Annotated in this window: 54 protein-coding genes, 1 tRNA gene and 1 pseudogene (1 of these 56 only partly in view); 35 read left to right on the top strand and 21 right to left on the bottom strand. The window is 61.9% G+C overall.

The genetic code is table 11. The features are described 5' to 3' along the window. The 5 genes from ASC80_RS22800 to ASC80_RS22780 all read left to right on the top strand — a co-directional run. On the top strand, positions 1-734 hold the final stretch of the coding sequence (locus ASC80_RS22800) for a 2-oxoglutarate dehydrogenase E1 component (RefSeq protein ID WP_056302158.1). 2239 nt of this gene lie to the left of the window's left edge; 734 of the gene's 2973 nt are visible here — the last part of the coding sequence; the start codon falls outside the window, past its left edge; its stop codon occupies positions 732-734. Between the two features lie 109 nt (positions 735-843). After that, positions 844-2088, top strand: a complete 1245-nt coding sequence (gene odhB / locus ASC80_RS22795) for a 2-oxoglutarate dehydrogenase complex dihydrolipoyllysine-residue succinyltransferase (RefSeq protein ID WP_056302157.1) — start codon at positions 844-846, stop codon at positions 2086-2088. Positions 2089-2177: 89 nt separating this feature from the next. Then, positions 2178-2924, top strand: coding sequence for an SDR family oxidoreductase (locus ASC80_RS22790; RefSeq protein WP_056302154.1), 747 nt, complete (start codon positions 2178-2180; stop codon positions 2922-2924). Between the two features lie 45 nt (positions 2925-2969). Continuing rightward, positions 2970-4373, top strand: a complete 1404-nt coding sequence (gene lpdA / locus ASC80_RS22785) for a dihydrolipoyl dehydrogenase (protein WP_056302152.1) — start codon at positions 2970-2972, stop codon at positions 4371-4373. A gap of 57 nt (positions 4374-4430) precedes the next feature. Then, on the top strand, positions 4431-4949 hold the full coding sequence (locus ASC80_RS22780; protein ID WP_056302150.1) for a hypothetical protein: 519 nt from the start codon (positions 4431-4433) through the stop codon (positions 4947-4949). 7 nt (positions 4950-4956) lie between these two features. Here ASC80_RS22780 and ASC80_RS22775 read toward each other — a convergent pair whose 3' ends face one another. Further along, a complete protein-coding gene (locus ASC80_RS22775) occupies positions 4957-5547 on the bottom strand; it encodes a DUF4337 domain-containing protein (RefSeq protein ID WP_056302148.1) in 591 nt (196 codons plus the stop codon). Between the two features lie 93 nt (positions 5548-5640). Beyond that, positions 5641-6621, bottom strand: a complete 981-nt coding sequence (locus ASC80_RS22770; protein WP_056302147.1) for a tyrosine recombinase XerC — start codon at positions 6619-6621, stop codon at positions 5641-5643. Between the two features lie 82 nt (positions 6622-6703). On the opposite strand from ASC80_RS22770, the gene ASC80_RS22765 reads away from it, so the two are divergent. Continuing rightward, positions 6704-8878, top strand: a complete 2175-nt coding sequence (locus ASC80_RS22765; RefSeq protein ID WP_056302145.1) for a primosomal protein N' — start codon at positions 6704-6706, stop codon at positions 8876-8878. A 131-nt stretch (positions 8879-9009) separates the two neighbouring features. Here the strand turns inward: ASC80_RS22765 and ASC80_RS22760 are convergent, their stop codons facing one another. After that, positions 9010-9450, bottom strand: a complete 441-nt coding sequence (locus tag ASC80_RS22760; RefSeq protein WP_056302143.1) for a septal ring lytic transglycosylase RlpA family protein — start codon at positions 9448-9450, stop codon at positions 9010-9012. A gap of 699 nt (positions 9451-10149) precedes the next feature. Here ASC80_RS22760 and ASC80_RS22755 point away from each other — a divergent pair. The 6 genes from ASC80_RS22755 to ASC80_RS22730 all read left to right on the top strand — a co-directional run bounded on the left by ASC80_RS22755 (position 10150) and on the right by ASC80_RS22730 (position 15533). Continuing rightward, positions 10150-10710 carry a F0F1 ATP synthase subunit delta gene (locus ASC80_RS22755; RefSeq protein ID WP_056302170.1) on the top strand — a complete coding sequence of 187 codons (561 nt, stop codon included), beginning with the start codon at positions 10150-10152 and terminating at the stop codon, positions 10708-10710. Then, positions 10710-12242: a F0F1 ATP synthase subunit alpha gene (gene atpA / locus ASC80_RS22750; RefSeq protein ID WP_056302142.1), complete on the top strand. Its 1533-nt coding sequence runs from the start codon at positions 10710-10712 to the stop codon at positions 12240-12242. The genes ASC80_RS22755 and atpA overlap by 1 nt, the downstream gene beginning before the upstream one ends. 123 nt (positions 12243-12365) lie before the next feature. Beyond that, the gene (locus ASC80_RS22745) at positions 12366-13247 is read left to right on the top strand and encodes a F0F1 ATP synthase subunit gamma (RefSeq protein WP_056302139.1); all 882 of its coding nucleotides are present in this window, start codon (positions 12366-12368) and stop codon (positions 13245-13247) included. Positions 13248-13257: 10 nt separating this feature from the next. After that, complete coding sequence (locus tag ASC80_RS22740) at positions 13258-13662, top strand: organic hydroperoxide resistance protein (protein ID WP_056302137.1); 405 nt, start codon at positions 13258-13260, stop codon at positions 13660-13662. 23 nt (positions 13663-13685) lie between these two features. Beyond that, positions 13686-15116 (top strand): F0F1 ATP synthase subunit beta, encoded by a 1431-nt coding sequence (gene atpD / locus ASC80_RS22735; RefSeq protein ID WP_056302136.1) that lies wholly within the window; start codon positions 13686-13688, stop codon positions 15114-15116. A 6-nt stretch (positions 15117-15122) separates the two neighbouring features. Beyond that, positions 15123-15533 carry a F0F1 ATP synthase subunit epsilon gene (locus ASC80_RS22730; protein WP_056302134.1) on the top strand — a complete coding sequence of 137 codons (411 nt, stop codon included), beginning with the start codon at positions 15123-15125 and terminating at the stop codon, positions 15531-15533. A 74-nt stretch (positions 15534-15607) separates the two neighbouring features. Here the strand turns inward: ASC80_RS22730 and ASC80_RS22725 are convergent, their stop codons facing one another. From ASC80_RS22725 to obgE, 10 genes are all read right to left on the bottom strand, one after another. Then, complete coding sequence (locus tag ASC80_RS22725; protein WP_056302132.1) at positions 15608-16108, bottom strand: RNA pyrophosphohydrolase; 501 nt, start codon at positions 16106-16108, stop codon at positions 15608-15610. 93 nt (positions 16109-16201) lie between these two features. Further along, positions 16202-17407, bottom strand: coding sequence for a divergent polysaccharide deacetylase family protein (locus ASC80_RS22720; RefSeq protein ID WP_056302130.1), 1206 nt, complete (start codon positions 17405-17407; stop codon positions 16202-16204). A 151-nt stretch (positions 17408-17558) separates the two neighbouring features. Continuing rightward, positions 17559-18905: a S41 family peptidase gene (locus ASC80_RS22715; RefSeq protein WP_056302128.1), complete on the bottom strand. Its 1347-nt coding sequence runs from the start codon at positions 18903-18905 to the stop codon at positions 17559-17561. Continuing rightward, complete coding sequence (locus ASC80_RS22710; RefSeq protein ID WP_082512729.1) at positions 18902-20185, bottom strand: murein hydrolase activator EnvC family protein; 1284 nt, start codon at positions 20183-20185, stop codon at positions 18902-18904. The genes ASC80_RS22715 and ASC80_RS22710 overlap by 4 nt, the downstream gene beginning before the upstream one ends. A 120-nt stretch (positions 20186-20305) precedes the next feature. Beyond that, positions 20306-20788: a 23S rRNA (pseudouridine(1915)-N(3))-methyltransferase RlmH gene (gene rlmH, locus ASC80_RS22705; protein WP_056302123.1), complete on the bottom strand. Its 483-nt coding sequence runs from the start codon at positions 20786-20788 to the stop codon at positions 20306-20308. Between the two features lie 69 nt (positions 20789-20857). Continuing rightward, on the bottom strand, positions 20858-21253 hold the full coding sequence (gene rsfS / locus ASC80_RS22700) for a ribosome silencing factor (RefSeq protein ID WP_056302121.1): 396 nt from the start codon (positions 21251-21253) through the stop codon (positions 20858-20860). 116 nt (positions 21254-21369) lie between these two features. Further along, on the bottom strand, positions 21370-21996 hold the full coding sequence (locus tag ASC80_RS22695) for a nicotinate-nucleotide adenylyltransferase (RefSeq protein ID WP_082512728.1): 627 nt from the start codon (positions 21994-21996) through the stop codon (positions 21370-21372). Beyond that, positions 21993-23285 carry a glutamate-5-semialdehyde dehydrogenase gene (locus tag ASC80_RS22690; RefSeq protein ID WP_056302119.1) on the bottom strand — a complete coding sequence of 431 codons (1293 nt, stop codon included), beginning with the start codon at positions 23283-23285 and terminating at the stop codon, positions 21993-21995. The genes ASC80_RS22695 and ASC80_RS22690 overlap by 4 nt, the downstream gene beginning before the upstream one ends. A 144-nt stretch (positions 23286-23429) precedes the next feature. Further along, on the bottom strand, positions 23430-24575 hold the full coding sequence (gene proB / locus ASC80_RS22685) for a glutamate 5-kinase (protein WP_056302117.1): 1146 nt from the start codon (positions 24573-24575) through the stop codon (positions 23430-23432). Positions 24576-24616: 41 nt separating this feature from the next. After that, complete coding sequence (gene obgE / locus ASC80_RS22680) at positions 24617-25690, bottom strand: GTPase ObgE (protein WP_056302116.1); 1074 nt, start codon at positions 25688-25690, stop codon at positions 24617-24619. A 159-nt stretch (positions 25691-25849) separates the two neighbouring features. Here obgE and ASC80_RS22675 point away from each other — a divergent pair, with 159 nt between their 5' ends. Further along, a complete protein-coding gene (locus ASC80_RS22675) occupies positions 25850-26770 on the top strand; it encodes a DMT family transporter (RefSeq protein ID WP_056302114.1) in 921 nt (306 codons plus the stop codon). Positions 26771-26925: 155 nt separating this feature from the next. Here the strand turns inward: ASC80_RS22675 and ASC80_RS22670 are convergent, their stop codons facing one another. From ASC80_RS22670 to rplU, 3 genes are all read right to left on the bottom strand, one after another. Further along, on the bottom strand, positions 26926-27525 hold the full coding sequence (locus ASC80_RS22670) for a GNAT family N-acetyltransferase (protein ID WP_056302112.1): 600 nt from the start codon (positions 27523-27525) through the stop codon (positions 26926-26928). Between the two features lie 141 nt (positions 27526-27666). After that, positions 27667-27936 carry a 50S ribosomal protein L27 gene (rpmA, locus tag ASC80_RS22665; protein ID WP_056302111.1) on the bottom strand — a complete coding sequence of 90 codons (270 nt, stop codon included), beginning with the start codon at positions 27934-27936 and terminating at the stop codon, positions 27667-27669. A gap of 54 nt (positions 27937-27990) precedes the next feature. Beyond that, positions 27991-28509, bottom strand: a complete 519-nt coding sequence (rplU, locus tag ASC80_RS22660; RefSeq protein WP_056302109.1) for a 50S ribosomal protein L21 — start codon at positions 28507-28509, stop codon at positions 27991-27993. A 333-nt stretch (positions 28510-28842) separates the two neighbouring features. Between rplU and ASC80_RS22655 the strand changes: the two genes are divergently transcribed. The 7 genes from ASC80_RS22655 to ASC80_RS23375 all read left to right on the top strand — a co-directional run bounded on the left by ASC80_RS22655 (position 28843) and on the right by ASC80_RS23375 (position 36057). Further along, complete coding sequence (locus ASC80_RS22655; protein ID WP_056302108.1) at positions 28843-29952, top strand: ROK family protein; 1110 nt, start codon at positions 28843-28845, stop codon at positions 29950-29952. A 441-nt stretch (positions 29953-30393) separates the two neighbouring features. Continuing rightward, positions 30394-30483: transfer RNA gene (locus ASC80_RS22650), tRNA-Ser, on the top strand. Positions 30484-30570: 87 nt separating this feature from the next. Next, a complete protein-coding gene (locus ASC80_RS22645) occupies positions 30571-32265 on the top strand; it encodes a DUF6538 domain-containing protein (protein WP_056302106.1) in 1695 nt (564 codons plus the stop codon). A 202-nt stretch (positions 32266-32467) separates the two neighbouring features. Further along, the gene (locus ASC80_RS23920) at positions 32468-34288 is read left to right on the top strand and encodes a hypothetical protein (protein WP_156464505.1); all 1821 of its coding nucleotides are present in this window, start codon (positions 32468-32470) and stop codon (positions 34286-34288) included. A 220-nt stretch (positions 34289-34508) separates the two neighbouring features. Further along, positions 34509-34841, top strand: coding sequence for a hypothetical protein (locus ASC80_RS22630; RefSeq protein ID WP_156464504.1), 333 nt, complete (start codon positions 34509-34511; stop codon positions 34839-34841). A gap of 28 nt (positions 34842-34869) precedes the next feature. Further along, on the top strand, positions 34870-35163 hold the full coding sequence (locus ASC80_RS22625) for a hypothetical protein (protein WP_056302097.1): 294 nt from the start codon (positions 34870-34872) through the stop codon (positions 35161-35163). A gap of 630 nt (positions 35164-35793) precedes the next feature. After that, positions 35794-36057 carry a helix-turn-helix domain-containing protein gene (locus tag ASC80_RS23375; RefSeq protein ID WP_349509677.1) on the top strand — a complete coding sequence of 88 codons (264 nt, stop codon included), beginning with the start codon at positions 35794-35796 and terminating at the stop codon, positions 36055-36057. A gap of 362 nt (positions 36058-36419) precedes the next feature. Here ASC80_RS23375 and ASC80_RS22620 read toward each other — a convergent pair whose 3' ends face one another. Genes ASC80_RS22620 through ASC80_RS24495 form a run of 3 tightly spaced genes read right to left on the bottom strand, consistent with a single transcriptional unit; the run spans position 36420 to position 40189 of the window. After that, complete coding sequence (locus ASC80_RS22620) at positions 36420-38801, bottom strand: arylsulfatase (protein ID WP_082512726.1); 2382 nt, start codon at positions 38799-38801, stop codon at positions 36420-36422. 55 nt (positions 38802-38856) lie between these two features. After that, entirely contained in the window at positions 38857-39918 is a 1062-nt protein-coding gene (locus tag ASC80_RS22615) for a formylglycine-generating enzyme family protein (RefSeq protein ID WP_244487353.1), read from the bottom strand. A gap of 13 nt (positions 39919-39931) precedes the next feature. Continuing rightward, entirely contained in the window at positions 39932-40189 is a 258-nt protein-coding gene (locus ASC80_RS24495) for a hypothetical protein (RefSeq protein ID WP_082512724.1), read from the bottom strand. Between the two features lie 799 nt (positions 40190-40988). Here ASC80_RS24495 and ASC80_RS24815 point away from each other — a divergent pair. The 15 genes from ASC80_RS24815 to ASC80_RS22545 all read left to right on the top strand — a co-directional run bounded on the left by ASC80_RS24815 (position 40989) and on the right by ASC80_RS22545 (position 56734). Then, positions 40989-41333 (top strand): tetratricopeptide repeat protein, encoded by a 345-nt coding sequence (locus ASC80_RS24815; protein WP_082512723.1) that lies wholly within the window; start codon positions 40989-40991, stop codon positions 41331-41333. Further along, positions 41249-41743: a tetratricopeptide repeat protein gene (locus ASC80_RS22610; RefSeq protein ID WP_056302095.1), complete on the top strand. Its 495-nt coding sequence runs from the start codon at positions 41249-41251 to the stop codon at positions 41741-41743. The genes ASC80_RS24815 and ASC80_RS22610 overlap by 85 nt, the downstream gene beginning before the upstream one ends. Before the next feature lie 25 nt (positions 41744-41768). After that, a complete protein-coding gene (locus ASC80_RS22605; protein ID WP_156464503.1) occupies positions 41769-42032 on the top strand; it encodes a hypothetical protein in 264 nt (87 codons plus the stop codon). Positions 42033-42663: 631 nt separating this feature from the next. Beyond that, entirely contained in the window at positions 42664-43047 is a 384-nt protein-coding gene (locus tag ASC80_RS22600; RefSeq protein ID WP_244487352.1) for a hypothetical protein, read from the top strand. A 97-nt stretch (positions 43048-43144) separates the two neighbouring features. Beyond that, positions 43145-43552, top strand: a complete 408-nt coding sequence (locus ASC80_RS22595) for a FixH family protein (protein WP_056302163.1) — start codon at positions 43145-43147, stop codon at positions 43550-43552. Further along, on the top strand, positions 43549-45000 hold the full coding sequence (locus ASC80_RS22590) for an efflux RND transporter periplasmic adaptor subunit (RefSeq protein ID WP_056302090.1): 1452 nt from the start codon (positions 43549-43551) through the stop codon (positions 44998-45000). Before ASC80_RS22595 ends, ASC80_RS22590 begins: the two co-directional genes overlap by 4 nt. Next, positions 44997-48179, top strand: a complete 3183-nt coding sequence (locus tag ASC80_RS22585) for an efflux RND transporter permease subunit (protein ID WP_056302088.1) — start codon at positions 44997-44999, stop codon at positions 48177-48179. The genes ASC80_RS22590 and ASC80_RS22585 overlap by 4 nt, the downstream gene beginning before the upstream one ends. 339 nt (positions 48180-48518) lie before the next feature. After that, on the top strand, positions 48519-48992 hold the full coding sequence (locus ASC80_RS22580; protein ID WP_502691000.1) for a formate dehydrogenase subunit gamma: 474 nt from the start codon (positions 48519-48521) through the stop codon (positions 48990-48992). Beyond that, positions 48989-50545 (top strand): NADH-ubiquinone oxidoreductase-F iron-sulfur binding region domain-containing protein, encoded by a 1557-nt coding sequence (locus ASC80_RS22575; protein ID WP_056302086.1) that lies wholly within the window; start codon positions 48989-48991, stop codon positions 50543-50545. The genes ASC80_RS22580 and ASC80_RS22575 overlap by 4 nt, the downstream gene beginning before the upstream one ends. 12 nt (positions 50546-50557) lie before the next feature. Further along, positions 50558-53398 carry a formate dehydrogenase subunit alpha gene (fdhF, locus tag ASC80_RS22570; RefSeq protein ID WP_056302083.1) on the top strand — a complete coding sequence of 947 codons (2841 nt, stop codon included), beginning with the start codon at positions 50558-50560 and terminating at the stop codon, positions 53396-53398. 1 nt (position 53399) lies between these two features. Beyond that, positions 53400-54203, top strand: a complete 804-nt coding sequence (gene fdhD, locus ASC80_RS22565) for a formate dehydrogenase accessory sulfurtransferase FdhD (protein WP_056302081.1) — start codon at positions 53400-53402, stop codon at positions 54201-54203. A 5-nt stretch (positions 54204-54208) separates the two neighbouring features. Beyond that, complete coding sequence (locus ASC80_RS22560; protein WP_056302161.1) at positions 54209-54439, top strand: formate dehydrogenase subunit delta; 231 nt, start codon at positions 54209-54211, stop codon at positions 54437-54439. A 7-nt stretch (positions 54440-54446) separates the two neighbouring features. Then, on the top strand, positions 54447-55040 hold the full coding sequence (mobB, locus tag ASC80_RS22555; RefSeq protein ID WP_056302079.1) for a molybdopterin-guanine dinucleotide biosynthesis protein B: 594 nt from the start codon (positions 54447-54449) through the stop codon (positions 55038-55040). Positions 55041-55142: 102 nt separating this feature from the next. Beyond that, a complete protein-coding gene (locus ASC80_RS22550; RefSeq protein ID WP_056302078.1) occupies positions 55143-56315 on the top strand; it encodes an alpha/beta hydrolase in 1173 nt (390 codons plus the stop codon). Next, positions 56312-56734: a CAP domain-containing protein gene (locus ASC80_RS22545; RefSeq protein ID WP_244487351.1), complete on the top strand. Its 423-nt coding sequence runs from the start codon at positions 56312-56314 to the stop codon at positions 56732-56734. The genes ASC80_RS22550 and ASC80_RS22545 overlap by 4 nt, the downstream gene beginning before the upstream one ends. Here the strand turns inward: ASC80_RS22545 and ASC80_RS22540 are convergent. Together ASC80_RS22540 and ASC80_RS24490 are read right to left on the bottom strand one after the other, a co-directional pair. Continuing rightward, positions 56724-57182, bottom strand: coding sequence for a secondary thiamine-phosphate synthase enzyme YjbQ (locus ASC80_RS22540; protein WP_056302077.1), 459 nt, complete (start codon positions 57180-57182; stop codon positions 56724-56726). The genes ASC80_RS22545 and ASC80_RS22540 overlap by 11 nt on opposite strands. Positions 57183-57327: 145 nt before the next feature. After that, positions 57328-57444: pseudogene (locus ASC80_RS24490) on the bottom strand (outer membrane protein); the annotation flags it as partial.

Raw genomic sequence — 57444 nt, 5'->3', positions numbered from 1 at the left:
AGTTCATCTCGTCGGGCGAACGCAAATGGCTGCGCATGTCCGGCCTCGTCTGTCTGCTGCCGCATGGCTATGAAGGGCAGGGTCCGGAGCATTCGTCCGCTCGTCTCGAGCGTTTCCTGCAGATGTGCGCGGAAGACAACATGCAGGTCGCCAACCCGACGACGCCGGCGAACTATTTCCACGTGCTGCGCCGCCAGTTGAAGCGCGAGATCCGCAAGCCGCTGATCCTGATGACGCCGAAGTCGCTGCTGCGCCACAAGCGGGCGGTATCGTCGCTGGCTGAATTCGGGGCCGAGACCTCGTTCCATCGCGTGCTGCTCGACGATGCCGAGACCGGCGGCGAGATCAAGCTCGTCGCCGACAACAAGATCCGCCGTGTCGTGCTGTGCTCCGGCAAGGTCTATTACGACCTGCTCGAGGAACGCGAGAAGAGAGGCGTCGACGACATTTATCTGCTGCGCGTCGAACAGCTGTATCCGGTCCCGCTGAAAACGCTGGTGCAGGTGCTCGAACGTTTCAAGAAGGCCGAAGTGGTGTGGTGCCAGGAAGAGCCGCGCAACATGGGTGCGTGGCACTTCATCGAACCTTATCTCGAATGGGTTCTCAATCAGGTCGGCGGTCCGAGCAAGCGTCCGCGCTATGCCGGCCGCGCCGCGGCGGCCGCCACGGCCACCGGTCTGATGTCGAAACACCTCGCGCAGCTCAAGGCGTTTCTTGATGAGGCGCTTGGCTGACAACAATCCGATTTCACATGCGTCGCGCCAGCGGCGCATGTTTTTCTTCAAGGTGAGAATCAGCGTCGATCGCGGGGCCCGCCCGCAATGATGCAAAAGGAAGCAACATATGGCTGAAATTCGCGTTCCAACCCTCGGCGAATCGGTAACCGAGGCAACCATTGGCCGATGGTTCAAGAAGGCCGGCGATGCCGTGGCTGTCGATGAACCGCTCGTCGAACTTGAAACCGACAAGGTGACGATCGAGGTTCCGGCGCCGTTCGCAGGGACGCTCGAGGAAATCGTCGCCAAGGATGGCGAGACCGTTGCGGTCGGCGCGCTGCTTGGCCAGATCAGCGAAGGCGCCGGCGGCGCCAAGCCGGCTGCGCCCGCGAAGGCGCCGCAGGACGCCGCCGCGCCGAAGGCTGCGGAGCCCGCCGCGGCTGCACCCGCGCCTGCGCAGAAGTCGCCTCCCGCCGATGCGCCGCAAGCCCCGTCGGTACGCAAGCTTTCGGCCGAAAGCGGCATCGACGCTTCCACCGTGCCGGGCTCCGGCAAGGATGGCCGCGTCACCAAGGGCGACATGCTGGCCGCGATCGAGAAAGCCGCGTCGACGCCGACCGCCGTTCCAGCGGCTTCAATCCAGGTGCGGGCGACCTCGCCGGCCGATGACGCCGCGCGCGAAGAGCGCGTGAAGATGACGCGGCTGCGCCAGACCATCGCGCGCCGCCTCAAGGATGTGCAGAACACCGCCGCGATGCTGACGACCTTCAACGAGGTCGACATGTCGAACCTGATGGCGATGCGCGGCCACTACAAGGAACTGTTTGAGAAGAAGCATGGCGTGAAGCTCGGCTTCATGGGCTTCTTCGTGAAGGCCTGCGTGCAGGCGCTGAAGGAGGTTCCCGTCGCCAACGCCGAGATCGACGGCACTGACCTGATCTACAAGAACTATTACCACATCGGCGTCGCGGTCGGCACCGACAAGGGTCTTGTGGTCCCGGTGTTGCGCGATTGCGATCACAAGTCGATTGCCGAGATCGAGAAAAACATCGCCGAGTTCGGCAAGCGCGCCCGTGACGGCCAGCTCAAGATCGAGGAGATGCAGGGTGGCACCTTCACGATCTCGAACGGCGGCGTTTACGGCTCGCTGATGTCGACGCCGATCCTCAATGCGCCGCAGTCCGGAATTCTCGGCATGCACAAGATTCAGGAGCGCCCGATCGTGGTCGGCGGCAAGGTCGAGATTCGCCCGATGATGTATCTGGCGCTGTCCTACGATCACCGCGTCATCGACGGCAAGGAAGCGGTGACGTTCCTGGTCCGTGTGAAGGAAAATCTCGAGGATCCCGCGCGCCTCGTGCTGGATCTCTGAGCAAGGTTAGCTGTGGCAATCGGATCCAGTCGTCGGCCTGTCGGGACGTATAGCTTGGCGTTCAATGCGCCGCTTGAGGGAGGCGCAGCATGACCGGCCAGGTTGTCCTCATCACCGGAGGAAGCCGCGGCATCGGCCGCGCTGCTGCGTTTGCCGCAGCCGCGCGCGGCTACAAGGTCGTGGTCGGCTATGCCAGCAACAAGGCCGCGGCCGACGAGGTCGTCGGCAAGATCGAGGCGAGCAACGGCAAGGCCATCGCGGTGAAATGCGATGTTGGCTCGGAAGCGGATATCCTCAACCTGTTCAAGCAGGCTGATACGTTCGGATCACTGCATGCGCTGGTCAACAACGCCGGCGTGGTCGATGCGACGTCGCGTGTCGATGAGATGTCGGCGGAACGGTTGACCCGGATGATGAACGTCAACGTGGTCGGCAGTATCCTGTGCGCGCGCGAGGCGGTGAAGCGCCTCTCGACAAAACACGGCGGCAAGGGTGGCGTGATTGTCAACCTGTCGTCGGTCGCGGCCACGCTGGGCTCGCCTTCGCAGTATGTCGATTATGCCGCGTCGAAAGGCGCGATCGATACGCTCACGCTCGGCCTTGGCCGTGAGGTGAGCGCGGAAGGAATTCGTGTCGCCGGGATTCGTCCTGGCCTGATCGATACCGACATTCATGCCAGCGGCGGCGAACCGGATCGCGCTCATCGCCTCGCGCACACCGTGCCGATGAAACGTGTCGGAACCCCGGAAGAGGTCGCCAACGCCATCGTCTGGCTCATGTCGGACGAGGCGTCATATGTCACGGCGACGACGATGGATGTGTCCGGAGGCCGTTGATAACGGTTTCCGCAGGATGAGTTAAATTCAAGACAGGACAGAGCAATGGCTTCATATGATCTCGTTGTAATCGGCACCGGCCCCGGCGGTTATGTTTGCGCTATTCGCGCGGCACAACTCGGGATGAAGGTTGCCGTGGTCGAGAAGTGGCCGACCTTCGGCGGAACCTGTCTCAATGTCGGCTGCATTCCGTCGAAGGCGCTGCTTCATGCGTCCGAGCGTTACGAAGAAGTCACCCACATGCTGCCCAAAATGGGCATCGGCGTCGGCAAGCCGAAGCTCGACCTGCCGACCATGATGAAGTTCAAGGACGACGGCGTCGACGGCAACGTCAAGGGCGTCAGCTTCCTGTTCAAGAAGAACAAGATCGATACCTATGTCGGCACCGGACGTATCGTCTCGGCCGGCAAGGTTGAAGTGAAGAGCGCGGACGGCAAGGCGGAAACGCTGGAGGCGAAGAACATCGTCATCGCCACCGGCTCCGATGTGGCGAAGCTCAAGGGCGTCGACATCGACGAGAAGCGCATCGTGTCGTCAACCGGCGCGCTGACGCTCGACAAGGTGCCGGAGAAGCTGCTGGTGATCGGCGCCGGCGTGATCGGCCTCGAACTCGGCTCGGTATGGCGCCGCCTCGGCGCGGAAGTCACCGTGGTGGAATTTCTTGACCGCATCCTGCCGGGCATGGATGGCGAGATCGCCAAGTCGTTCCAGCGGCTTCTCGAAAAGCAGGGCATGACCTTCAAGCTTGGCACCAAGGTCACGGGTGTCGATACGTCGGGCAAGCGTCTCAAGGTGCAAATCGAGGCGGCTGCCGGCGGCAAGGCGGAAACCGTTGAGGCCGACGCGGTGCTGGTGGCGATCGGACGCATGCCCTACACCGAAGGTCTTGGACTCAAGGAAGTCGGCGTCGACCTCGATCAGCGCGGCCGCATCAAGACTGACGAGCACTTCGCCACCAACGTGAAGGGCATCTATGCGATCGGCGACGTCATCGCCGGTCCGATGCTGGCGCACAAGGCCGAGGACGAAGGTGTTGCGGTGGCCGAAATTCTCGCCGGGCAGGCGGGCCACACCAACTACGATGTGATTCCGGGTGTGGTCTACACCTCCCCGGAAGTCGCGAGCGTCGGTAAGACCGAAGAAGAGCTGAAGCAGGCCGGCATCGCCTACAATGTCGGCAAGTTTCCGTTCACTGCCAACGGCCGCACCAAGGTCAACCAGACCACGGATGGCTTCGTCAAGATTCTCGCCGATGCCAAGACCGATCGCGTGCTCGGCGCGCATATCATCGGCGCGGAAGCGGGCGAGATGATTCACGAAGCGGCGGTGCTGATGGAATTCGGCGGTTCCGCCGAGGATCTGGCACGGACCTGCCACGCGCATCCGACGCGTTCGGAGGCCGTCAAGGAAGCCGCGCTTGCGGTCGGAAAGCGCGCTATCCATATGTGAGTCCGGCCCGGTCTTTCAGGCGATCTCCGCGCTGAAAGCACCGGGCGAAAGACGACAATGCGCCGTGTGCTCCACCCTCTGTGGGTTCTGCTGGCTCTGATTTTTCTGGCCGAAGCGTGGCTCTGGGATCGCCTTGAGCCTGTCGTTGCGCGTGTCGTCAATCTCCTTCCGCTACCGGCATTCAAGGCGTGGCTGGCCGCGCGGGTCGCTCGTCTGTCGCCCGCCGCGACGCTGATCGTCTTTGCCGTGCCGGCGCTGCCGTTGTTCCCACTCAAGATCACCGGCGTGTGGCTGCTCGCCCACGAATATTTCATCAGCGCCGCGCTGGTGTTTATTTTCGCCAAGTTGCTGGGCGTCGGCATCATGGCATTCGTGTTCGACGTCACCCGTTCCAAGCTTCTGCAGATGGGCTGGTTCGCGTGGCTGTACCGGACGATTCTCGCCATTCGCGAATGGGCCCGGCAGCAGATCGCGCCGGTCAAGCTGGCATTGAGCCGGCTTCGGGAACGCTTCGGCACGGGCGCGCCGTCGCGGCTGATCCAGCGGCTGCGCCGCCGGGCCCAGTCGACGAGGTAAAGCGTCGTTACATCAGGTGAACGGCGTGCGGCGCGAACACCCCGATCGCGGTGAAAGCGACGCCCACCACCGCCAGCAATCCCGATGCCCACGCCAGCGCGAGCATGCCGGTGATGATGGTCGCCGACGCCAGCACGATGGCGATCTGGAAGGCTGCCGAGGCAAGTTCGAAGTGGTGATACTTCGCCATCGCGAGATCACGGGCGTGCTCGGCGTGCTTGGCGCGTTCGGCGAGCTGGTCCTGGCCCTCTCCGGTTTCCGGTTCGGAGCGATAACGTGCCGCGGTTTTCTGCCAGGCGTCGACCTGCTTGGCCAGCGCGGCCTTGGCGGCGTCATCGCCGGTCAGACCGATGCTGAGTTTGGCGTTCTCGGCGGCCGACTGCACCACCGTGCGGCGGATGCTCTTGGCCTGGAAGAACGCCCACAGGTTGGCGGCTTCGACATTCTTGCTGATCGATTCGGTCTGGGCGTCCTTGCCGAGAGTTTCCGAGAACGCGAGGCATAGCGCGATGATCGCGATCAGCAGCGCGATCTTCTTGTTGGAGCCGGACGCATGTTCCGCATGTTCGGCGTGCTCCATGCTTTCGTGGGCGCTCATATGAGTTAAGTCCTCCGCAGGGTGACTTACGATTGTCCGAACGCTTATGGCCGCGCAAGGGCCGCGCGGTGTCGTCACATGAGAAATTTTTTGTCAGGCGCGGGGATGGGCGGTCTTGTAAACGTCCATCAGGCGTTCGGCATCGACGCCGGTGTAAATCTGCGTCGTCGAGAGCGAGGCATGGCCGAGCAGTTCCTGGATCGCGCGCAGGTCGCCGCCGCGCGACAGCAGGTGGGTGGCAAAAGAGTGGCGCAGCGCGTGCGGCGTGGCGCTGTCCGGCAGGCCGAGCGCGCCGCGCAGCCGCTCCATGGTCAGCTGGATAATGCGCGGTGACAGCGGGCCGCCGCGTGCACCGACAAACACCGGCCTGTCTGCGGAAAGCGCATGAGGACACACCGCGATGTAGTCCTGCACGAGATCGAGCACGGTTTTCAGAACGGGCACCATGCGGGTCTTGTTGCCCTTGCCGGTAACGGTGATGACATCGCCTTCCCCCGGCGTTGGGATGTCGCGGCGCTTGAGGCCGAGCGCTTCGGAAATGCGCAGGCCTGATCCATAGAGTAAAGCCATCACGGCGGCATCGCGGGCCCAGATCCAGGGCTCGCGACTTTCCCCGGCGCGGATGTCTGCGTCGGTCATCTGCTTGGCGGATTGCATCTGGATCGGCTTCGGCAGGCTCTTGCCGATCTTCGGCGCGCGGATCGCGGCCAGCGCCCCGACCTTGCCCTTGCCTTCGCGCTCAAGGAACTTGCCGAACGAGCGCAATCCGGCCAGCGCGCGCATCAGCGAGCGGCCGCCGATGTCATGGGCGCGGCGCGCCGACATGAAGGCGCGCACGTCGGATGTCTCGACGGCGGCGAATTGTTTCAGTGACACAACCCCGCCCCAATGGTCGCTGAGGAACACGAGACATTGGCGCAGGTCGCGCTCATAGGCCTCAAGCGTTTTCGGCGACAACCGCCGCTCGCTGCGCAAATGCGCCAGCCAGTGCGCGATCTCGGTCTGGATGTCCGGCGCGGCGCAGGACAGGCGCGGATCGCTTTCCGTCTCCGATGTGCTGGCGGCCCTGGTCATTCTGCGTCCGGTGCTTGACAGGAATCGGTTTATCGCACCCTTTTCGTTATGCTCCTCTTAATCCCACTGGATCCTGCACGGCATGGCTAGGCGCGTCGTCGATGTTCTCGTGCCGGTGGCCGTCGATCAGGCCTATTCGTACCGGATTCCGGACGGAACGGACCTCAAGCCGGGCGACGTGGTGTCGGTGCCGCTCGGATCGCGTGAGGTCACCGCCGTGGTCTGGGCGGAGAATCACAATCCCGATCCGCGCCTGCACAATCGCCTCAAGGATGTCAGCGAGCGGCTCGATGTGCCGCCGCTGAAGGAGGAGTTGCGCAGTTTCGTCGACTGGGTTGCATCCTACACATTGTCGGCGCGCGGCATGGTGCTGCGGATGACGCTGCGCATGGGCGAACATCTCGGGCCGGAGCGCGTGCGCATGGGCGTGCGTCTGGTCGGATCGCCGCCGCAGCGCATGACCTCGGCGCGTCATCGTTTGATGTCGTGTCTGTCGGATGGATTGCTGCACGGAAAATCGGATGTCGCGCGCGAAGCCGGCGTCAGTGCATCGGTGATCGACGGTCTCGTCGATGAAGGCACACTCGTAACCGAGCCGATGCCGCGTGAGGCGGCGATGCAAAAGTCCGATCCCGATTTCGCGGTCGCGGATTTTTCTCCCGACCAGAAGACCGCCGCTGCAGCGTTGCAGGCACTCGCAGCGGGCGATGAATTTCAGGTGGCGCTGCTCGACGGCGTGACCGGTTCGGGCAAGACCGAAGTTTATTTCGAGGCGGTCGCCGAAATCATCCGGCGCGGCAAGCAGACGCTGATCCTGATGCCGGAGATCGCGCTCACCGGACAGTTCCTCGATCGCTTCGCGCAACGCTTCGGTGTGCGTCCGCTGGAATGGCATTCGGAACTGTCGCCGCGTACCCGCGCGCGCAATTGGGCGGCGGTAGCGGCGGGCGAGGCGCAGGTTGTGGTCGGCGCACGCTCGGCGCTGTTTCTGCCTTACGCCGATCTCGGCCTGATCGTGGTCGATGAGGAACACGATCAGGCCTACAAGCAGAGCGACGGCGCGCATTATCATGCCCGCGACATGGCTGTGGTGCGCGCGCACATCGCGAAAATTCCGGTGGTGCTGGCGTCGGCGACGCCGTCGGTCGAGAGCGAGGTCAACGCGCGCAAGGGGCGTTACCGGCGCGTGGCGCTCCCGGCGCGGTTCGGCGGTCAGCACATGCCGCAGATCGACACGATCGACCTGCGGCGCGAAGGGCCGCAGCGCGGCCGGTTCATTTCTCCGCCGCTGGCGGAAGCGATCGGACACGCGGTGGAGCGCAAGGAACAGGCGCTGCTGTTTCTCAACCGGCGCGGCTATGCGCCGCTCACACTGTGCCGTGCCTGCGGTCATCGCTTCGCCTGTACGATCTGCGACGCCTGGCTGGTTGATCACCGGTTTCGTCAGCGTCTCGTTTGTCATCACTGCGGCTTCTCGATGCCGCGCCCGCATCAATGCCCGCAATGCGGGGCCGAGGAATCGCTCGCCGCGATCGGTCCCGGCGTCGAGCGGTTGCAGGAGGAAGCGGCGTCACTGTTCCCGGATGCCCGCACCATGGTGCTGTCGAGCGATCTGATCACCTCGATCGAAACCATGCGCACGGAACTCAACGAGATCGCCGAGGGCCGCGTCGATATCATTATCGGAACGCAACTGGTGGCGAAGGGACATAATTTCCCGCGCCTCAACCTGGTCGGTGTGGTCGATGCCGATCTCGGGCTCGGCAACGGCGATCCACGCGCCGCCGAGCGCACGTTCCAGTTGCTCAATCAGGTGATCGGGCGCGCCGGGCGCGAGCAGGGCCGCGGCGTCGGCTACCTGCAGACCCATCAGCCGGAACATCCGGTGATGAAGGCACTGGTCGCGTGCGACCGTGAGGCTTTTTACGACAGCGAGATCGAGGCGCGCGAGCGCACGATGTATCCGCCGTTCGGGCGGCTCGCCAGCCTCATCATCTCGGCGGGAGATCGTCCCACCGCCGAGGGGTTCGCACGCAAGCTGGTGGCGATGGCACCACGCGACGAGCGCATTCAGGTGCTGGGACCGGCGGAAGCGCCGCTCGCCGTGATCAAGGGCCGCTATCGCTTCCGCATTCTGGTGAAGTCGGCACGCAATGTCGATCTGTCGCACTATCTGCGCGACTGGATCGCGGTGGGGCCGAAGCCGAAGGGCAATCTGAAACTCGAGATCGATGTCGATCCGCAGAGCTTCCTGTAGGCGCGCCTGCAGCGATCAAAGAAAAAAGCCGGCACAACCGGTGCCGGCTTTTTCACGCGACTCGACGTTTACGCAACTCAACGCGAACTCAACTCAGGCGCGATCGATCGAACCGCGCCTGTACGCTACGCTTACTGAACTTCTGCAACCACCTGGCCGACACCGCGGCTGGTGAGGCCGATGGCGCGGGCGGCGCCTTTCGACAGGTCGAGAACGCGGCCACGGATGAAGGGGCCACGGTCATTGATGGTGACGACCACGCTGCGGCCGCCGTGGGTAACCTTGAGCTTGGTGCCGAACGGCAAGGAGCGATGAGCGGCGGTCATGGCGTTCTGATTGAAGCGCTGGCCTGAGGCAGTCTTGCTGCCGGACTCGTTGCCGTAAAAGGAGGCCTTGCCGGAAAAGCTGTGGCCCGAGCTCATCGAAGCGTTGGCATTGCGCCAGTGGTGCTTGCGTTGCCCGGCATCACTTGCCGAAGCACTCAGGACGATCATCCCGGCGGCAGCGGCAATCGCGGAGGCGTTCCGAATCCCGGAGGATCGCGGCATCAGCCTCTTCGCAGTATTAATCATATATCTGTCCCTCATAATCGTAGATTCGTCCGGCGGCTGGCTAATGGGTGCCGCCGCATACCGAGCGGGACGGATCATTCAATAATAAGGCGTAAGCACGGCACGGTATTTGGTTCCAGAAGTCGGGAAATATATTACCGGCTCGCCAATTAATCTTTATATCTTCCATAATATTGGAAAATAACTTGGTATTTATCGACCTATACTTTTGATTACCGATGTTCGAAGATTTGGCTGGGGTCCAGCAAGTAAAAAAACGGCATCGGTTCAGTGGCGAGAAATGCGATTTAGGCATGGCTCTATGCTTGAGGCGGGCGGCTCGCAGGCGGGATATCGCGTACGGGCGTCAGCCGATGACCGGGGCGGCCGCCCGGATTCGTTCCGGGGAAGTCGACCCGGGCTTCCCGCCGGAGACACGGCGACCCGATCTGCGACCTTCGTCTCAGCTTCGTTGCTCTGATCTCGAAGCCTGCGACAAACAGGCGTCTGTGAAGATGCATTGGCACGCGTCGTCATGTTGCACCTGCGCGCTCGCTATGTTAGCAAACCGACGATTTTAACGCGCTGGATCCATCGGTCCGGCCGAAAATCGAAGTCCAGCTTGAATTCCAAGGACTTAGGGATCGCTTGGCGCCGTGCGTGGTGCCGCTTTGGGGCGATGTCTTTTCCCTTGGATTGTCGACAGCAGAGAGCGTTTTCGTGGCAGCTGAAGATTCGTCCGTTTCTGGGGTGTCCGGCCGTTATGCGACGGCCCTTTTCGATCTCGCGCGTGACGAGAAGTCCATCGATGCGGTCAAGGCCGACCTCGATAAGTTCTCCGCGCTTCTCGCCGACAGCCCGGACCTGCTGCGGCTGGTCCGCAGCCCGGTTTTCACCGCCGACATGCAGGGCAAGGCGCTTGCCGCCATCCTCGCCAAGGCCGGTATCGGCGGTATCACCGCCAAATTCCTTCAGGTCCTGACTGCCAACCGCCGTCTGTTTGCGGTCAGCGATGTCATCAGGGCTTTCCGTGCGCTGGTCGCGAAATTCCGCGGCGAGGCCACGGCTGAAGTCACCGTCGCCGAACAGCTCAGCGACAAGAATCTCGACGCTCTCAAGGCCGCGCTGAAATCAGTGTCCGGCAAGGAAGTCGATCTCAACGTGAAGATCGATCCATCGATCATCGGCGGGCTTATCGTCAAGCTCGGCAGCCGCATGGTCGACAGTTCGCTTCGCACCAAACTCAATTCGATTAAGCACGCGATGAAAGAGGCAGGCTGATGGACATCCGCGCCGCGGAAATTTCCGCAATCCTCAAGGACCAGATCAAGAATTTCGGCCAGGAAGCCGAAGTCTCCGAAGTCGGTCAGGTTCTCTCCGTCGGCGACGGCATTGCCCGCGTCTACGGCCTCGACAACGTCCAGGCGGGCGAAATGGTCGAGTTCGAGAACGGTACGCGCGGCATGGCGCTGAACCTCGAAACCGACAACGTCGGCATCGTGATCTTCGGCGCCGACCGTGAGATCAAGGAAGGCCAGACCGTCAAGCGCACCCGCGCCATCGTCGATACGCCGGTCGGCAAGGGTCTTCTGGGCCGCGTCGTCGACGCGCTCGGCAATCCGATCGACGGCAAGGGCCCGATCCAGGGCGCTGAGCGCAAGCGTGTCGACGTCAAGGCGCCCGGCATTATTCCACGTAAGTCGGTCAACGAGCCTATGGCGACCGGCATGAAGGCGATCGATGCGCTGATCCCGGTCGGCCGCGGCCAGCGCGAATTGATCATCGGTGACCGCCAGACCGGCAAGACCGCGATCGCGCTCGACACCATTCTCAACCAGAAGCCTCTTAACGTTGCCGGCGCGCCAGAGGGCCAGAAGCTCTATTGCGTGTACGTCGCGATCGGCCAGAAGCGGTCCACCGTCGCGCAGTTCGTGAAGGTGCTCGAAGAGCAGGGCGCGCTGGAATATTCGATCGTCGTCGCGGCTACCGCGTCCGATCCGGCGCCGATGCAGTACCTCGCTCCGTTCACCGGCTGCACCATGGGTGAATATTTCCGCGACAACGGCATGCACGCCGTCATCATCTATGACGATTTGTCGAAGCAGGCCGTGGCCTATCGCCAGATGTCGCTGCTGCTGCGCCGCCCGCCGGGCCGCGAAGCTTATCCCGGCGACGTGTTCTATCTGCATTCGCGCCTGCTCGAGCGCGCCGCGAAGCTGAACGACGATCACGGCAACGGGTCGCTGACCGCATTGCCGATCATCGAAACCCAGGCCAACGACGTGTCGGCCTACATTCCGACCAACGTGATTTCGATCACCGACGGCCAGATCTTCCTTGAAACCGATCTGTTCTTCCAGGGCATCCGCCCGGCGGTGAACGTCGGCCTGTCGGTGTCGCGCGTCGGATCCGCGGCGCAGACCAAGGCGATGAAAAAGGTCGCTGGCAAGATCAAGGGCGAGCTCGCGCAGTACCGCGAAATGGCGGCGTTCGCGCAGTTCGGCTCCGACCTCGACGCTTCCACCCAGCGCCTGCTGGCGCGCGGTTCGCGCCTCACCGAGCTTCTGAAGCAGCCGCAGTTCTCGCCGCTGAAGATGGAAGAGCAGGTCGTGGTGATTTACGCCGGCGTTAACGGCTATCTCGACGGTCTTCCGGTCAACAAGGTGCGTGCGTTCGAAGATGGGCTGCTGTCGCTGTTCCGCGGCAAGCACGCCGATATTCTCAACACCATTCGCGACACCCGCGATCTTGCCGACGATGTTGCCGGCAAGCTCAAGAGCGTCGTCGAGGGTTACACCAAGACGTTTGCCTGATTGCCGTCATGGCCGGACCCGTTCCGGCCATTTCGACAGGTCGCACATCAGCGAGATGCCCGGCGCAACGCCGGGCATGACAGGATAGAGACACAGGTTAGATCGAAAGCGGCTGATTAGGACATGGCTTCTCTCAAGGACATGCGCGTCCGCATCGCCTCGACCAAGGCGACGCAAAAGATCACCAAGGCCATGCAGATGGTCGCGGCGTCGAAGCTGCGCCGTGCGCAGACTGCGGCCGAAGCCGCGCGCCCCTATGCCGAGCGCATGGACGCGGTGATCAGCAACATCGCCACTGCGACGGCCGGTTCCGACAGCGCCCCGGTGTTGCTGGCCGGCACCGGCAATGACCGGGTTCATCTGCTGCTGGTCTGCACCGGCGAGCGTGGCCTGTCCGGCGCGTTCAACTCGTCGATCGTCCGCCTTGCGCGCGAACGCGCGCTGGCGCTGATGAATCAGGGCAAAGAGGTCAAGTTTTTCTGCGTCGGCCGCAAGGGCTACGAGCAGCTCCGCCGCCAGTTCGACAAGCAGATCGTCGAGCATGTCGAACTGCGCTCGGTGAAGCAGCTCGGCTTCAAGAATGCCGAACAGATCGCCAAGAAAGTGGTCGCGCGGTTCAACGCCGGCGAATTCGACGTCTGCACGCTGTTCTATGCGCGCTTCAAGTCGGTGATCGCGCAGGTTCCGACCGCGCAGCAGATCATCCCGCTGGTGATCGAGCAGAAGAACGATCAGGCCGCGGGTGCATCCGCGGTGTACGACTACGAGCCCGAGGAAAACGAGATTCTTGCGGACTTGCTGCCGCGCAATCTTGCCATGCAGGTGTTCCGTGCGCTGCTCGAAAACAATGCATCATTCTACGGCGCGCAGATGAGCGCGATGGACAACGCGACCCGCAACGCGGGCGACATGATCCGCAAGCAGACGCTGATCTACAACCGTACTCGCCAGGCGATGATTACGAAGGAACTGATCGAAATCATCTCCGGTGCCGAGGCAATCTGAGGGGCGATCCATGGCATATGTGACCAAGGCTACGACTTCCGGTGGACGCAACGGGCGCGCTGTTCTCGAAAACGGCGGCCTCGCGCTCGCGATGGCGTTGCCGAAGGATCTCGGCGGGGCCGGCGACGGCCACAATCCGGAGCAGCTGTTTGCGCTCGGCTGGTCATCTTGTTTTGGTCAGGCGATTCTGGTTCTCGCCAAGAAGCACGGTCTTGACGGTCAGGCCGCCAAGGTGACCTGCGAAGTTACGCTCAACATCAATGACGGCGCCTTCTCGCTCGCAGCCGAACTCAAGGTGGCGCTGCCGGGTGCCGACAAGGCCAAGCTTCAGGCCCTGATCGAAGACGCTCACACCATTTGCCCCTATTCCAAGGCGACGAAGGGGAATGTCCCCGTCAAGCTGACCGCCGTCTAAAGTTTACGAAGGAGAGAGTTTCCATGGCCCAACCAGCCAACCAGGTCGGACGCATCACGCAGGTCATCGGCGCGGTCGTTGACGTGAAGTTCGACGGGTATCTTCCCGCGATTCTGAATGCGATCGAAACCAAGAACCAGGGCAACCGCCTCGTTCTCGAAGTCGCCCAGCATCTTGGTGAATCGACCGTCCGTGCCATCGCGATGGACACCACCGAGGGTCTGGTGCGCGGCCAGGAGGTCAACGACACCGGTGCCCCGATCACGGTGCCGGTCGGCGCCGGAACGCTCGGTCGCATCATGAACGTCGTCGGCGAGCCGGTCGACGAAGGCGGGCCGATCAAGGCTGAAGCCACTCGCGCGATCCATCAGGAAGCGCCGAGCTACACCGAACAGTCGACGGAAGCGGAAATTCTCGTCACCGGCATCAAGGTCGTCGATCTGCTCGCGCCTTACGCCAAGGGCGGCAAGATCGGCCTGTTCGGCGGCGCCGGCGTCGGCAAGACGGTGCTCATTCAGGAACTGATCAACAACGTCGCAAAGGCCCACGGCGGTTACTCGGTGTTCGCCGGCGTCGGCGAGCGTACCCGCGAAGGCAACGACCTCTATCACGAGTTCATCGAATCCGGCGTCAACAAGAAGGGCGGCGGCGAAGGTTCGAAGTGCGCGCTGGTGTACGGCCAGATGAACGAGCCGCCGGGCGCGCGCGCCCGCGTCGGCCTCACCGGCCTGACCGTCGCCGAACAGTTCCGCGATCAGGGCCAGGACGTGCTGTTCTTCGTCGACAACATCTTCCGCTTCACCCAGGCGGGTTCGGAAGTGTCGGCGCTGCTCGGCCGTATTCCTTCGGCGGTCGGCTATCAGCCGACGCTCGCCACCGACATGGGCGCGCTGCAGGAGCGCATCACCACCACGACCAAGGGCTCGATCACCTCGGTGCAGGCGATCTACGTGCCGGCCGACGACTTGACCGACCCGGCGCCTGCGACCTCGTTCGCTCACTTGGACGCAACCACGGTGCTCAACCGCGCGATCTCGGAAAAGGGCATCTATCCGGCGGTGGACCCGCTCGACTCGACCTCGCGCATGCTGTCGCCGCTGGTTGTCGGCGAGGAGCACTACCAGACCGCGCGTCAGGTTCAGCAGGTGCTGCAGCGCTACAAGTCGCTGCAGGACATCATCGCCATTCTCGGCATGGACGAACTGTCCGAAGAGGACAAGCTGACGGTGGCACGCGCTCGCAAGATCGAGCGCTTCCTGTCGCAGCCGTTCCACGTCGCTGAAATCTTCACCGGCTCGCCGGGCAAGTTCGTCGACCTCGCCGACACCATCAAGGGCTTCAAGGGCCTTTGCGAAGGCAAGTACGATCACCTGCCGGAAGCGGCGTTCTACATGGTCGGAACGATCGAGGAAGCCGTCGAGAAGGGCAAGAAGCTCGCGGCGGAAGCGGCGTAATCGAACATGGCTACCTTTCACTTCGATCTTGTGTCGCCGGAAAAGATCGCCTTCTCAGGTGAAGTCGAGCAGGTAGACGTTCCTGGCATCGAGGGTGATTTCGGCGTGCTTGCCGGACACTCGCCGCTGGTCGCGAGCGTGCGCCCCGGCATCATGACAGTGACGGTCGGCGGCAAGCACGAGAAGATCATCGTGCTCGGCGGTCTTGCCGAAGTGTCCGAGAAGGGCTTGACGGTCCTTGCCGACACCGCGACCTCGCTCGCCGAACTCGATCGCGAAGCGTTCGCAAGTCGGATCGAGGAAATGGAAGAGCAGTTGAAGGACGAGGAGCCCGGCAGCGCGCTCGACCGCGCCATCACCCGCCTCGACCACTTCAAGGCGATCCAGAGTTACGTCGTCTCGACGGCGATGCACTGATCCCGCGATCCATACGGATTAAAAAAAGCCCCGCCAGTGCGGGGCTTTTGCTTTCCGAAGGTCAGCGCACAACGCTATTTCCTGGCGAAGCGCGAGAATTCCTCGACCACCCGCTCATAGACCGGACGTTTGAACGGCACCACCAGTCCGGGCAGGTTCTTCATCGGCTCCCAGCGCCATTTGACGAATTCGGGTTTATGCCCGGCCGGCGAGACGATGTTGATCTCGCTGTCGTCGCCGGTGAAGCGCACCGCGTACCATTTTTGCTTCTGCCCGCGATAGCGGCCCTTCCAGGCGCGTCCGGCGACGGTGCGGGGAATGTCGTAGGTCAGCCATTCGGGGACTTCGGCAAGCTTCTCAACCGAACGGGCGTTGGTTTCCTCGTAGAGTTCTCGCTTCGCCGCGCTCCAGGTGTCCTCGCCGGAATCGACGCCGCCTTGCGGCATCTGCCAGACGTGAGTCTCGTCGACATGTTCGATCCCGCCGGCACGGCGGCCGATGAAGACCAGTCCCTCGGAGTTCAGCAGCATCATCCCGACGCAGGTCCGATAGGGCAGTTCTTCGTAACGCGTCATTCGATCCAAACCTTGTTCCGGCCCGTATGTGACTGTATCGGCGTCGTGGCCCGGGTCACGTGAGCGGCTGTGTGAGTCGGAAGGGACCGGCTCTCAGCTCGATTTTGATTTTGTCATCGCCGTTGTCAACGGCACCAGCAGGAGGCCGCGGCTCTCCAGCCCCTTCGCCCATGCTGCGATGTGCTCGATCGATACCGGCAGCGCCGACGCCACGCCGACTGCCTTGCCGCGCTCGCGGGCGATGCTTTCCAGCTTCGCCAGTGCCTTGTCGATTTCCGCCGCGGTCGGCACGGAATCGATGATGGCGTCGGCGGTTGCGAACGGAACGGTCTGCGCCTCCGCCAGCGGACCGGCGACACTGCGCGGCGCCGCACCGTCGTCGAGATAAACGAGCCCGCGTTTGGCGGCTTCCTTGATGATCGGTTGCATGGCGTCGTCGGTCACGACGAAGCGCGATCCCATAAAATTCGCCAGACCGACATAGCCCTGAAACCGGCTCATGTGCCACGTCAGGCGATCGATGTTCTGTTCCGGCGTCTGCGTCGTCAGCAGCGTCTGCGGTCCGGGATCGTTGTCGGGATAGTTGAACGGCTCCATCGGGACCTGTAGCAACACCTCGTGCTTCTGCGCGCGGGCGCGTTCCACCAGCATGTTGGGCTCGGAGCCATATGGCGTGAAGGCCAGCGTCACGGCGCCGGGTAATTTCGTGATTGCCTCGGTGGTCTTGGCGGCGCCGACGCCGAGGCCGGTGATGACGATGGCGACGCTCGGCATCGTTGCCGCGCGGGCGCGTTCAAGATCGGTTCCCGCCGCATAGGCCTGCGACGGTTTCAGTCCGCCGGCGATGACCGGAATCATGCCGTAGCGGGATTTTTCCAGCAGCTTTGGATTGATGCCGGTTGACGATAGCGCCGGCGAAGCGGGTGCCGCGGCGCCGGGCATTGCCGCCGCGCCGCCGCCGATCACCATGTCATGACGCTGGCCGCTGGAACCGTCGATGATGGTCACGGTGCGTTGGCCGTGGCTGGTGTCGGTCATGGTCGACGGGGAGGCGGATGCTGGCGCGCCGGTCGAAGGTTTGGCGGGTTTCTCGGATGGCAGTGTCGCCGGGTCGTAGGCGACCTTCGCCAGCGGCTCGCCGCCGAGCGGATCATGGTTGAACAATGCGAAACCGGCGAATGTCAGCAGAAACAGGCCGAGCAGCGCCGCAATCGCTTGCGGCGCCGTGAACGGAAGTCGGGCCCGTCGCTTGCGGGGGCGGTCCTGCCCTAGCGGTGCGCTGAGATCGTCGGTGGTCACTGCCGGGAACCTCGCGAATCAATCGGCTGAATCCTACCACGGCGGGTCAAGGCTTCCGGCCGAAAGGCGTTCTCGATCAGGTCAGCGCGCAACGAAAAGGGCGGCCCATTGGGCCGCCCTGGTCGTGGATAAATGAAATCGAACCGATCGCTCAGTTGGCCTTCGCCTTGTTCTTGTCTGTCGCGGCCGGAGTCGTGTTCGAGGCGTTGTGCTTGATCCCGTGCAGCAGGTCGTCAGCGGTCTTCAGCGCCTTGTCGTCCTTGGCATCGGGCGGCACGTAGGACTGCGAGCCGGTTTCTTCCTGCCCTTCGGCCTTGAGGTGGCCGCGCAGCGAGGCTTCCCCCTTGGTGTCGGTGCGCGACTTCAGCTCCTCGGGCACGTCCTGCAGGACCTCAATGTCCGGCGTGATGCCCTTGGCCTGGATCGACTTGCCGGACGGCGTGAAGTAACGCGCGGTGGTCAGGCGCAGCGCGCCGTTGCCCGATCCGAGCGGGATGATGGTCTGCACCGAGCCCTTGCCGAACGAGCGCGTGCCGACCAGCGTCGCGCGCTTGTGGTCCTGCAATGCGCCGGCGACAATTTCGGATGCCGACGCCGAACCGCCGTTGATCAGCACGATCACCGGTTTGCCCTTGGCGAGATCGCCGGATTTGGCGGTGCGGCGCTGGGTTTCCTCGGCGTTGCGGCCGCGGGTTGAGACGATCTCGCCGCGATCGAGGAACGCGTCGGACACCGACACGGCTTCCTCAAGCAGACCGCCCGGATTGTTGCGCAGGTCGAGGATGTAGCCCTTGATCTTGTCGGGGCCGATCTGCTGCGTGAGATTGGCCATCTCGCGCTTCAGTCCTTCGGTGGTCTGCTCGTTGAAAGAAGTGATGCGGATATAGGCGATGTCGCCGCTCTCGACGCGCGCGCGTACCGCGCGGACGCGGATGTTGTCGCGGGTCAGCGTGACCTCGATCGGCTTGTCCTGACCCTTGCGGATGATCTTCAGCCTGATCTTGGTGTTGATCGGGCCACGCATCTTTTCAACGGCCTGATTGAGCGTCAGACCCTGAACTGCTTCATCGTCCAGATTGGTGATGATGTCGTTGGCCATGATGCCGGCCTTGGACGCCGGAGTGTCGTCGATCGGCGACACGACCTTGATCAGGCCGTCTTCCATGGTGACTTCGATGCCGAGACCGCCGAATTCGCCGCGGGTCTGCACCTGCATGTCCTTGAAGCTTTTCGCGTCCATGTAGCTCGAGTGCGGATCGAGGCCGGTCAGCATTCCGCTGATTGCCGATTCGACGAGCTTCTTGTCGTCCGGCTTTTCGACGTAGTCGCTGCGAACCCGGTCGAATACGTCGCCGAACAGATTGAGTTGGCGATAGGTATCGGCGGCGGCGGCCCGCGCGGTCGATCCCATCAGCGTGGCGCGCGGCTGCGTCATAAACAGTGTCAACGCGGCACCCGCCGCTGCGCTCAGAAGAATCAGAGAAGTCTTGCGCATCATCCGCGAACCTTTTCGCCTTTACCTGCGGCCCACCATGGACCTGGATCGATTGGAGTCCCGTCCTTACGAAACTCGACATACAACACGGGCTGGCTCGAAGGTGCCGCCAGAATTGAGGCCACCTGGGATTGTGTTCCCATTGTCGCGACCGGCTCTCCCGTCAGAACGAACTGGCCAATGTTGACCGAAATACGTTCCATCCCGGCGATGAGGACATGATACCCGCCGCCTGCGTTGAGGATCAAGAGTTGTCCGTAACTACGGAACGGACCGGCATAAACAACCCAGCCATCACACGGGGTTGTGACCTGTGCCCCGGGCCTGGTGGCGATCGAAATGCCCTTTTCCTGGCCTCCATTACCGTCGGAACCGCCAAAGTTGCGAATCGTCGTGCCGTTAACCGGGAGTGGCAGCAGCCGCTTCGCGGAAGCGAAAGCGATGGCGGGGCTGAGCCGTCCGGGATCCTTGAGAGCCCGCAGATCCGGCTTCCCGTCCGGCGCGCCCGTTGCCTCCGCAGCTGCCGCTGCTTTTGCGGCGCTTTTGAGGTCAGCTTCCATCTTGGCGATCAGGCCCTGAAGGCTGTCGACCTGACGCGATAGCGTCACCGCGCGTTGCCGCTCGGCCTCCATGTCTCGTTCGGCGTCGCTTTGATTCTTCTGCCGCTCCTGGATCAGTGCTGCGAGCCGCGTCTGGTCCTCGTTGAGGCGGTCGCGATCCTGAGCGAGCTGGTTGCGCTGCTCGGAGATGTTCTTGCGCAAGGTGATCAGTTCGCCGAGATCGCTCGCCAGCTTGCGCGCCCGGGCCCGCATGTCGGGCACCGCGGCGCCCAGCAGCATCGCCGTGCGCAGCGATTGCAACGCATCCTCGGGGCGCACCAGCAGCGCCGGCGGGGCGCGTCGTCCGGCCCGCTGCAGCGCCGCCAGCACTTCGGAGATTTCGTCACGCCGTGAATCGAGTGACACGCGAATCTGCATCTCGCGGGCATCGAGCGGGCGCAGGCGGCCCTCGGTGTCTGTGATCTTGTCTTCGATGTCGCGCACGCGCTTGGCGCTGTCGATCAATTGCTGATTGAGTTTGGTGCGATCCTGGCCGATGGCGGCGATCTCGGCCTTGAGCTTGTTCTGCGTCTCAAGGGCCTTCTGCTGCAGAGCGCGAGCGGCTTCCAGCTCCTGCTCGCGTTGCTTGATGGCATCCTGATCGGGCGCGCTGGCCGGGGTCGCGGGCGGCGGCGCCTGCGCGAGTACTTCACGAGGGAAGCCGCCGGCGCATGACAGCGACATCACGATCGCCAAGGCACCGGCCCGTCCGAGGCCGCGCACGGTTGCGCAGGATGTCTGTGTCGCTTTGATCACGGTGATAGCGGCTCTGTGCCTTGAAGATTCGGGCCTGTACGACGCGCTCTATACACGATGATAGGGATGCCCCGACAAAATGGTCGCGGCGCGGTAAATCTGTTCGAGAAGCATCACGCGGACCATCTGGTGCGGCCACGTCGCCTTGCCGAATGCGACACCCAGCTTGGCCCTACGCCGCAATTCCGGCGAAAGTCCGTCTGCTCCGCCGATGGTGAAGACCGCGCACGGCACCGATTCGTCCCGCCACCGGCCAAGATGCCGCGCAAAACCCGCGCTGTCGATATTGTCGCCGCGCTCGTCGAGCGCGACCAGCGCGGATTTATCGGGGATCAGCGCCGCGATCGCGGCGGCTTCCTCGGTGATCCGGGTTGCGGCATCGCGGCTGCGGCTTTCGGGAATTTCATGAATCTCGAGGCCGCGGAAACCGAGCTTGCGGCCGATGTCGTCGAACCGCTCGCGGTAGCGTTCGGCAAGTTCGCGTTCGGGGCCTTGCTTCAAACGGCCGATGGCGATCACGGAAAGGCGCATGACAAGCCATCTATCACGTCGGCGCGCGGTTTGATACGCGCCGCCGTCAGGCCATGGCGTTAGTGCCGGTCAGCGCTTTTTCGCTGCCGGCTTCTCCGAGGTCCACATCTTTTCGAGATTGTAGAACTCGCGAACTTCGGGCCTGAAGACGTGAACGATCACGTCGCCCGAATCGATCAGCACCCAATCGCAGTTGGGCAGGCCTTCAACGTGTGGACTTGCGATCCCGCTCTCCTTCAGGCCTTTGGCGACGTTCTCCGCGATCGCGCCGACGTGACGGTTCGCTCGCCCGGAGGTGACGACCATGTAGTCGGTGATCGAGGATTTGCCGCGAAGGTCGATGGTGACCGTTTCTTCCGCCTTCATGTCGTCAAGGCGGGAGAGGATCAGGTTCAGCGTCTCGTCGGCGTCAGGACGCGCCTTCAAGGCCGCGATGGGCGTGGAGGTTTCTCCGGCCCGGGACAATACAGATGCGGTCAGGGACCACTCCTTTCACTGTATCGCGAGCGCCGAATCCTTGGCGCCCGTCGATGATAATACGCATGTGGGGTTAACTGTTTCAATGTTCCAGTGCAGTTCCGTCAAATCGTCCAGCTCCCGTCCGGGTTCCTCAACCGGGTCGACGACAGATCGGATTTCATACCGGTGAGGAAGGCCCATGCCGGGGGACGCCGTGCCGCAAGGCGCCCGGCATCGCGTTCGTCGAGCCGATAGCGCGCCAGCGTCTGAGCGGCCGGTGAGGCGAGGGCGCGAAAACTGTCCGGCGGGCGGTCGATCACCGCAATCGGCATCAGGGAAGCGATGCCCTGCCAGTTTTCCCAGCGATGGAACTGCGCGAGATTGTCGGCGCCCATGATCCACACGAAACGCGCGCCGGCACAGCGGCGGCGGAGATAACCGATGGTGTCGTAAGTGTAGCGGGTGCCGATGACGTATTCGAGACAGCTCACGTCGATGCGCGGGTGATTGGCCACCTTGCGCGCCGCTGCCATCCGCTCGTCGAGCGTATGAAGCGCGCGGCCCTGCTTCAGCGGATTGCCCGGCGTCACCAGCCACCAGATGCGGTCGAGCTTCAGACGCTTCATCGCGAACAGGCTGATGGCGCGATGCGCTTCATGCGGCGGGTTGAACGAGCCGCCGAGCAGCCCGATGCGCATGCCGTCGGTATGAAATGGGATGGCGTGAGGCGACGCCGCGGCAGGGGTCACGGACGGGTCTGTCCTGTGCCGTGAACGCGATACTTGAAGCTGGTCAGCTGATCGACGCCGACCGGACCACGCGCGTGAAATTTGCCGGTGGCGATGCCGATCTCGGCGCCGAAGCCGAACTCGCCGCCGTCGGCGAACTGGGTCGAGGCATTATGCAGCACGATCGCGGAATCGACTTCGCTGAGAAACTTGCGGGCCACGCTGTCGTCCTCGGTAACCACGGCGTCGGTATGGTGCGAGCCGTACTTCTCGATATGGGCGATGGCATCGTCGACGCCGTTCACCACCTTGGCGGCGATGATCGCGTCTTCGTATTCGGTGGCCCAGTCTTCATCCGTCGCGGGCTTCACACGCGCATCGGCACGCTGCACCTCGGCGTCGCCGCGCACTTCACAGCCGGCGTCGAGCAGCATCGTCACCAGCGGCTTGAGTTGGGTGTCGGCGGCGCTCCTGTCGACCAGCAGGGTTTCGGCGGCACCGCAGACGCCAGGGCGGCGCATCTTGGCGTTGAGCACGATGGTCTTTGCCATGTCGGGCTTCGCGGCCTTGTCGACATAAACGTGATTGACGCCTTCGAGATGCGCGAACACCGGGACGCGCGCCTCGGCTTCGACGCGCGCGACGAGGCTCTTGCCGCCGCGCGGCACGATGACATCGACGCCGCCATGGAGGCCGGTCAGCAGCAAGCCGACCGCATCGCGGTCGCGCGTCGGCACTAGCGTAATGGCTTCGGCAGGCAGGCCGGCTTCATTGAGACCTTGCACGAGGCACGCGTGAATCGCGCGGCAGGATCTGAAACTGTCGGAGCCGCCGCGCAGGATCACGGCATTGCCGGACTTCAGGCACAGCGCACCGGCGTCGGCGAGCACGTTGGGGCGGCTTTCGAAAATCACGGCAACGACGCCGAGCGGCACACGCACGCGCTCGATGGTCATGCCGTTCGGGCGCTGCCATTTTTCGGTGACCTTGCCGACCGGATCGGTAATGCCGCGCACCACGTCGATGCCGTCGGCCATCGCGGCGACGCGCGCTTCGTTCAGCGCGAGGCGATCGACAAACGCCGTGGTCGCGCCTGAGGCCTTGGCCTCGGCAACGTCCTCGGCATTGGCCGCCAGAATCGCCGGCACCGAGGCGCGGATGGCAGCCGCCATCGCAGCCAGTGCGGCGTTCTTCTGCTCGGTCGGAGCGATCGCCAGCGCGCGGGCGGCGCGGCGGGCACCGGCAGCCAGTTCGGTCATCAGGGCCGGGAGGTCCGGCGTGCCGTCAACGGCCTTGAGGGGGGCGGTCATCTATCAGATCTGGTGGTTTGGGATCTCTAAAGCCATGCCCTAGCACAGATATCCCGCTGCGACGAGGCTTGCGGAACATGGCTGTCCGGCGCGTCCGGTCAGCCATTGGCCGAGCGGCCAGGAGGGTGGGCCAGTGAACGAGGTCTATTTGCCGGTCCCGTCGCTGCGCGGGCCGCCGACCACGAGGTCGTCGCGGTGGATCATTTCGGCCCGGCCGCTGACGCCGAGAAGGGTGGCGGCATCGGAGGACGAGCGGCCCTTGATCTTGTCGGCGTTGTCGGCGTCGTAGGCGACGAGGCCGCGGCCGATCTCATGGCCGTCCGGGCCGCGCACCACGACGGCGTCTCCGCGCGCGAACTGGCCGTCGACCCGGACCACGCCGGCCGGCAGCAGGCTCTTGCCCGCTCGCAGCGCCTTCACCGCACCGGTATCGATGGTGAGCGTGCCCTTCGGCTCGAGCGAGCCGGCGATCCAGCGCTTGCGCGCCGTGACCGGATTGGCCGGCGTCAGGAACCAGGTGCAGCGCCCGCCGTCGGCGATCGCCTTGAGCGGATGCTCGATCTTGCCCGATGCGATCAGCATGTGGGTGCCGGACGACGTCGCGATCTTCGCCGCTTCGATTTTTGTGCGCATGCCGCCGCGCGACAGTTCGGATTCGGCGGCGCCCGCCATCGCCTCGATGTCGGCGGTGACGCGGTCGACCACCGGAATCAGTTTCGCGTTCGGATTGGCGCCGGGCGGCGCTGTGTAGAGACCGTCGATGTCCGACAACAGGATCAGGAGATCGGCGCTGGTCATGGTGGCGACGCGCGCGGCGAGGCGGTCGTTGTCGCCGTAGCGGATCTCGTTGGTCGCAACCGTGTCATTCTCGTTGATCACCGGTACCGCGCGCCATTCGAGCAGCTTGGCGATGGTCGAGCGCGCGTTGAGATAGCGGCGGCGCTCTTCGGTATCCTGCAGTGTGACCAGAATCTGGCCCGCGCCGATGTCGTATTGTTCGAGTGTCTTGGCCCAGATCCGTGCCAGTTCGATCTGGCCGACGGCGGCGGCGGCCTGGCTTTCCTCGAGCTTGAGTGTGCCGCTCGGCAGCTTGAGGCGGCTGCGTCCCAGCGCGATCGATCCGGAGGAGACGATCAGGACATCCTTGCCCTGCTTGTGGAGCGCGGCGATGTCGGCGGCCAGCGCGTCGAGCCACGCCGCCTTCACTTCGCCTGCGGCGGCGTCGATCAGGAGCGATGAGCCGACCTTGACGACGATGCGGCGAAAATCGTTGAGCTTGGGATGAGACATGAGAACGAAAAGCTGAAAGAGAAAGAAAAATAAAGCTGCGGTCAGTTTCCAAGCGGTGACCAGGCTGGCGCATGCTGCTCCGGCCCGGGATCGTCCGGCGAGGCCTTCTTTGCCTTGGCGGACACTGGCGCTTCGTCGACGACCTCGGCCAGCGCGCGCAATGCTTCGGTGACGCCTTCGCCTGACACGCCGGACAGCAGCAGCGGTGTTTTCTTCGCCGCGCGCTTCAGCCGGGCCTTCTGGTCCTTGAGGTGCTCGGGCGACACCGCGTCGATCTTGTTGAGCGCGACGATCTCGATTTTTTCGGCGAGGTGTGAGTCATAGGCTTCGAGCTCGTGGCGCACGGTCTTGTAGGCTTTGCCGGCATGCTCGCAGGTCGCATCGACCAGATGCAGCAGAACGCGGCAACGTTCGACATGACCGAGGAAGCGGTCGCCGAGTCCGGCGCCTTCATGCGCGCCTTCGATCAATCCCGGAATATCGGCCAGCACGAATTCGCGGCCGTCGATGGCGACGACGCCGAGCTGCGGATGAAGCGTGGTGAATGGGTAGTCGGCGATTTTCGGTTTCGCCGCGCTGACCACCGACAGGAAGGTGGACTTGCCGGCGTTCGGCAGGCCGATCAGACCGGCATCGGCGATCAGCTTCATGCGCAGCCAGATCCAGCGCTCTTCACCGGGCTGGCCGGGATTGGCATGACGCGGCGCGCGGTTGGTCGAGCTCTTGAAATGCGCGTTGCCGAAGCCGCCATTGCCGCCCTTGGCGAGCACGAAGGTTTCGCCGAGTTTGGTGAAGTCGTGCAGCAGCGTTTCACGATCCTCGTCGAAAATCTGGGTGCCGACCGGCACCTTCAGCACGATGTTCTTGCCGTTGGCGCCATGGCGGTCGCTGCCCATGCCGTGAACGCCCTTCGGCGCCTTGAAGTGCTGCTGGTAGCGATAGTCGATCAGCGTGTTGAGGCCGTCGACCGCTTCGACGATGACGTCGCCGCCGCGGCCGCCATTGCCGCCATTCGGTCCGCCATACTCGATGAACTTCTCGCGGCGAAATGCCACGCAGCCGTTTCCGCCGTCGCCGGAGCGGATGTAGACCTTTGCTTCATCGAGGAATTTCATGGGTTATCCGTATCGTAGGGGGGTCGGGGCGGCAACCGATTCATGCGTCAGGAGCGAGGAAAGGCCGCATTTGCGGCGGTTGCTGAACCGTGCCGCACCGCTTAAACGATGACTTGATCGCCGATTTCGTCGAATTCGCGACCACTGAGGCGCTCAGCGATAACCATGTTTGCGAAACTTTCCGCCGATGCGAACAACACCTCGGCCCGGCTGGCTGGCATCGGGCTGATGCTGCTCGGCGTCTGGTTGTTTTCGTTCGGCGATGCACTCGGCAAACATCTGGTCGCGACCTACGCCGTCGGCCAGCTGCTGCTGTTGCGCTCGATCGCCTCGCTGTCGCTGATGGGCCCCTCGATCTGGCGCAACCGCGCCTCGTTCCATCAATTGGAGCGGCCATGGCTTCAGCTCGTCCGCGTCACCGTATCGAGCATGGAGGTCGCGGCATTCTTCTGGGCCTCGGTCTATCTGCCGCTGGCCGATATCATTACCTTCTATCTGGCATCGCCGATCTTCGTGACCGCCGGGTCCGCGATCTTCCTGAAAGAACAGGTCGGCTGGCGGCGCTGGACGGCGGTGGGCGTCGGGTTCTGCGGCGTGCTCATCGCGCTGCAGCCCTCGTCGCAATCGCTGAGCTGGCCGGCGCTGATCGCGCTCGCCGGCAGCGCCTCGTTCGCGGCGCTGATGCTGATCACGCGCTCGCTTCGCCGCACGCCTGATGTGGTGCTGGCTTCGAGCCAGTTCGCCAGCACGCTGGTGCTCGGCGCGATGCTGACACCATTTGGCTGGATCACGCCCGCGCCGCAGGATCTGGGCCTGTTCATGCTGGCCGGCTGCATCTCGATCGGCGCGCTATTGAGCGTCAATCGCTCGCTGATCCTCGCGCCCGCCAGTGTCGTCGTGCCCTACCAGTATTCGATGATCATCTGGGCCGTGATATTCGGCTACGTGGTGTTCGGCGATGTTCCGTCGCTGGCGACGCTGATCGGCGCCGCGATCATCATCGGTGCGGGCTTCTATATCTTCCTGCGCGAACGGGCGGTTCTGCGCAGCGAGCAGCCGGTGGTGCCTCCGCCGGCCTGAGCCTGACGATCGCGGGTGCGATCGTGCCGGGATTGCCGGCCATTCACGTCTTGCCTCGCTTCAAAAACGTGGATGCCCGGCACGCAGACAAGTTTATGCAGTCTGCGGCTGTTTTGGCCGGGCATGACGGAAGGAAGAGTCAGCGCGCAGAGAAGTTACGCTCCGCGACGTGTCGCGTTGCTCCAGCTCTTCAGTGACGACCACACGCCGCGCTCCAGCTTGAAGCGATCAACGGGTGTCGATGAGCCGAGCGCCAGGAAGCGATGCAGTTCGACGCCGGTCCACTGGAATCCGCACTTCTCCAGCACATGACGCGATGCCGGGTTCAGCACCCGCGCGCCGGAATGGATGCAGTCGATGGTGAATTCCTCGAACGCATAATCGATCAGCGCGCGCGCCGTCTCGGTCGCGAAGCCCTTGCCCCAGTGATCGACGCCGAAGCAATAGCCAAGCTCGGGCGCGTCGTTGCCGCTTTCCCAATCGAGGCTCGCCATGCCGATCGGCGTGCGGTCACGCTCGACCAGAAATGAACTCCTGCGGCCGACATTGGCGAAGGTGGTGACGAATGCGACAGCATCGTCGAGCGAATAAGGATGCGGCACGCGGCGCAGATTGATGGACACGCGCTTGTCGCTGACGATGGCGGCGATGTCTTTTACGTCCGCGAGGGTCGGCTGACGCAGGGTCAGTCGCTTGGTCTCGAGGACGACGGTACTGCCGCCATGGAAGCTCTGGGTGGGAATGTCCTGTAACATCGAAGGCTCCTTCTCGCATTTCGTCCCGAAGCAACGAACGCGCAAAACAAAAGGGGAGGCCGGTTTCCCGTCTCCCCTTGAGAGCCTTCTCGTGCTCTGCCGGTTCAACAGGGACCGGCAGACTTGAAATGTGTCTACCGTCTATTCAGCCGCTGCCGCCATCGGAATGACGGAAATAAAGGTGCGGCCGTTGGCTTTGGCGCGGAATTCGACATGGCCTTCGACCTTGGCGAAAAGAGTATGATCCGTGCCCATGCCGACATTGAGGCCGGGATGCCAGGTGGTGCCGCGCTGACGCGCAATGATGTTGCCCGGAATCACGTGCTCGCCGCCGAACGCCTTGATTCCAAGGCGTTTGCCTGCCGAGTCGCGCCCGTTGCGCGATGAACCGCCTGCTTTTTTGTGAGCCATAGCCCGTCTCCAGTCTTCGACTAATCTCTAACCCGATTCCCTGACGGAATCATTTCACTTTTTGTCGCTTTTCGCTTTCGGCGCGGCTTTCTTTGCCGCGGTCTTGGCGGGCGCCTTTTTGGCTGGAGCCTTGGCCGCGGTATCGGCCTTCTTGGCTGCCGGCTTCTTGGCGGGAGCTTTCTTGGCCGGAGCATCGCCATCTACTGGCGCGGCCTCGACCTTCTTTTCCCGCTTCGGCCGCGGTCCGACGCTCGGCGACTTGCCGTCGGTCAGGATCTCGGTCACGCGGATCACCGTGATTTCGTCACGATAGCCGCGCTTGCGCTTCGAATTCTTGCGGCGGCGCTTCTTGAAGGAAATCACCTTCGGGCCGCGCTTGTGGTCGAGCACTTCAGCCGCCACCGACGCACCCGAAACAAACGGCGCACCGAGGACCGGCGTGTCGCCGCCCACCACCATCACTTCACCAAGCTGCACGATCGAGCCGACGTCGCCGGCGATCTTGCCAATCTCGAGCACATCATCCGGAACGACGCGGAACTGCCGGCCGCCGGTTTTGATGACTGCGAACATCGTTTTATTCCTTCGTGTTCGATCCCGGCGCTCGAACGTTAAGTCCGGGCCGGCTTCTTGTTCAGTCGCTATGGGTTCAATGTCTGTGCGGCTCCGGCATCGAGGCCGTGGTCACGCAAAAACAAACGGCGCGAGATAATCCCGCGCCGGGTGCAGGACTTATAGCCGCCCAAGGTGTCGAGTCAAGGCAAAGCGGGCCTAAATCGCGGAAAATCGCGGTTTTTCGGGCCGTCAGGACCGCCCGATGCGGCCATTTGGCGATGCAACCAAGCGGTTCCCCAGCCGTTGTCCCCCGAGGCAAATCCGACATCTCAGACAGGGGGCAGCCCAGACATGGCCGAGGACACGCTGACGACCGCCGGAATCGGGAATCACGGGGCATCCCGTCTGCCGTCGGTCGATATCGACAGTTACAACATCGAGATCAAGGACGACGACGGCTTCCTCGGCGACCGTGCCAGCAAGGGCGCGTTCCAGAACATTCTCGACAAATGGCGCAAGTTGCTGCGCAAGAATGGCGACGATCCGTTCGGCGGCGAGGCGTCTGAAGACATCAGCAAAAAGACGCTCGACGAGATGCTGGTCGGCGACGATGTCGAGGCCTCAGCGGTGGTCCACAGCGCCATCGAGGAATTCGCGCAGGAGCTTGCGTATGTCACGCGGCGCTTTCTCAAGACCAAGGCCTGGGACAAGACCGAGGCGATCGTGGTCGGCGGCGGCTTTCGCCAGAGCCGGATCGGCGAGTTGTCGATTGCTCGCGCCGACATCATCCTCAAGGCCGAAGGCTTCAAGATCGACATGGTGCCGATCCGCTTTCATCCCGACGAGGCGGGGCTGATCGGCTGCGCGCATCTTGCGCCGTCGTGGATTTTCGCGGCTCATGACAGCCTGCTGGCAGTCGATATCGGTGGCACCAATATCCGTTGCGGCGTGGTGGAAACCCGCCAGAAAAAGGCGTCCGATCTATCGAAGGCGCAGGTCTGGAAGTCGAAGTTGTGGCGCCACGCCGATGACGATCCGAGCCGCGAAAGTGCCGTGAAAAAACTTGCTTCCATGCTGAAGGATTTCATCAAGGAGGCGGGCGCCGAGGGACTCAAGCTCGCGCCGTTCATCGGCGTATCGTGTCCCGGTGTGATCGATGCCGACGGCTCGATCGAGAAGGGCGCACAGAATCTTCCCGGCAACTGGGAGAGCAGCAAGTTCAATCTGCCGAACAGTCTGGTGGAGGCAATCCCTTCGATCGGCGAGCATGACACCGTGGTGCTGATGCATAATGACGGCGTGGTGCAGGGACTGAGTGAAATTCCTTTCATGCAGGACCGCAAACGCTGGGGCATCCTCACCATCGGCACCGGGCTCGGCAATGCCCGCTTCACGATGCGCGCACCCAAAGAGAAGAAGAAGGACAAGGACAAAGAGAAGGACAACAAGGACAAGAATTAAGAAGGATGCGGCTCGCCCGGAGTATCTCGGGGGTCGAGCGGTGCCCGCCCAGATTGCTGGCACGCTGGCTTTGCAGAACCATCGCCGTTGCCGTGATCCGACATGTGGCGGCAACGCCGTCGGCGCGAGGGTCGCCGGTAAAAAGCGACGATGCCTCTTCCTCTGATGCTGTCACGGAGACGCTTGGCGGCAGGTGCTTCGTCAGGGACCAAAACGCTGGCATGACCGCGCGGGCCGGCGAAAAGTGCTTTTGTTTCAAGGGCAAGCGAGCTGTGAGCAGAGCCAACCGTCGGATCAACGGCTGCCATCGGCCCTTTTCGGCGGCAAATCGGCGGAATGCGCTTTCCGGAGCCTGATCGGCTGCGCAACGGTGCCTTGTTTATCCGCCGAACCTCGCTTAGAACTCGGCCGCGACCCGACGGGAAACTGTCGTTTGTGCCCGGAGAGGTGGCAGAGTGGTCGAATGCACCGCACTCGAAATGCGGCATAGGTGCAAGCCTATCGGGGGTTCGAATCCCTCCCTCTCCGCCAGCAACACTCTAAGCAACTGAAAACGCTCAAGCTATTGAGTGGCAAGGACTTCTAAACCGCCGATTGGTACACACGGGCGGTACACAGATGGTCCTTTATATGGCTCGACCCTTTCGTCATCCCCAGACTGGAATCTATTGGTATCGGAAGCGTGTTCCAGACGCACTCCGCTCACTCGTGGGCAAGCGCGAGCAGAAGGTTTCGCTTCGGACACGCGATCCGGCCGAAGCCAAGATCGCACACGCGCGCGTGTCAGCCGAGATCGAGGAACGATGGCACCGATTGACGGCAGGGGCTCAAGATTTGTCCCATCGGCAGGCTGAAGCCGTCGCCGGCGAAATCTATCGAGCGATGGTCGCGGAGCACGCCGACAATCCAGACAGGGCTAGCGTTAGCTCGCTATGGATCGACAGGGTCTTTGTCGAAGGCGAAAGCAGGGGCAAAATTGTTCCTGTTGGAGTTGGCACCGCTCGAGAGCGCTCGTTGGCATTCATCGAGAAGCACAGAACCTCTCGAAATGCCAAACACATCGACGCATGGTTGGCAATGCGCGGTTGGATTCTCTCCCCAGAGAGCCGTAGCCTTGTCGATAAAGCCGTCGACAAAGCCATCTTGCAAGTCCGTGAGCAACTGTATCGGATGGGCAAGGGCGACTATCGGCCAGATCCAGACGCCGACCGATTCCCGAAACTGGAAACACAACCAAAACTCTCGAAAGACAAGTTTTCTGTGCTTCGAGTGTTCGATGACTATGCTGCCGAGGCAAAGCTCGCGCCGACGACGATCAAAAAATGGCGCCCTATCTTAATGCAGGTTGCGGCCGAGGTACCCGACATCCGAAACCTGACGCGAGAATGGTGTATCACTTGGAAAGACCGCCACGTTGCGCGCGGAATAGTACCGAAGTCTGTCAAAGAGACTTACATCGCATCGATTCGTTCAACTTGCGAATGGGCTGTGAGCAATGGCCGCATGAGCGAAAATCCAGCGTTACGGATTAAGATCAAGGTTCCCAAGGGGACGAGCAAACGCGGGTACACTGACGCCGAAGCAGCGAAGATTTTGCGCGCATCGCTTGAGCCGATGTCGTCGCGAAGAGGAGCTGAGCAACGAGTAGCGCGTCGGTGGATTCCGTCGTTGTGTGCATACACCGGTGCCCGCGTTGGCGAGATGGCGCAGCTCCGCAAGCAAGATATCCGCAAGGTCGATGGTGTTTGGATGTTGCGGATCACACCGGAGGCTGGGTCTGTTAAAACGAACGAGCAGCGGGAGATTGCGATTCATCCTGAGCTTATTCGCCAAGGTTTTATCGACTTCGTATCGCAATCGACGGGGCCGCTATTTTGCGCGAAAAAATCACCGCGACAGGGATCAGACCAGAACCCAACTTACAAAAAGGTTGGCGAGCGAATTGCGAAGTGGATTCGCAAGGAAGTTGGAATCACGGATAAGAACGTCAGTCCCAATCATGCATGGCGGCATCGATTCGTGACCGTGGCCGATGATGTGGACATGAAAGAATCCACGATGGATTACATTCTTGGGCACGCGCCCGCGACGGTCGGGAGAAGATACGGAGAACGGAAGCCAAAGCCTCAGTATCGCGAGATTTCCAAAATCCCTGTGATCGGTATCAATCCCAAATCTCGCGGACGTCGAGGCCAACAGGCCGAGGCGGCCGCCACCGACAACGCCCCGCGGAGGCGCGTGAGGCCCCTTGGGGGGCCGGAGCGAAAAATAATAGGCCGGGGGGGATCCGCAGCCGATTTCTTAGAATCGTGAAAATGCTTGGAAATGCTGGCTTTCGCGATCACTCCGGAAAGCCGATCATCATGATATGATCTTCGTCATATACTGTCGGCGGGCGTCATCGACGGCAGCCACTTCCCGGAATTCTTATTTCTCAGGCTTTGTCGGAGTTTTTTGCGTTGAGTGCATCGGCGGCGTCAGGCGCGTTTGCTCCATGCGCGGATTGCCATCAGCCTTGAATGACAAACCCCGGGTCTTCGCGGTTCGCAGCCGCTCGCCGGGGTCATCAAGGAGCAATCTGATGGTCTCAACGAACGCAGCAGGTGTCAAACTCACACGCCGACGAAAACGATCGGCGGCAGAGTTGGGATTCGATCCGGACGTCTCATTCAACGAATCCGATCGTCCGTTGGTCCAGATGCCGGCCGGCACGACCGCCGTCATCGGCCTGTGGAGCGACACCCACAGCCGCGCCGAAGGTCGCGGCCTTGCCAGCGGAGGAGATACATTCGCGGAGCCGCGAAAACCCAATCATTCTCCCACTTATTCCAGTTCGACAAAAACCGAGGAATCCGACTGCAAGGCAACCGAGGAATCCGACTCCAATGAAACTGTTGAGGTCTCTGAGACCCGGCGTCGATATGATTTAAAACACGCCGTTGTCAGGATGCTCCGCAACGGCCTCAGAGAAGACGAACGGTCTCATTCCGTCTGCGGTTGCGGTTTCGCCGCGACCGATCTTGAGTTCGGCGGAAAACGGCCAGAGGTGACGGTCCATCGCAACGGCCAGAATCGAGCATGGGTGTCCGGAGTCTATCGTTGTAAAAGCGGATGGCTTTGCCCGACGTGTGCGCCGGCCGTAGCGCGTCAGCGCCAACAATCCGTTCAAACCGTCGTTGAAAAAACGACCGGGAAGAAAGGCGTGTTTCTGATGGGGCTCGTCACCGTGTCTCACACAAAAAAAGACCGATTGTCGAAGGTCAAGAAAATGGTGGCGGAGTCCTTTGCCGCTGCCCGTAGGCAGAAAAATTGGGCGGCCGCCGAGAAGGCCGCAGGCATTGCCGGAGTCCTTGTTGCTCCAGAGGTGACGTATGGCCGCAATGGTTGGCACTTCCACATCCATTTTGGCCTGCCATGCCTTCCGACGTGGGACACTACTGCTGAGCTCACGCCGGAAGAGAAGAAAGCCGCCGAAGAATCCATGCTGGAAGCAGCGGAACACGCCGGAAAAATCCTCATCGATAATTTTCGCCGACAGGTCGCAAAACGTGGTGGTCGCACTATCGAGGAGGGACAAGGCGTCCAGATCGCTGCCACCGGCGAAGCGGCCGCTGACTACATCGCCAAGGGTGTCAGCTGGGAGCTAACCGGCGGCACCGCCCATAAAGACGAGGTTAAGGGACTGACGATCTGGCAGATTGTGGAGGATGCAGACATAGGTGACATCGATTCCTTTGCCCTTTTCCTCGAATACTCCGAGGTCATGCCCGGCACCAGGTCATGCGTCATCACGCAAAAACTCAAGGATAATCTCGGGCTTTTCGGAGACGTTGAGGATGACGACGACGAATCCGGAACGCAGAATTTCGATAACGACGGCGCGGTTGTCGGCCGCCTGCGATCAGATTTCTGGCATCGCTTTCTCAAAACAAAGCTCGCCGGGACGTTCCTGTCACGAATCGAAGCGGTGGACGATAAGGGCAAGCCAAACATCTTTGAAACAGTATTCGACGAAATCGTCGACGAGACACTTAAGGAAGCCGACAAAGCCGAAGGCATCATGACGCTCAAACGCGCCGCGAAGATTCAGAAATCCGCCGCCGATGAGGCCACTGGCCACGCCGCAACACAGATCATGCTCACTCGCAACGTCGCCCGCCGAATCCGGAGCGCGCAGGCGCTTGGCAAGGTCCACGAGGTCATCGCGCACCACATCGAGACCTTGCGCAACGAAGGCCATCCGGAAGCAGCCCTGCCGACGCCATCCGGTATCGTCGCAGAGATCGCGCGCCTTGATCGCGAAGCACGCGAACGCGAAGCCGCGCAGGCCGCATAACCGCCGATGCGACAACACACCGCACCGATTGAATCCTTCACGAGTCCTTTGGCGAATCCTTGCCGCGAATTTTTTTCGAGAAAAAACGAATCCTTTGAGTCCTTGGAAGTGCCGGCGGCACAGGCACCTTTTGATTTTTTCGTCGTCTGAGGTCGCCTGGACAGCCCCACCGGTTTCCGCTTCAGTCATCGCCGCCGCAACGAGTGAAAGGAATTTTGCGATGGTTGATGTGACTAGAATGCCGGGCTTCGAAGGTTTTCAACGAGAAGGTTGGCACTTTCTCATCGACGAGTACATGGCGGGCGCCCGCATCCAGACGCACCAGGAAGACGAGCGCATCGTGTGCGCAACCGCTGACTTCGAGGCGAACGCCGGATGGTTCTACGCTTCGGCCGAACGCCTTATCGGCGGCGACCAGTGGCGCTGGGAGGTCGAGAACGCCGGCGGTATCGAGGGTGCATTCGAATACACTCTTTCGGCTGCCATCGCGGCCGCCACCGCATTCGTGACCAGAAGTTTCCGCACTGGTCGAATCGACTTTGTCGCCACGTGAACATTTGCAACAAAATAGGAGGTACAGCATGGCACGCTACACGAAACTCTCTGTTATCCCGACGAGCAAGCACCCCTTCAACATGGATCGATACGAACATTTGATCGCGGAGTTGAAGGAAGCCGCAGGCGGCTTCGCCGAACTCGGTTATGCCGGGCATCCTTATGGGAGGGAGCTTGCCGACTTGGCTAACGAAGCTAGTCGCGCCGTGGGGGTGCTTTGGGGCGCGATGCGCGCCGTCGAGGAATCAGAAAAGGAGCCGCATAAGGGTCTCAGACCTCTCATTGTTGACACGGCGTTGCGGTTTTCAGCCCCTCCATGAGTGTTCGCCGTGCAATTCCCCGACGAATTCGCGAAACGAAAAAGGCCCCGAGCACTCGGGGCCTTTTTCGTTTCCGCCGCCGGCCGGCACAGCCGTCATTCCGGAATCCTCTGCGATGATCGCCGCCGGCGCGATCGATTTGAATCCCGTCGTTCATGTGTGGTCTCCCTCTGTCGTTGATGAGGACGACAATGATGTCTGCCGGCGCAGCAGGTCCAAAGTTTGCGACTTTCGCGCCAGTGATCTCACACTGAGGTAAGCCAGCAATGGCCTGATGCTACCGCATTGGGCCGCTGGTCAGGGGGCGCTGCCCCCGTGAACCCCCAAGGTGGAAGCGGCGATGGGATCGGAGACGCGGAGGAAGACATCGACCACGACGATCAGACTGACGCCCGACGAGCGCGCTGCCGTTGTCATTGCCGCCAATGCGCGCGGCCTCGGTCCCTCATCGTTTGCCCGTGATGCGACACTCCGCGCCGCAGGTAGGAACCATCGACGCTCTTGCGCCACCACGGCGAAACGCGTTGATCGCTCTCGACTGACTTGCGGACGCCTTCAACTGTTGCGAAGGATCGGACTTTGCGTACGTAACTTGGATTGCTGAGAAGCACCTTCTGCTCTTCTAGGCGCGTGATAGTCCGGGCCCGCCGCTCAAGCTTGGGGTCGGTTTCAGTCTTCGGTAGAGCAGTGAAGTTCAGGGATTTCGCAGGACTCGCTGCAGCTAAAGCCCGCGGTCGGCGCGGTGGCCGTCCTCCGACCCTGTCAGAGCAAAGCATCGGTGTCGCAAAAGCACTTATAAAGGATGGCTCGCTGACGATCATCGAGATCGCTGCACAGTTAGGCGTCTCCGATTCAACCCTTTACAAATATATTCCCCATCCGCGATCAAGGTAGTTCGGGCTTCCAGCCAGTTCAAATCGAAATGGAAACGCCAACTTATCGATGGAATATCCGCGAAATTCTTCTCTAGCGCTTGCTGGGAAGATTGCACGACCTTTGTATCGATCTTGCGACGGACGTTTACCGTGGCCCGTAGGCTAGCAAACAGCTCGCTACGGCCAGACAATCTCGACGGCATCCTTCGCTAGACACGGCAGATCCGGACCTGTCAGGGGTGGCTTGCCCACGAATTGCCGTAACACGATGCATTCGCGTACTTCGTCGGTGGTGGTATTCGAGAGCGTTGATCCCACTTGCAATCTTCAACCTCCGCTCCTCATTCCGGCTAGGCGGCCCCGACAAATTTGGCGTATACGCTATTTCGACGGACTTACTTCAAGGGTGATCTTGTTGATCTTTCCGGTAAACCGAGTCTCCGGACCGATGCCGATCCCCTCAACGACCGGTGTTTGATTGTCGATGCCAACGTCAGCGGTTTCGTCCGCCGAAAAGACATTGGGTTGGGTCTTCTCGACGCGCCCCTCGGCGACGGATTTTCCGTTCAAGGAGAGGACCGCCTTGCCACCCTTGCCGATTCCGCCACCGTCATAAGCGAAGTCGAGGACGACCGTCGCGGGTCCGCTCGGCAATGCCTGTGGTGCGGCGACGGTGTAACGCGCGAGGCCGAGGAAGTTGTAGGTATAGGTCGGCTTGCCATCCTTCATGAACAGCGACCAGCCGCCAAAGCGCCCGCCTTGCGACAGAATCGCGCCATTGGCGCCGCCAGCCGGAATGTCGAGTTCAGCGATGATCTTCATTGACCGGTTCTTCACGTTCATGAAGGCGTTTTCGAGCATCCCCTGCATTCCCTCGTAGAGCGTGAGCGAGGTACGGTCACCCAGGACATCCGGCCGACCCGCGATGGCCGGATTCATGCGCTCGATAACCCGGTCGTCGATGGGCAGCACATTGTATTTCTGAGCTTCCGTCATGAAGAGCGCCTGCAACTCCTTCAGCTTCGCGGGCTGCTCGGCGGCCAGGTTCGTGGTCAAGCTGAAATCGTTCTTCGCGTGGTAAAGCTCCCAGACATCGGACGTCAGCGGCGGCAGGTTCGTTGTCTGCCATGGCGCGCGGTGGATCGTCCGGGCGAGCCAGCCATCGCGATAGATCGCGCGATTGCCGAACATCTCGAAATACTGCGTCGTGTGCTGCTCCGGCGCCGTCGCATTATCGAAGGCGTAGACCAGGCTGGTGCCCTCAATCGGCGTCTGCGGCGTGCCGTTGACAATCTTGGGCTGCGGTAAACCGGCGACTTCCAGAATCGTGGGGGCTATGTCGATGACGTGCGAGAACTGGCTGCGCAGGCCGCCCTTGTCGGTGATGCCCTTCGGCCAGTGAATGACAGCGCCGTTGCGGGTGCCGCCGAAGTCGGACGCCACCTGCTTGGTCCACTTGAAGGGCGCGTCGAAGGCCACGGCCCAGCCTGCCGCCATGTGAGGGAAGGTTTCCGGACCGCCCCATTTGTCGATCAGCGGGATGAGATCCTCTACCTTCTCGGTCACGCTGTTGAAATACGTCATCTCGTTGTACATGCCAACAAAGCCGCCTTCAGCGCTCGTGCCGTTGTCACCGGAAATGTAGATGAACAGAGTGTTGTCGAGCGCACCAATGTCCTCAAGTGCCTTCTTCAAACGCCCGATTTCGTTATCGGTGTGTTCGAGAAACCCGGCGAAGACCTCTGCCTGGCGCGTGAACAGACGACGCTGATCCGCCGGCAAAGAGTCCCAAGCCTTGATGTCACTCGGACGTTCCGTCAACTGAGTGTTTGAGGGGATTACTCCCAGCCTCTTCTGCCGTTCGACCGTTTCATCGCGAACTTGGTCCCAACCCTTGTCGAACTGGCCCTTGTACTTGTCGGCCCATTCCTTCGGCACGTGGTGGGGTGCATGGACCGCGCCGGTCGCGTAGTAGACGAAGAACGGCTTGTCAGGCGTCATCGACTGCTGCGCCTTCACCCAGTTAATGGCCTGGTTCGTCATGTCGACGGTGAAGTGATAGTCCTTCATCCTCGGAGGATCGACCTTGATCACGCCGTCGTAGATGAGCGGATACCATTGGTCGGTCTCACCGCCGATAAAGCCATAGAATTTGTCGAAACCCTGATGGGTGGGCCACCGGTCAAACGGGCCCGACACGCTGGTTTCCCAGGCGGCGGTTTCGTGCCATTTGCCGAAGGCGCCGGTGCTGTAGCCGTTAAGCCGCAGCATTTCTGCTAAGGGCGCAACGCTGTTCGGAATCTGTCCGGTATTGCCGGGGTACGCTGTCGAGCTTTCCATGATTGAGCCCGCATTCGCGGTGTGGTGGTTGCGGCCCGACTTGAGTGCGATCCGCGTTGGCGAGCACAGCGCCGTGGTGTGGAAGTTGTTGAAGCGTAAGCCGCCCTGGGCAAGCTGATCCATTGTTGGCGTGCGAATCGGACCACCGAATGTGCTCGGCCCGCCAAAGCCGATGTCGTCAATCAGCACGATCACGACATTCGGCGCTCCCTGAGGCGCCTTGACCTGGAACGGCGGCGGGGCCTTGACGTTGCGCGCGTCGAGTTCGCTATACGTCGGTCGCGGGGGCTCCTGGATTGGCAGGACTGTGCGATCGAGCCGCTCCTGCGCCAACGCTCCAGCGAGGGGCAGCGCCCCCACGAGGACGGCGCATGTGACACGCAACGTCCATTTCGATCTCAGCGAACCTGACGTCGTTTTCATGGCGTTCTCCTGTCCGACGAACTGACCAATTGAAATGAGCTAGGGTCCGGCGAAGCTAGGGTGATGTCACGAGTGGCCTATTCAACACAGTGCGGAATCCCACATGCGCCGCACTGAGGTTTGTTTCCTGGGGTTGGCGCGCGGCGGGCCGATAGCGCGAGCAATAGTTGGAGGAACACAAATACGAGCCGCCCTTGATCACGCGGCTCGCGGTTTGCCCTTCAGCAACACGGAGAGACACAAGCTCTGGCCCGGGGGGATTGGTCGCTGCTTCGCGTGATTGTCCGGCCCGATACCAATCGCTGGTCAACTCCCAAACATTGCCGATCATGTCGTAGAGGCCGTAGCCGTTCGGCCTGAAGCACCCGACCGGCGCCGTGCCGGCGTACCCATCATCTTGGGTGTTCAGTATTGGAAAGATGCCTTGCCACGTGTTGGCAATCGGCTTGCCGTCGGCGTCGAACGCGCTCGACCAGTCGTCTTCGCCATCCCGGCCGCCGCGCCCGGCAAATTCCCACTGTGCCTCGGTCGGCAGGCTGCGGCCGCGCCAGTGCGCATAAGCAAGCGCATCCTCATAGGCAACGTGAACGACGGGGTGATTTTCCTTTCCGGCGATGGAACTGCCGGGGCTGACCGGCTGCCGCCAGTTGGAACCGGAAACATATTGCCACCATTGCGAGATTTTGCGGCCAGGGCCGTTGCTTGGCTGGGCAAATACCACCGATCCTGGAGTCAGAAGCTCTTTTGGCAATCCTGGATTTGTCTTGGGGTCCAGCCCGCGCTCGGCCAGCGTGGTGTAACCGGTCGCGTCGACGAACTGCTTGAATTGCGCATTTGTCACCTCATGACGGTCGATCCAGAAGCCATCAACCGTCACGACATGAGTGAAGCGCTCCTCGGGCTGATGGCGCTCGGAGCCCATGGTAAAGGCGCCAGCCTGGATGAACATCATCCCCGCGGTGTCATGGTTTCCGGAGGGCAGTCCGGAATAGGCCGCACAGCTTCCGATATCTGCTTTTGGCACCTCGACAGCGACCGCGACGAGCCCATACGTGATCAAAGCGCCCATGGCTGCCGCCGGAACGATAAGCGACAACATGACATTACGCATCTTCATGGGCTAACCGCCCTCAGCGTCTGCCGACCCTATTAACTGGGCCGCCGCGATTCATCGGCGTTCCTGGCCGAACTCCAACGCCTCTCGCACCGACGCCGGGGGTCACCACGGCTCGCGCGACCGGGCGGGGCCGCAGCACAACGCCGGGCCTCACAATGCAGCCGGCGGGATAGGAGACGTATTGGCAGTACACGACGGCACTGGCCGGCTCGCTGCCCGCAACCACGAACCCGGTTAGCAGCAACGACGATAACGCGATCGATAGTTTCATTAGAGACCTCCTCCATTCGGAACCTCAACGGCGAGCGCGAACAGACATCTCCGCTTCGATAGCGGTGAGGCAATTATCCTATGATAGCGAAGTACGAAGATGTCGGAGCAAGGAAAAGACGCATCATCACCTTCTCTCTGCGGAAATAGCCGGAAGGGAAGCATCAGAACAACGACGCTAGTCCATGTCGCTGACAGTAACAAGGTTCTTGGACGCGGCCGCCCAATGCCAGATATGAAATAACTTAGAATGAGTAAAGCATGCTTACGCATCTGGCTTCGTCCGCGATGGCATTTCCTTGAAGCGCGCAACAGCGAGGTCCGCTTTGCTCAGTGACTGATATAGCTCGACGTGTCAGGTCCGCTTAATGCCAATAGCGGAGGCGACCAGAGATCGAAATACGCGCGCTATCGAGACGGTGCGACAGCGTGGCCTTTAAGCGGGAGCTCAATCGAAATGGTGCCTTGTTCTATAGGATGGATTGAGAATACGAGGACGGCAGCGTGGTGCTGCTTCTGCAAGCCTTTTCCTACTTCCGAATTGATTGGACTCGCAGCAAGTACGTCCGCTTTGGGTTAGAAGTAGACATTTACACCTGCGTGCGAAACGCGGCTTAGCTACGGGTGAACATACGCTAGTGGCGATAGCGATGATGGTCGGAAGGCCATTCCCATCGAACAGCTCACGCCCGATATGGCGACCCCAGCGTGCAAGGCGGCGGTCCAAAAACATCCACTGAATTCTCGGTATTGGCTGCAGCTGGCGCGCTTACGGGAAAGGCCGTCAACCGCATAAGAAGATGGAAGCTCTTCAGATGGCCTCCAAGCAAGGCAATGCGGTAGCTGCTTACAACATTGGCATCATTTATGCCGAAGGCCGGTCTCCATTCACGATCAATAGCGATGCTGCTTATTCTTGGTTTCGGATCGCCGCTGAGCGAGGCTTTGCTCCGGCACAATCTAGGCTCGGCTTCATATACGCCGCGGGACGCGGGATTGCTCGCGATGAAGTTGAAGCCGTAAAGTGGTTGACTAAGGCTGCCGAACAAGAAGACGCGCGATGCAGCTACGGATCCTGGGAGATCGTTATGTCTCCGGGACTGGCGTACCAAAGGATGAAGCCAAGGGCTTCTACATGGTCATGAACCCCGCACTGAAAGGTGAGGCCGAGTGGTACCGACAGGCTGCCGAGCAGGGAAATGCTGACGCACAGCTGATGTTAGGTCTTGGATTGATCACGGGCCGAGGCGTCTCCAAAGACCAAATTCATGGTTTGGAATGGGTCCATCGATCGGCCAATCAAGGTAATCTCAATGCCTATCGAGCTCTAGGCTATATGTATGCAAGGGGTATCGCTGTTCGAGCAGACACTCATAAGGCGGCTGATTGGTATCGTGAGGCAATAGCGAAAGGTAGCGAGGTCGCCCGCAAAGAGTTCGAGATGCTTGAACTGCCAAAAAAGATCGCCATTTCTCCAGCCGCAGTTTCGCCGATCGACGAACTTACTGCTCCGACAAGCCTACGAGAGCTACGTCGCGGTGAAAGCTTGCTATGAAATGCGAAACGGTTACCTGGTTCAGATGATCAGCGACGAGGAGATTGCGAACGCGAAGGCACTTATCCGCAAGATCGAAGACGAAAGCCCTTTGTCCAAGGCGAAGAAGGACGAGGCCTGGAAAGCAGCTGGAGGACGGGCTCGCCAGTTGGCGAATTTAACCGAACTGGCTCGTACTTTTGGTGCTTCAACCTACAGCGACGACATAAATCTTGGTTGCCGAGCTTCTTTAGCTGCACTGAGAAATGCGGCGAAGCTGGAACCAACAACACCGAAACGCGACTTCTAGCTGAGCGGGTCTTGAAATTGGCCTTAGCTTTTCGGGCTGGTTGTTGGGGCGAAATTCTTACAGGTTGCCCGCGTTATGCGGTCTTGTGAATTGCATCGTTCGCAGACGAATGCTGGAAACTGAGCTCCAGTGACCTCGTTCGTCACATCCGTCTCGATCACAGCGCTGCTCTCGACACCATCAAGATCCAGACAGGTTTTGCAGAACAGCATCGCTGAGCTCATCTGAACTGGTTGTCGAGATTCTCGCCTCGATAGAGCGCGCCCGCTTTCTATTGGCCTTTAAAGCCGGCATTTGATCTCGCGATCTGTGACCGAATTGAGATAGCGCGATATAGCATTGCTCCGACGCATACTTCAACCAACACCCACGCGGAAACCGGCGCTGAACTTGGCCCATATGGTGTTCGAGGCTCAGACGACAGGCGGCTATGTTCGACCGATCATGGCATTTCAGTTGAACGTCGCGTCATGGTTGCCAGGTCATCGCGGACAGCGACCGGCAGGGCGCTGCCGGCTTAACGGCCAAGCTCGCCCCATGAAATGATCGGTGGGTCCATTCCCAGACTTTCTGCCGCAATCGTGATACTTCGCCTGTTTGCAGGTCCAAGCCGGACATGCGAAAAAGAGGCATGCATCTGAAGCGGCTGGCCAATTTCTGGATTGTGCTTTTCGTCGGGGCCGGGCTCCTGCTCGCGCCGCTGGCGGTACCGATATTGGGCGCGCCGGCAATGGCGGCGGACAGCCAGATGCAGGGCCACATGCAGGCCATGTCCCATATGCAGGGAATGTCCGACGACATGCCCTGCTGTCCCGACCAGACCAAAAGCAAGACCTGCGACGGATGTCCGTTCGTGGGGCTGTGCATGCTGACGGTTTCTCTTCCCAGCCCGTCCGGCCTGGCTTCGCTGATCGAGCGCCATCCCGTGCGTAAGGCTCTTCTTCCGACCGACGATCTTCTGGTCGACGGTCTTGGCGCCAAGCCACCCGACCATCCTCCTCGAACGAACGTCTGACCCGCGCGCAAGCGCGTGATTGCTCGCGTGCCGAATGGCGCGCGCATCGTTGTATGCCGCCGTGGCGGCAAGTCAGACATATCGAGGATCTGAAATCATGAAGACGTTCCATTTTACGCGTGCCGCTGCGGCCGCGCTATTCGGCGCTGCATTGACGGGCATCGCCGTGCCCGCTCACGCCGACATCAAGAACTACGAATTCAAGCTCGTGCAGCCGACCGTTCAGGCCGGTGCGGATCGGATCGTGACGGTGCGGCTGGTTGACAAGACCACCGGAAAACCGGTGCCCGATGCGATGATCTTCGCGACCCGGCTCGACATGGCGCCGGACGGCATGAAGGAGATGGCGACGAAGGTCACTCCGATGCCGGGTGAGGAACCGGGGACTTATCGGTTCAAGGCCAACTTCAGCATGGCTGGCCGATGGCAGCTTTCGCTCGGCGCAAAAGTGCAGGGCGAGACCGGTACTGTCGAAAACAAGCTGGTCGTGACGGCCGAGAAATGACCCGCTCAGGCCTCTTCACGACCGCCGTTGCGATCATCGCAGCGGCAGGCGTCGCTTTCGTTACCGGACGTGCGCTGCGACTGCAGCCCGCGGACTATCCGGTCGTATCCGCCGCGGTCGCAGCGGATACAGATGCGCCGGCCTATTTCCAGCATCCGGACGGCAAGCCGCTTTATTCCCTGACGCCGAAGAAAACCGACGACGGCCGCGACTATCGCCCGGTTCCGGCCGGCGCCGGCTTCGACGAGCCGGATTCTCCGCCGACCACGGATACGGCCGACGTCAAGGACGCCCGCAAGATCAAATACTATCGCAATCCCATGGGGCTTCCGGACACCTCGCCCGTGCCGAAGAAGGATTCGATGGGGATGGATTACATTCCCGTCTATGAGGGCGACGACAGCGACGACGGGTCGGTGAAATTGTCGCCGGGCAAGATCCAGCGGACCGGCGTCACGTCCGAGCCTGCCGAGCGACGACGGATCAAGGTGCTGGTGCGAGCCCCCGGCACGATCCAGCTCGACGAGCGCCGGGTCTCGGTCATCGCGATGCGCGCTGAAAGCTATGTGCACAAGGTCGCGGACGTGACGACCGGCAGCCGTGTCGCGAAGGGCGAGCCGCTGATGGACATCTACAGTCCCGTCGTCGCCTCCGCCGCCGCGGATTATGTCTCGACGATCAATTCGCCGATCACCAGCAGCATTGGGGCCTATGGCCGCGGCTCGCGCCAGAAACTCCTCAATCTCGACGTTCCGGAGCCCGCGATCGCGGAGATCGAGAAAAGCCGGACCGTTCCCACCACCATCCAGTGGTCCGCGCCGCGGGACGGCATTGTCCTGCAGCGCAACGCCATTGAAGGGATGCGCGCCCAGCCCGGCGACGTGCTGTTTCGTATTGCCGACATCTCGCTGGTGTGGGCGATCGTGGATGTCGCCGAGCGTGATCTCGGCAGCATCGCTGTTGGCCAGCCAGCCATCGTGCGGGCGCGCAGTTATCCCGGCCGTCACTTCGACGGCAGGATCAGCGTGGTCTATCCGCAGGTCAACAAGGAGACGCGCACAGCGCGGGTGCGTGTCGAGTTGCAGAACGCCGATCAAGCGCTGCTGCCCGACATGTATGTCGATGCCGAGATCGACACCGGGAATCAGGCGCCGGTTCTCACCGTGGCCGAAAGCGCGGTTCTCGACACCGGCAACCGGCAGGCGGTGCTGGTCGACAAAGGGCAGGGACGGTTCGAGCCGCGCGAGGTAAAACTCGGGCGGCGCGGAGAAAGCTATGTCGAAATCCGCGACGGTCTTGCCGAAGGGGAAGCGGTTGTCACCTCCGCCAACTTCCTGATCGACGCCGAAAGCAATCTGAAAGCAGCTCTGAAAGGATTTGCCGAGGCAGGCAATTCGCCGGCCAGCGATCACTCCGGTCACGACAAGACCATGGGGGCCAAGCCATGATCGCCCGCGTCATCGCGTGGTCGGCACGCAACCTGCTGCTGGTGCTGTTCGGCACCGGATTTGCCGTCGCGGCCGGCATCTATGCATTGATCCATCTGCCGCTCGATGCCATTCCGGATCTCTCGGATACCCAGGTGATCGTCTACACCGAATATTCCGGGCAGGCGCCGCAGGTGATCGAGGATCAGGTCACCTATCCCCTGACCACGGCCATGCTCACGGTGCCGAAATCGAAGGTCGTGCGCGGGTTCTCGTTTTTCGGCGTGTCCTTCGTCTACGTCATTTTCGAAGACGGCACCGACATCTACTGGGCGCGTTCCCGCGTGCTTGAATTCCTCAACAGCGCGGCTTCGCGGCTGCCTGCAGGCGTTACGCCGACAATCGGCCCGGATGCGACAGGCGTCGGCTGGGTCTATCAGTACGCCGTCATGTCGAAGGAGCTGAACCTCGCGGAAACAAGAACGATTCAGGACTGGAATCTGAAATTCGCGCTCGCCAAGGCGGAAGGTGTCGCGGAGGTGGCGAGCGTCGGCGGGTTCGTCAAACAGTATAATGTCATCCTCGATCCGCAGCGCATGCGCGATCTCGGTATCACCATGCAGAAGATGCGCGATGCGATCCGCGCCAGCAATGCGGACGTCGGCGGCCGCACCGTCGAGCTCTCCGAATTCGAGTACGTCATCCGCGGCAAGGGCTATATCAAGAGCATCAACGATCTCGGAAACGTCGTCCTGAAGACCGACAACGGCACGCCCGTGCTCCTGCGCGACGTCGCGCGTGTCGAACTTGGTCCGGACGAGCGGCGCGGCATCGCCGAACTCAACGGCGAGGGCGAATTGGCGAGCGGCATCGTGCTGCAGCGCTTTGGCATGAACGCGCTCGACGTCATCAACAACGTCAAGAAGCGCTTCAAGGAGATCGCGACAAGCCTGCCGAAATCGGTCGAGATCGTGCCGGTCTACGACCGCTCGAATCTGATCAATGCGGCGATCGCGACGCTCAAGCACACGCTTATCGAAGAAAGCATTGTCGTCGCGCTGGTGTGCATCGCATTCCTGCTGCATGTCCGCAGCGCGCTCGTCGCCATCCTGATGCTGCCGGTCGGCGTCCTGATGGCGTTCGGCGCGATGAAGCTGCTGAACATCGGCTCCAACATCATGAGTCTCGGCGGCATCGCGATTGCGATCGGCGCCATGATCGACGCTGCGATTGTCATGATCGAGAACGCGCACAAGCATCTCGAGCGAGCCAAGGACGGTCAATCGCGGATCTCGATCCTGATCGATGCGGCGTCCGAAGTGGGGCCGGCGCTGTTCTTCAGCCTTCTGATCATCACCGTCTCGTTCATGCCGATCTTCACGCTTGAATCGCAGGAGGGGCGGTTGTTCAGTCCGCTCGCCTTCACCAAGACCTTTGCAATGGCGGCGGCGGCGTTGCTGTCAATCACGCTGGTTCCGGCGCTGATGGTGATTTTCGTTCGCGGCCGGATCATCCCGGAGCACAAGAATCCGCTGAATCGATTCCTGATCTGGGTCTATCGGCCGGTGATCAAGGGCGTGCTGCGCGCGAAGGTGCTGGTGATCCTGCTTGCCGTCTGTGTCCTCGCGGTTTCGGTCTGGCCCGCGCGGCAGCTCGGGACCGAGTTCATGCCGAACCTGAATGAAGGTACGCTGCTGTACATGCCGACGACTTTGCCCGGCATCTCGGTGACCAAGGCTGCCGAACTGATGCAGACCCAGGACCGGATCATCCGCTCCTTCCACGAGGTTGCATCGGTCTTTGGCAAGGCTGGCCGCGCGACGACGGCCACCGACCCGGCACCGATGGAGATGTTCGAGACCATCATCAAGCTCAAGCCGAACGAGGAATGGCGCTCCGGGGTCACGATCGACAGCCTGATCGCCGAGATGGACAAGGCGCTGCAGTTTCCCGGCGTATCCAACGCATGGACCATGCCGATCAGGGCGCGCATCGACATGCTTTCGACCGGCATCCGCACGCCGGTTGGTGTCAAGGTCATCGGCACCGATCTGGCTGGAATCGACAAACTCGCCAGGCAGATCGAGCAGGTGCTCAAGGCTGTCCCGGGGACATCGTCGGCTTACGCCGAGCGCGCGCTTGGCGGCTACTACCTCGAGATCACGCCGAATCGCGAGGCGCTGTCGCGATATGGCATCATGGTGCAGGACGTGCAGGACACGATCGCGACCGCACTGGGCGGCCAGAGCGTGACCAGCACTGTCGAAGGCCGGCAGCGCTTCACCGTCAACATGCGTTATCCGCGCGGTCTCCGCGATAATCCGAAGGCGATCGCAAGCGATATTCTCGTTCCGATGCCGGGCGGTGGGGCCGTGCCATTGGGAGAGGTTGCGAGCGTAACGCCTGCGCGCGGCCCGACCTCGATCCGGACGGAGAACGGGCAACTCGCGACCTACATCTATGTCGATATCCGCGATCGCGATCTCGGCGGCTATGTCGCCGATGCGCAACGCGCGGTGCAGGCCAGCATCCAGTTTCCGCCCGGCTATTACGTGGCCTGGAGCGGCCAGTATGAGTATCTCGAACGTGCTACGGCACGGTTGAAGGTCGTCGTGCCGGTGACACTCCTGATCATTTTCCTTCTGCTCTATCTCAACTTCCGCTCGGTCACCGAAACCATGATCGTCATGCTTTCGCTGCCGTTCGCCTTGGTGGGCGGGCTCTGGCTGATGTGGGCGCTCGGCTTCAATCTCTCGGTTGCGGTCGCCGTCGGCTTTATCGCGCTGGCCGGTGTCGCCGCGGAAACCGGCGTCGTCATGCTGATCTATCTAAATCAGGCCTGGACCGAGGTGAAGGTGCTGCGGCAGGCGCAGGACCGGCCGGTCTCGCGGCGCGATCTTTACGACGCGATCATGGCGGGCGCGGTCGAGCGCGTGCGGCCCAAGATGATGACGGTGGTGGCTATCATGGCCGGCCTGCTGCCGATCATGTGGAGCACCGGCACGGGCTCCGAAATCATGCAGCGCATTGCCGTGCCGATGATTGGCGGCATGATCTCGTCGACGCTGCTGACACTGATCGTGATCCCGGCGATCTTCGGACTGGTGAAGGGCTTTCGGCTAAAGGACGGTGACGATCATCAGCCGTCTGCCCGCGCCGGGAGAGTCGGACATGCCCTCGTTCCGGGGCCTGTCGAATGAAGGGCCCAATGACATCGCCAATGTCATTGGCGGCTGTCATCGACGCAGCCGAACAAGGAAAGCATGATCGATGCAATTGATATCGACGATCACCTGTCCCGAGTGCGGCCATCAAAAACGGTCGAGACGATGCCGACCGATGCGTGCCAGTTCTTCGCCTGAATCGCGTTAGACGTGATGTGGCATTCGACTGCACTGTCGTAGCGCGAGAATGCGCGTGCCGCACAACTGCACCTGAAAAAATTTTCATATTGCAACAACTCTAAATTGGAAGAGGAATAAGAACGGCTCCTCAAGAGCCATCAAGAGCGCCGTAAGCGCCTGATGGAGGAAATATCTGTGACTCAAGCACTGGCTTGGAACAGCCTCGTTGCGCAGCGCATCATCGATGAGAAGAAGGCGCTGCCGGGGGCTATGCTTCCCATTCTTCACGAACTGCAAGAGACATTCGGTTACATCGACAAGGAAGCGGAAACGCTGATCGCTGAGACTTTGAATGTCTCGCGGGCCGAAGTTCATGGTGTTGTAACTTTTTATCCCGATTTCCGCCTGCAGGCGCCGGCTGCCCATAGCCTGAAGCTATGTCGTGCCGAAGCCTGCCAGTCGCGGGGCGGTGACGATCTCGCCGCGCGCGCAACGGCAGCTCTCGGCCTCGAATTCGGTGAGACCACGGCCGATGGCCGGGTGCATCTGCAGGCGGTTTATTGTCTCGGGCTGTGTTCGGTGGCGCCGTCCGCGATGCTGGATGGAAAGATCGTCGGTCGCCTCGACGAGAAAAAACTCGACACTCTGTTGGCGCAGGTGGAGCGATGACCATGCGCCTTTATATTCCCGGCGATGCCGCTGCCGCCGCTCTCGATGCCGATGCCGTGGTTGCGGCGGTGGAAGCCTCGGCGAGCCGCCGCAAGATCGATATCGAGATCGTTCGCAACGGGTCGCGCGGCATGCACTGGCTTGAGCCGCTCGTCGAAGTCGCGACGGACAACGGCCGCATCGGCTACGGTCCGGTCCAGGTCTCCGATGTTGAAAGCGTTCTCGACGCGATGGTGTCCGGCAAGGCGCATCCGTTGTCGGTCGGCAATCTGGAAGAGCTTCCGTTTCTGAAGAAGCAGACGCGGCTGACCTTCGCCCGCTGCGGCATCGTCGATCCGGCTTCGCTCGAGGACTATCGTGCCCATGGCGGCTATCAGGGTCTGGCGCAGGCGCTGAAAGTAGGCCCTGCGGCGACGGTCGAAACCGTCACCAAGTCCGGCCTGCGCGGGCGCGGCGGTGCGGGATTTCCGACCGGCATCAAATGGCAGACCGTAGCGGCGACGCCGGCCGATCAGAAATACATCGTTTGCAACGCCGACGAAGGCGATAGCGGCACCTTCGCCGATCGCATGATCATGGAAGGCGATCCGTTCGTCCTGATCGAAGGCATGACAATCGCCGCGATCGCGGTCGGCGCAACCCAGGGCTACATCTACGCGCGCTCCGAATATCCGCATTCGATCCTTGCGCTGAACATTGCGCTGACGGCGGCGCGCAAGGGCAAGATGCTCGGGCGCGGCATTGCCGGCTCGCCGCACAATTTCGATATCGAAGTGCGGATGGGCGCAGGTGCCTACGTCTGCGGCGAGGAGACCTCGCTGCTCGACAGTCTCGAAGGCAAGCGTGGTGTCGTTCGCGCCAAGCCGCCGCTGCCGGCGCACAAGGGCCTGTTCGGCCAGCCGACGGTCATCAACAACGTGCTGTCGCTGGCGACCGTGCCGATCATCATGGACAAGGGAGCGGAGTTCTATCGCGACTTCGGCATGGGCAAATCGCGCGGCACGATGCCGATCCAGCTTGCCGGCAATGTCAAGCATGGCGGGCTGTATGAGGTGGCGTTCGGCGTCACCCTCGGCGAGCTGGTCGAGGACATCGGCGGCGGCACTGCCTCCGGGCGTCCGGTCCGCGCGGTGCAGGTCGGCGGGCCGCTCGGTGCGTATTTTCCGCGCGATCTGTTCGATACCCCGTTCGACTACGAAGCTTTTGCAGCCCGTGATGGCCTGATCGGCCATGGCGGCATCGTGGTCTTCGACGACACCGTGGACATGGCGAAGCAGGCGCGCTTCGCGATGGAGTTCTGCGCTGTCGAATCGTGCGGCAAGTGCACGCCGTGCCGGGTCGGTTCGACGCGCGGCGCCGAGGTGATCGACCGCATCATCCAGAACGACAACCGCGTCGGTAACACCCAGTTGCTGCAGGATCTCTGCAACACGATGAAGTTCGGTTCGCTTTGCGCGCTTGGCGGCTTCACGCCGTATCCGGTGATGAGCGCGCTCATCCATTTCCCCGAGGACTTCGGCGCCACGCCGCCGAAGCGCCAGGCCGCGGAATAAGGACAGCCCATCATGTCGCTCGTTCACGAAATCGACTACGGAACGCCGCGCTCCAAATCGGAGCAGACCGTCACCCTGACCATCGACGGCGTCACCGCCACGGTGCCGGCAGGCACCTCCATCATGCGCGCCGCGATGGAGATCGGGACTGAGATTCCCAAGCTCTGCGCCACCGACACGCTCGACGCGTTCGGGTCGTGCCGGCTCTGTCTGGTCGAGATCGAAGGCCGCAATGGCACCCCGGCATCCTGCACCACGCCGGTCGCGGACGGCATGGTGGTCAACACAGGGACCGAACGGCTCGATCGCCTGCGCAAGGGCGTGATGGAGCTTTACGTTTCCGATCATCCTGTGCAATCGCTCGACCCTAAAAAAGAATGTGTCGATCTGCTCGACATGGCGGCGGATGTCGGTCTCAAGGAGGTGCGCTACGGTTTCGACGGCGTGCGCCATCGCAGCACCGGCCTCGACGAGTCCAATCCGTATTTCGCCTACGATCCGGAAAAGTGCATCGTCTGTTCGCGCTGCGTGCGGGCCTGCGAGGACGTGCAGGGCACCTTCGCGCTCACCATCACCGGCCGTGGCTTCAATTCGGTCATGGCGGCGGGCACCGACCAGTCTTTCCTCGAATCCGATTGCGTATCATGCGGCGCCTGTGTTCAGGCCTGTCCGACCGGCTCGCTGCTCGAAAAGAACGTGATCGCCAAAGGCAAGCCGGAACATTCGACGGTGACGACCTGTGCGTATTGCGGCGTCGGCTGCGCCTTCAAGGTGGAAATGAAGGGTGACGAAATCATCCGCATGGTGCCTTACAAGGAAGGTCCGTCCAATCACGGTCATTCCTGCGTCAAGGGCCGCTTTGCCTGGGGATATGCCAACCACAAGGAACGCATCCTAAACCCGATGATCCGCAAGAAGATCACCGATCCGTGGAAAGAGGTGAGCTGGGAGGAGGCGATTGCCTACACCGCTTCCGAGTTCAAGCGCATTCAGGCCAAGCACGGCGTCGGCGCGATTGGCGGCCTGACATCGTCGCGCTGTACCGACGAGGAAACTTTCCTGGTCCAGAAGCTGGTTCGCGCCGGCTTCGGCAACAACAACGTCGACACCTGCGCCCGCGTCTGCCATTCGCCGACCGGTTACGGCCTTGGCAAAACCTTCGGAACGTCGGCCGGTACCCAGGATTTCGATTCGGTCGAGCAGACCGACGTCATGATTCTGATCGGCGCCAATCCGAGCGATGCGCATCCGGTGTTTGCCTCGCGGATGAAACAGCGCCTGCGTCGAGGCGCGAAGATCATCGTGATCGATCCGCGTCGCACCGAGCTGGTCAAGACGCCGCACGTCAAGGCGTCGTTCCATTTGCCGGTGCTGCCCGGCACCAACGTCGCGATCCTGACCGCGCTGGCGCACGTCATCGTGACCGAGGGGCTGGTCGATGAGAAGTTCGTGCGCGAACGCTGCGAGTTGGACGCTTTTCAGGATTGGGCAGCGTTCGTCTCCGAGGAACGCAACAGCCCGGAGTCGCTCGCCAAGGCGATCGGCGTGTCGGCCGGTGCCATTCGCGGCGCGGCGCGCCTGTTCGCAACCGGCGGCAACGGAGCGATTTACTACGGCCTCGGCGTGACCGAGCATGCGCAGGGTTCGACCGCCGTGATGGCTATTGCCAATCTGGCGATGGCGACCGGCAATATCGGCCGTCCGGGCGTCGGCGTGAATCCGCTGCGCGGCCAGAACAATGTTCAGGGTTCGTGCGACATGGGATCGTTCCCGCACGAATTCTCCGGCTATCGTCATGTGTCCAATGACGACGTTCGCGGCCTCTTTGAAAGGTCGTGGGGAAAAGCGCTCGAGAAAGAGCCCGGCCTCCGCATCAACAACATGCTGGACGCGGCGCTCGATGGCTCGTTCATGGGCCTCTACGTTCAGGGTGAGGACATCATGCAGTCCGACCCGGATGCGAAGCATGTCGCCGCCGGACTTTCGGCGATGGAATGCGTGGTGATGCAGGACCTGTTCCTGAACGAGACCGCGAACTACGCACATGTCTTCCTGCCCGGCTCGACCTTCCTTGAGAAGGACGGCACCTTCATCAACGCCGAGCGCCGAATTCAGATGGTGCGCAAGGTGATGGAACCGAAGGCTGGATACGCCGATTGGGAGATCACCTGCCTGCTCAGCAACGCGCTGGGCTATCCGATGAACTACAATCATCCGTCCGAGATCATGGACGAAATCGCGGCACTGACTCCGACCTTCGCCGGCGTCTCCTTCAAGAAGATCGATGAACTGGGCTCGATCCAGTGGCCGTGCAACGACACGTATCCGACCGGTATGCCGATCATGCACACTGAGACCTTCGTGCGCGGCAAGGGCAACTTCGTCGTCACCGAATATCTCGCGACCGACGAGCGTGTCGGGCCGCGTTATCCGCTGCTTCTGACGACCGGCCGCATCCTATCGCAATACAATGTCGGCGCGCAGACGCGGCGGACCGACAATGTGGTCTGGCACAAGGAGGATCTGCTCGAGATCCATCCGCACGATGCCGAAGAGCGCGGCATCACCAACGACTCGTGGGTCAAACTTGCCAGCCGCTCGGGTGAAACCACGCTGCGCGCATGGGTCACCGATCGCGTGGCGCCGGGCGTCGTCTATACGACGTTCCATCATCCCGACACGCAGGCGAACGTCGTCACCACCGATTACTCCGACTGGGCGACGAGCTGCCCCGAGTACAAGTGCACGGCGGTGCAGGTGTCACCATCCAACGGCCGTTCGGAATGGCAGGAGGACTACAGCGCGTTCAGCGACATGAGCCGGCGCATTGCACCGACCGAGGCGGCGGAGTGAGGTGTTAAGCCCGTTCCATCATGTTCGACGCACCGCCTGGCGAGCGAGCGAGCTTGAGGCTGGCGATCGGGTGATCCCCGAAGAGATGGCGGTGGCGCTGTCTTACAATGGCTCATCCTACGCCGTGATGATGGCGACGCCGCGCGACTTCGAGGACTTTGCCCTCGGCTTCAGCCTGACCGAGCGGATCATCGAATCTCCGGACGAGATCGAGAGTTTCGAGGTCGTCGAGCAGGAGCTCGGTGTCGAACTGCGGATGTGGCTGAGCGAGCCGCGCGCCGGTGCGTTGACCGAGCGGCGGCGTTTTATGGCCGGACCGACGGGGTGCGGCCTGTGCGGCATCGACTCGCTGGCGGAGGCGATGCGCGTGCCGCCGGTGATTTCCGATGACAGCAGTTTCTCCGCCGGCCAGATCATGGCCGTGGTCGACAGCGTCGCGGACAGCCAGTGGCTCAATCAGCAGACCCGGGCGGTTCATGGCGCCGCGTTCTGGCGCGCCGAAACCGGCCTTGTCGCGATCCGTGAAGATGTCGGTCGTCACAACGCGCTCGACAAGCTGGCCGGCGCGCTAGCGCGCTCGGGCAGCGGCCTGGGTCGTGGCGGCATCGGTGTCCTGACCAGCCGGGTTTCGGTCGAGATGATCCAGAAGTCGGCGATCGCGCAGTTTCCGGTTCTTGTCGCCGTGTCGGCCCCTACTGCGCTTGCGGTACGGCTCGCCGATGCTGCGGGCCTGACGCTTGCGGCGGTCGCGCGCAAGGATGGTTTCGAGATTTTCACGCACCCCCATCGCATCAGAAAGGCTTGAGCGCCGTGTCACCAGACAAGCTCGTTTACACCGCGAACCAGATCGGGAAATTCTTCGCAACGCAGAAAAAAACCGACGCGCCCGCGGCGATCGAGGATCATCTGCGGAAGTTTTGGGATCCTCGCATGCGGAAGCAGATTTGCGCCCATCTCGAATCGGGCGGCGGAGGATTCGATCCGCTGGTCCGGACTGCGGTTGAAAGCCTTGCGGCGAAATCCCGCACGCCGGCGGCATGAGCCTCGCATGAAGGTTATCGGGCTGGCGGGATGGAGCGGCGCCGGCAAGACCACGCTGGTCGCGAAACTGCTGCCCGCGCTGATCGCCAGGGGCCTGCGGGTGTCGACGATCAAGCATGCCCATCATGCTTTCGATCTCGACACGCCGGGGAAGGATTCCTGGGTTCATCGCCAGTCGGGCGCGACCGAGGTGCTGGTGTCGTCAGGGCGGCGCTGGGCCTTGATGCGTGAGCTGCGCGGCGGAGAGGAGCCCGGTCTGCCCGATCTTCTGACCAAGCTCGCCGATGTCGACCTGGTGATCGTGGAGGGCTTCAAGTCCGAGGCTTATCCGAAAATCGAAATTCACCGTCAGGCCAACGGCAAGCCGACGCTGTTTCAGGATGATCCGACGATCGTCGGCATCGCGACCGACGCTGTTGTATCGTCGAAATTGCCGGTGGCCGGTCTTGATGACGTCGAGGCCATCGCCGCTATGGCTCTTCAGTCGGCTATCGCGAGAGAGAACTTGCCGGAATTGGCCGCCGCGATCAGCCGGCGCGCGGCGCGCGCAAGCGAACGTCCAGTGTCTGTCGCCAGCAGCGCGGAACTCGCGGCGAGCTGAATGTTTGGCCGATCTTGCGGCTGAGTTGCCGGTGCGAGCGATGTTGCGGCGCATCTGACGATTGTGCCAAGCTGGCGTGCCCAATCCATCGCCGAGCCACACATGACGCTGACAACTTCCGACGTTCCACTTCCAGCAGGCATCCGCTCGCGAATGATCCCCGGTATCAACGGCCTGACCATGCACGTGCTGGAGGCCGGAGTGGTGGGCCGTCCCTGCGTTCTGCTGCTGCATGGTTTCCCGGAATTGGCCTTTAGCTGGCGCAAGGTCATGCTGCCGCTGGCGGAGGCAGGTTATCATGTGATCGCGCCCGATCAGCGCGGCTATGGCCGCACCACCGGATGGGATCCGGATTACGACGGCGATCTCGGCTCGTTTCGCCTGCTCAATCTGGTGCGCGACGTGCTCGCGCTGGTGTCGGCGATTGGTGTCCGCTCGGTCGCAGCCGTTGTCGGTCATGATTTCGGCTCGTCGGTCGCGGCATGGTGCGCGCTGGTGCGGCCCGATGTGTTTCGCGCGGTGACGCTGATGAGCGCGCCGTTCGCCGGTCCTCCAGCGCTGCCATTTGACACCGCCGGGAATGTCCGCACCAAGGCGGCCGATCCGGTTCACGACGAACTCACGGCGCTGCCGCGTCCGCGCAAGCACTATCAATGGTTCTATTCGACGCGCGAAGCCAACGACGACATGTGGCGATGCCCGCAAGGCGTCCATGATTTTCTGCGCGCCTACTATCATTTCAAGAGCGCGGACTGGGCTGGTAACACACCATATCGATTGGCGGGGTGGTCGGCCGATGAACTCGCCAGACTCCCGGAATACTATGTGATGGATCTTGGGAAGGGCATGGCGGAAACCGTCGCACGTGAAATGCCGTCGCCGGAACGGATCAGCCGCTGCGCATGGCTGCCGGACAACGAATTGAATTTTTACAGCACCGAGTATCGCCGCACCGGATTTCAGGGCGGGCTGCAATGGTACCGATGCGGCAGCAGCGCCACGCTTGGTGCTGAGCTTGAGTTGTTTTCAGGCCGGACCATCGATGTGCCCTCATGTTTCATCGCCGGGCGCAGCGACTGGGGCATCTACCAGAAGCCCGGTGCGCTCGAGGCGATGCAGGACAGCGCCTGTTCGCAGATGATCGGATGTCACCTGATTGACGGCGCGGGACACTGGGTGCAGCAGGAGCAGCCGAAGCAGGTGAGCGATCTCTTGCTCGCATTTCTGGATGAGGCGGCCGGGCGCGAGCGGCGCCAACAAGGAACATCCCGATGATGAAAGCTCTTTTGATCGCAGGCTTTTTGTTTAGCTTGATCGCGCCGGTGAGTGCTGCCGATTACGCCAGCCAGATCAGCGCCTATCGCCGCGCCCACGGCCTGTCGACGGTCAGGATGGATTCGCATCTTAACGCGATCGCGTTGCATCAGGCGAAGGCGATGGCGGCGGCCGGCAAGCTCAGTCATTTCATCGCCGGCAGTTTCGTCTCACGGATCGGCAAACTGCGCGACGGCAAGGCCGCGGAAAATCTCGCCGCGGGTGAAGTGACCTTCCGCGAAACGTTGAAGCAGTGGGAAAACAGCCCCGGCCATCGCGAGAATTTGCTGATGCCGGGTGCGCGCAAGGTCGGTATCGCGTCGGTCAGCAATCCGCGTTCGCCCTATCGGATGTTCTGGGCCATGGTCATCACCGACTGACGCTGCCGCAGAACTGCATCACGATGTCGCGGCGGTGCGGCTGCGCGCGATGCTCGATCAGATAAATTCCCTGCCACGTGCCCAAGGCGAGCTTGCCATCGATGACCGGAATCCGCAGGCCGGTCGCGGTCAGCATGGTCTTGATATGCGCGGGCATGTCGTCCGCGCCTTCGGTGTCGTGCAGCCAGCCGGCATTCTCCGGTGCGAGACGCTCAAGGGCGGTGAGCAGATCGGCGCGGACATCTGGATCGGCGTTTTCCTGAATCGTCAGGGATGCCGAGGTGTGTCGGATAAACAGGTCAATGGCGCCAGTGGCGCCGCCGCTGTCGCGCAGGAAATCTTTCACCTCGCCGGTGATGTCGAAAAAACCGTGGCCTCGGGTCGGCACCGTCAGCGTTGCGGTGGCGATCGTATCGGCCGTCGAAAGGGTGATGGGCGAACGGGTCATGGCTGGAATATAGCACGGCCCGGGTGGGCGATGAATGCCGCTGCGTATTTCGCTGTTGCGGTTGTCACGTGCCGATACCGTTCAAGGCCGCGCAACAAAAAAGGCCCCGGAAAACCGGGGCCTTCAATGTGGTCAGAGCGGTTGCTCAGTAGTTGGCCGGGCCGCCCCAGTTGAAGTGATAGTTCACGCCGACCTTCACAGTGTGGAGATCGTCCTTGTAGGACAGGGCGCCGAGACCAGCGTTGGTCGCGATGTTGGTGGT

Origin of the sequence: Afipia sp. Root123D2, from assembly GCF_001425835.1 — a bacterium.
Taxonomy (GTDB): Bacteria; Pseudomonadota; Alphaproteobacteria; order Rhizobiales; family Xanthobacteraceae; genus Afipia.
This window is presented reverse-complemented; position numbering and strand designations above follow the sequence as displayed.

Bases quoted from the DNA above. Each gene is read 5' to 3' on its own strand.
- ASC80_RS22615 (WP_244487353.1), bottom strand. From the start codon at position 39,918: ATGAAGATGCGTAATGTCATGTTGTCGCTTATCGTTCCGGCGGCAGCC.
- odhB (WP_056302157.1), top strand. From the start codon at position 844: ATGGCTGAAATTCGCGTTCCAACCCTCGGCGAATCGGTAACCGAGGCA.
- ASC80_RS22600 (WP_244487352.1), top strand. From the start codon at position 42,664: ATGCATCTGAAGCGGCTGGCCAATTTCTGGATTGTGCTTTTCGTCGGG.
- ASC80_RS22710 (WP_082512729.1), bottom strand. From the start codon at position 20,185: ATGTCGCTGTCATGCGCCGGCGGCTTCCCTCGTGAAGTACTCGCGCAG.
- ASC80_RS22605 (WP_156464503.1), top strand. From the start codon at position 41,769: ATGATCAGCGACGAGGAGATTGCGAACGCGAAGGCACTTATCCGCAAG.
- fdhF (WP_056302083.1), top strand. From the start codon at position 50,558: ATGTCGCTCGTTCACGAAATCGACTACGGAACGCCGCGCTCCAAATCG.
- ASC80_RS22745 (WP_056302139.1), top strand. From the start codon at position 12,366: ATGGCTTCTCTCAAGGACATGCGCGTCCGCATCGCCTCGACCAAGGCG.
- proB (WP_056302117.1), bottom strand. From the start codon at position 24,575: ATGTCTCATCCCAAGCTCAACGATTTTCGCCGCATCGTCGTCAAGGTC.
- ASC80_RS22730 (WP_056302134.1), top strand. From the start codon at position 15,123: ATGGCTACCTTTCACTTCGATCTTGTGTCGCCGGAAAAGATCGCCTTC.
- lpdA (WP_056302152.1), top strand. From the start codon at position 2,970: ATGGCTTCATATGATCTCGTTGTAATCGGCACCGGCCCCGGCGGTTAT.
- ASC80_RS22790 (WP_056302154.1), top strand. From the start codon at position 2,178: ATGACCGGCCAGGTTGTCCTCATCACCGGAGGAAGCCGCGGCATCGGC.
- ASC80_RS22760 (WP_056302143.1), bottom strand. From the start codon at position 9,450: ATGATTAATACTGCGAAGAGGCTGATGCCGCGATCCTCCGGGATTCGG.
- ASC80_RS22655 (WP_056302108.1), top strand. From the start codon at position 28,843: ATGGCCGAGGACACGCTGACGACCGCCGGAATCGGGAATCACGGGGCA.
- ASC80_RS22770 (WP_056302147.1), bottom strand. From the start codon at position 6,621: ATGACCAGGGCCGCCAGCACATCGGAGACGGAAAGCGATCCGCGCCTG.
- ASC80_RS22630 (WP_156464504.1), top strand. From the start codon at position 34,509: ATGGTTGATGTGACTAGAATGCCGGGCTTCGAAGGTTTTCAACGAGAA.
- ASC80_RS22725 (WP_056302132.1), bottom strand. From the start codon at position 16,108: ATGACGCGTTACGAAGAACTGCCCTATCGGACCTGCGTCGGGATGATG.
- ASC80_RS22610 (WP_056302095.1), top strand. From the start codon at position 41,249: ATGCAGCTACGGATCCTGGGAGATCGTTATGTCTCCGGGACTGGCGTA.
- ASC80_RS22575 (WP_056302086.1), top strand. From the start codon at position 48,989: ATGACCATGCGCCTTTATATTCCCGGCGATGCCGCTGCCGCCGCTCTC.
- ASC80_RS22540 (WP_056302077.1), bottom strand. From the start codon at position 57,182: ATGACCCGTTCGCCCATCACCCTTTCGACGGCCGATACGATCGCCACC.
- ASC80_RS22625 (WP_056302097.1), top strand. From the start codon at position 34,870: ATGGCACGCTACACGAAACTCTCTGTTATCCCGACGAGCAAGCACCCC.
- ASC80_RS22740 (WP_056302137.1), top strand. From the start codon at position 13,258: ATGGCATATGTGACCAAGGCTACGACTTCCGGTGGACGCAACGGGCGC.
- atpA (WP_056302142.1), top strand. From the start codon at position 10,710: ATGGACATCCGCGCCGCGGAAATTTCCGCAATCCTCAAGGACCAGATC.
- ASC80_RS22620 (WP_082512726.1), bottom strand. From the start codon at position 38,801: ATGAAAACGACGTCAGGTTCGCTGAGATCGAAATGGACGTTGCGTGTC.
- ASC80_RS22545 (WP_244487351.1), top strand. From the start codon at position 56,312: ATGATGAAAGCTCTTTTGATCGCAGGCTTTTTGTTTAGCTTGATCGCG.
- ASC80_RS22670 (WP_056302112.1), bottom strand. From the start codon at position 27,525: ATGTTACAGGACATTCCCACCCAGAGCTTCCATGGCGGCAGTACCGTC.
- ASC80_RS22715 (WP_056302128.1), bottom strand. From the start codon at position 18,905: ATGATGCGCAAGACTTCTCTGATTCTTCTGAGCGCAGCGGCGGGTGCC.
- ASC80_RS22550 (WP_056302078.1), top strand. From the start codon at position 55,143: ATGACGCTGACAACTTCCGACGTTCCACTTCCAGCAGGCATCCGCTCG.
- ASC80_RS22595 (WP_056302163.1), top strand. From the start codon at position 43,145: ATGAAGACGTTCCATTTTACGCGTGCCGCTGCGGCCGCGCTATTCGGC.
- ASC80_RS22585 (WP_056302088.1), top strand. From the start codon at position 44,997: ATGATCGCCCGCGTCATCGCGTGGTCGGCACGCAACCTGCTGCTGGTG.
- ASC80_RS22780 (WP_056302150.1), top strand. From the start codon at position 4,431: ATGCGCCGTGTGCTCCACCCTCTGTGGGTTCTGCTGGCTCTGATTTTT.
- rplU (WP_056302109.1), bottom strand. From the start codon at position 28,509: ATGTTCGCAGTCATCAAAACCGGCGGCCGGCAGTTCCGCGTCGTTCCG.
- ASC80_RS22765 (WP_056302145.1), top strand. From the start codon at position 6,704: ATGGCTAGGCGCGTCGTCGATGTTCTCGTGCCGGTGGCCGTCGATCAG.
- rpmA (WP_056302111.1), bottom strand. From the start codon at position 27,936: ATGGCTCACAAAAAAGCAGGCGGTTCATCGCGCAACGGGCGCGACTCG.
- rlmH (WP_056302123.1), bottom strand. From the start codon at position 20,788: ATGCGCCTTTCCGTGATCGCCATCGGCCGTTTGAAGCAAGGCCCCGAA.
- ASC80_RS22775 (WP_056302148.1), bottom strand. From the start codon at position 5,547: ATGAGCGCCCACGAAAGCATGGAGCACGCCGAACATGCGGAACATGCG.
- mobB (WP_056302079.1), top strand. From the start codon at position 54,447: ATGAAGGTTATCGGGCTGGCGGGATGGAGCGGCGCCGGCAAGACCACG.
- ASC80_RS22590 (WP_056302090.1), top strand. From the start codon at position 43,549: ATGACCCGCTCAGGCCTCTTCACGACCGCCGTTGCGATCATCGCAGCG.
- ASC80_RS24815 (WP_082512723.1), top strand. From the start codon at position 40,989: ATGGAAGCTCTTCAGATGGCCTCCAAGCAAGGCAATGCGGTAGCTGCT.
- atpD (WP_056302136.1), top strand. From the start codon at position 13,686: ATGGCCCAACCAGCCAACCAGGTCGGACGCATCACGCAGGTCATCGGC.
- ASC80_RS22645 (WP_056302106.1), top strand. From the start codon at position 30,571: ATGGTCCTTTATATGGCTCGACCCTTTCGTCATCCCCAGACTGGAATC.
- ASC80_RS22690 (WP_056302119.1), bottom strand. From the start codon at position 23,285: ATGACCGCCCCCCTCAAGGCCGTTGACGGCACGCCGGACCTCCCGGCC.
- obgE (WP_056302116.1), bottom strand. From the start codon at position 25,690: ATGAAATTCCTCGATGAAGCAAAGGTCTACATCCGCTCCGGCGACGGC.
- ASC80_RS24495 (WP_082512724.1), bottom strand. From the start codon at position 40,189: ATGAAACTATCGATCGCGTTATCGTCGTTGCTGCTAACCGGGTTCGTG.